The following is a 41,886-nucleotide window of genomic DNA, read 5'->3' on the forward strand; positions in this document are numbered from 1 at the left end:
ACCTGTTGGCATCTAACCTTTTCAGCCACTTCTACTACCATGTGTGGAAAGAACCGGAAAGTCGACCTTTCGATCATGTGGACATGCAGAGGCGGCTGACCTCCTTCATCCTGGCTTTCGGATTCATGTTGGTTGGGTTCGCCTACATCTTCCTTGTGCCACTTCAAAACGAGATCACTTGGCCAGATGGCGCTGCCTCAACTGGAAACGCTTTGTTCTTGAGCGTGGCAAACACATTCACTCTAACCTACGGCGGCTACGGACCGGAGAGTCAGTTGGGGCGCACGGTTTTTGTTGGCGAGATCATCTACGCGTTTTTTTTCGTGGTTATCATTGTAGCGACATCACTCCCGGAACGGCGATAAGACGAAATCCAACAAAGCGAGCAACTCAGGATCGGAGCTCGCGATTTCGCGATTGCGAGGTAGATTTGACAGTGACCCGCCCCGGGAACTTTCCTAAATGATCGATTAGGGTCCGGCTCGGTTTACTGCGACGAAACTAGATCAGGCCACCTCTATCTAATGCCTGTACGACGCAGCGCTCCATTGATCGGTCAAATGCCAAGCGTCTGAACTCTCCCTTCCCGTTCTCTATTGCTTGACGAATAGCAGAAGAGCAATTGGCGTCAGAACCGCTCCGGATCAACCGCGCCGAAGCATACAGTACGGTAAGCAGGTGAAACGATCTGTCAGGATCGTGTGGCTCACACTTGCCAATCGACACCAAGCGAGCGGCCAACTCATCCGAGAGCTTTCTGGTTTTGGCCCCCGCACCATTTAGAAGAAAATCGACGCAAACAGCCGCAGCCAATGTTCCGTCAAATTGCTCCAACAAGTCCACCCTCCTACCATCTTCACAACTGTCCAAGAGCTTGCCAACCCGCTCCAATCGCTCAAAACTTCGTTCCAACAGTTGGCGATCACCACTTCGTCGCTCAGACCCGAAATCAGCCTGATAGGAAATCGCCAGCAGCATCAGATCTAGCGAGGCGCTTTCTAAACCAAGCCTGGAAAGCAACAGAGATCTATAGTGGACATCGTCGACGCTTCGGCATAATTCCTTGGACTTAGCCAAAGCCTCAATAGCCTTTGCGTGCAATTCATCCATCAACATCCGCCGCGAAGCACCAGCATCGCCACCTATCTCATAAAAAGATCTTTCATCAGCGAATACAAAACGACGCGCCACACAACGTATATATTGAAGCTCAATCAATGTTTCCTGATCAGCGCCATACGCGAACCCAGACCGAATAGCCAAATCCGAAAAATTCTCTGCCTCCGCCCACCCATGTGAATACAGAGCAAATGCGGCCGCCAACCCAAACACATCATAGGGCTTGAAGCGGCCCTCACTACCCCAAATTACCTCAATCAACCCCGAACCATTGTCTTCTGTAAGCTTCCACTGCAAAATTCTATTTGCGATAAACGAACCGTCAGACCCCTTATACCAAATTGACTTCGGCGCACGCCTGGTACTAATAATTTCATCGGACTTCAGGTCTTCCAGGAATTGAACTGCGGCAGGAACCCAACGTTCAGCCAGACGATTAAACAAATCAGTAGCAGTCTCCGAAATGACCCTTCCAATCGCACTCTCTAATTCAACATTATCTGCATCGCCAGGAATATCACGATCATTAAAGACCCGATCCCTAAACTCCAGCCGCCCACGCAAGGTGTCATGATATGCAGCGACCGTCAGGCGCTCAATCGTTCTCCAAAGAGCTCGTATTTCCTCAAGTTTGTCGCTCTGACGCTCAAAATATATCGGCTGCAACCGCCTCTCAAAATAAGCCAACGCGTCATCAGTGTCTGGCTTACGCGCAAGGTAGCGCAAGACCAAATCATGTCGCGCTCGGAAAATCGCATTTCGCGACGACTCCTCCAAGTTCTCTCGATGGAGTAGCGATAGGTTAAACGGAAGAAGTGATACTTCGACGGTCATTAAGATGTCACTGACCAATCTGGTAGCTTCGCTGCGCTGCTCGCGCACCGCTCCAGACTTTAGCTCAAACTCATCCGTCGACAGAACAGGGCTGTACTGAGAAATCCGACGCAGTAGAAATTCGTCAGACTTGTTGCGCCTTTCGCCAATATCACAATACCAACGTCGATATGCCGAATACAGTAGTTCATCACCTGTTACGAATACTATTCTCTGATTTTCCCTCAGTTTATTTGATGAAATCCACTGAAGAAGCGCAAGGCAATTGGCATCCCATACAAACCCACCTTTCCCTCTTTTGGTTGATCGTCCAGACATCTCAGAGACACGCTGTGCCTCTTTGAGCAATCTATCCTGCCATTGCCTTGCCGATTGCGAGATCTCTTGCATGGTGTTGATGCCAAACCGAGCTTCGATAGAGGCTATTCTATCCCCGATACCCCGCTGGGCGATTCTGTTTAGTTGCTCAATTTGCTCACTCCTGGAGCACGTTGCAAATAGATTGGCCAAGACACGAGAGTTACGTAGCCTTATGGCCGCGTCAACTCCTCCCTCACTCGATACAATTTCTTCGTCGGCTGCGATGTATAAATCAAGAAAACGCTTTACAACCTCGCTTGGAGCGCTCCAATCATCTAGGCTCTGGCGCACCTCAGCTTTCTGTCTGATCTCTTTTGCCAAGATTGACAGCTGACTCGAGGAGGGCTGCCGCATGGCTTCCTGAATCTTTTCTAAGCGGCCAGCAAGCTCTCTCTGATGCCAACCCGACATGTAAATACGGTTATTCACCGCACCTGGAAGAACGCCGGTCAACACCGTTTCTGCCGCCAGCAATCGTGCCTGTTCTATGAAGCGCCGATTTCTCCTATCGGTCTTTCGCAGCCAGTAACTGTCGAAGAATGAAGTTACGCGAAAACGATCTTTTGAGGGGTCGATAAATAGCTCGAACACATTTTCGTCAAAGACATAGAAAATCTCAGCGCCTGGTTTTTTTGAGAACTCGAGATCCTCAATTCTTTTATTGATATCAATACTTATATCGAGAAGCCTGATGACTCCTTCGAGAACTTCTTCCCGTTGTGTTGACTGACTGGTTTCCTTACTCACGCAGCTTCCTCCGTCAGTATTGGAGCGCTTCCGATCCGTGTTATCAGGTTACCTGTATCCGTCGCCAATTGATCACAATATGAGAGGCCGGTCTTTTCGAGGAATGGAGCCAACGGCGCAAGAAACCAAGCCTCGTCGCTGCGAGATATCAAAATCCCTAGAGGCCTGCCTCGCTCGTCCTCAAACGCTGATCCGATTCTTCCTCCTATTTTTGCTTCTCCGTTCCGGGGAGTGAGTTCAATTGCGCCTGTCACAATAATACTGTTATTGTTCCAATCTATAATTTCGACCGGTCGATTGAGGCGACGGACGTCGCCGCTGATGCCATGATTCTGCCGAAGGAGAAGATTTTGACCGACATCGACGGCATCAGGTGGCAAAAATATTGTATAACGATTACTGCCTGTTCGCATCCTGTCGGTGTAGTTTCCGGCAGGGAAAGGGTTTACGCTATAGAGAAGATGCCAAGATGGCATCATTTCAACTACCGGAAACACTGTTGCGGCGTCGGGTTCATAGAGCTCGTCATTTCTTTGTAGATTGGGTGGCTGGACCTGTTCAAAGACTGTTCTAACGGCAATTTGTCTTTCTAAATCATTATTAAGAATGACTTTTGGGCCGAGCCGTATTGCGCCGTCGTAGCCTTTTACAGATACTTTTTGTCCCTCTGACAACATCGATTAGACCTGCCTACTTCTTGGAACGGCTTTCGCACCACGTTCCAGAGGCCCTTCATACTCGATTGGCACTCCAAACAGTTGTCCACTGGACAAACCAAACCTCACTTGTGGTCCAGCATAGAGATACTTGACCGTTCCTCTGCGTTCTTGATCGTGTTCAATTGACACTACTCTTGCACCGGGATCACTTGCCAAGCGCACCAACGCAGTTTCCGCCATTTTGGCTCTTCTCTTTGCTCGCTCCTTAAGACTTGACGGAGCAATATCACTTTCCCCGTCAGAGAAATCGGAATCTGTAAAGTGCGGCACAACATTAAACTCAGACAGCCAAGCATGACCTTCGCCGAACACATCAGGTTCATCCTTTTGTATCACTTTTCCGAAACAAGTCTGCGCCCCATGTCGTACATAAATGCCACCGTTCTCTGGCAAGACCTCATTCACTGATCCGGTCGCGCCACCTGAGTCAGAGATTATCGTCAAACGACCGTCGCTCTCCCGCTTCTGTAGTTTTCCAAATCTGAATTTGAGTCGCCCATCGTATTCCGCAAGCAGAGCCAGTAGTTTGTGCGCCGGTGCTCCTCGTGAAAAGGCAATGTGTCTTGCCTTATTATCAACAAGATCTACGAATGCTTTGGATCGGGTCGCCTGCCGGATGATGGTCAAAGCCTCAACCAATTTGCACGAACATCTTGCGTCTTCGCACGTTTTTTCGATCCCATTTTCGCAAAATGCTGCATTAGCGAGAAGTTCAACTGCTTCTTGATATTTTTTTTGAACGTTTGCGAAGCCTTCAAAATTCAGATCGGGAAGTGCCAATTGCTTCTCTGCATCGGAAATCAGGGCTTCTACTGATGTTCCCTCCAGAGATTCGGCAACGTGAAACGCCAAGAGGCCCTTTTTGAAGCGATAAAGGCATCGAAGCACTTCTATTAGACCGCCGTCTCCCGCCCCACTGATGACTTTGTTCCGCATTTTTAAGTCATCTGCATCACGGTCCAGTGTATCTGGATCCCAGTAACCGGGCGTTGGAAAATTATCGTCTGCTTTTTCATTGCCAAATCCAACCGTTAGAAAGACAGCATCATAAAGATCTGCGGAATTGCCGTGACCTTTGACGCGAAGTCTATAAGTGCTTGCGGCTCCTTGGATTACGCCTTCCACCTCGTGTCCGAAAAATTCTACAAGGCGTTCATTGGATTTCTTAGAGTAGCTTTCCCATTCCGCCTGAAGCTCCGAAATCACTTCGTCACACCGCAACTGGTACCATTCGAAGAAAGGCAAAGACGTTGTCGCTGACATTTTCTTTTGACCATCGGGCCAAAAATTCATCGTCGGGTGCAACATCCTGTGCGATGCTGCTGCTTGCCTCGAAAGCGGGCGTTCAAAGATGTCATAGATATGTACGATATGTCCCTTTGTGAGTAGACCTATAGCTACTGTGATTCCGGACAGGCCCGCCCCTACGACCGCGATTGTGCTCCTTTTGCCACCTTTAAACGCTCCATCTCCTCGGGCATGTAGAGCTTTAATTAGGTTTAATGCCCGTATTTGTTGGGAATGGAAATTGATACGATTGCCCAGTGGAGGGACAGCGTAGTAGTCGCTGCCGCGCGTACATGCCCGGAGAATGCTGTCAATATCTTTCTTTTCCACTGTCACCACGCCACTTTTTTGTGACTTTAGAGTTGAAAGTGCCCAATTTCAAAGAGTTTTGTTGAACTCTCTAGGCGAAGTTCACCCACCCAACAACTCCTCGATGAAATCCTCCTGCCGATCGAGCGCCGCCTCCCATTCCTTCGGCACGGGCGCTTCCCGCTCGAGCGTCTCGGGCACCGGCTGCCCGCGTCCGGCCTCCATCGCCATCACGCTCATCGCCCGCGCCTCGCGGCGTTGCGACCGATCCCGCATGGGCGGGCGTTCGGCTGGTTTCGCCTGCTCGTCTGCACCAGACTCATCACCACCGTCGCCGCCCCAGGGCCCCACGCCCTGCACACTCGGCGGATAGGGGAAGGGCTTGCCCTCCTGGCGGGCCAGCATGTCCTTGAAGAACGGATCGTCGTAATACTTGATCCGGCGTGCCTTGATCGGGTGCTGGGGCGAAGCAAGGATGATGACCTCGTCGGGATCCATCAACCGAGCCTCGGTCTCGGAGAGGAGCGGCCGCTCTTCCAGCCGCGCCGAGGTCGAGGTCGCGCCGAGGATACCTTTGTTGCGGCCATACATCCTGGTCACCGCCTCGCGAGTCGTGCTGCCGACGGCGGCGGAGACCTCCTTCACGGTGCGCTGATCCCGCGGGGTAATGTAGAGCTTCAGCCCCGCCCCGTTCTCGAGGCTTTCGCGACCTTCGGGGCCATAGATTCGGTCGAGTGAGGCCAGCGACTGCGCAATCATTGCGACGCGACCGCCATAGCTCGCGAGCGAATGGATCGCGCGTTCCAGATAGGGCATCGCCCCCATCTGCTGGAATTCGTCGATCATCATCATGACCGGCCAGGGCTCGTTCGGGCCCGGCTCGTTCAGGCGGATCGAGGCGATGAGATCGGCGAACATCAGGCGCAAGAGCGGGGCCAGCGTCGCGATGTGATCTTCGGACACCGCGATGTAAAGCGATTGCGGGGTCTTGCGGAAGGTCGAAAAATCGAAGTCGCTTTCTTGCGTGGCCGAGCGCACCGCCGGGTTGTCCCATTGCTTGAGACCGGCGGTCATCAGGGCCTGGATGTTCGAGGTCAGCAGCCGCGACGAGGCCGAGGCTGCATTGGTCCAAAGCTCGCGCAGAATGTCTTCTTTGGCCTCGTCGGCATAGGTCTTGTATTGCGCGTTCTTGTATTCGCCCCCTGCGACGATCTTGTTCACCTCGCCAAGGTTCGGGGTGCCGCGCTGGATCGCCAGCAGACAGGCCGCAACGAAAATCGACTTGCCGGCCTCGGAGAAGGTATCGAGCTGCTTGTTGTCCTTGTCGAGGAAGAGATCGGCCAGGATCGAGACCTCGGTGAAGCGCTGCGCGAATGTCGGCGCCTTGGCGATCCGCGACAGCGGGTTGTAGCGGTGTGTAGCATTGGCCCAGTCGAAAGGGCTGAATCGATAGACCTCATCGCCGTTCACCGCCCGGAGACGCGCGGTCTTCTCGAAGTTCTCGCCCTTTACGTCGAGCACCACGACCGAGCCCGCGAAGCTCAGAAGGTTCGGGATCACGAAACCCACACCCTTACCGGCGCGGGTCGGCGCCACCATCATCACATGCGGGATCGTGGTCGAGGAAATGAATTCGGCCTTGGAGGTCGGAGCACCAAGCTTGCCGCAAACAAAGCCCTTGCCCGGCGCTTGCAGCATGTCGTTCTTCTTAAGCTCCGCCTTGGTCTGCCAGTGGGCCGAGCCGTAGTCGTCCCGCTCCTTCTTCCAGGTCCAAGCCAGCGCCAGGGCGCCGAGGCCGACGGCCCCGAAGCCGACAGCGCCAAACCCGACCTTGAAGGCCTCGGGGTGCGCCGCGCGCGTGCCGGCGCTGGCCTTCCAGAGTGCCAACATGTCGAAACTCTGAAACCCGGTTTTCAGGGCCAGGGTCAGGTAGAAGGCGGCGACAATGGTGCCGATCACGGCGCCGCAAATCACACCGAAAAGAAGCGCGGCCCAGAGGGGGAGTGTCTTGGTCATGGTGGTCATCTCCCCTTTAGAATTCCATCTCGTCATCGAGACCGCGGTCCCGATCGAGATCTCGACCCAGCTCCTGCGCCTCCTGCTGGCCGCGCAACCGCGCGACCTCGGTCGCCTTGTCCTGCTGCAACCCGGCGGCGCGGTCGGTGAAGACCTGGTCGCCGGTCTCTTGATACGTCATTTCGAGGAATTCCTGCGTGACGGTGATCTGGTCGAGTTTGCTCGGCAGGGCCGCGTCCAGCACCTCATAGTTGCCGCGGCGGAGTTCGGCCAGGCCCTCTTCGCCCAGTTCCTTGAAGAGCTCAGATTGCAGGGTCCGCTCGACCGTCTCTTCCTGTGCCTCGGTGAGCTTGCCATCGCGCAACATGTCGGCGAGGTCCTGCAGGTAGGGATTGGGCGTCCGGTCGTCCTCGTCGATGAGAGGCAGCGTCGCCTCCTCCTCGTCCGCGAGGGTGCGGCCGATCTCGACGCCCATCTCCTTGGCGCGTTCCATCAGCGCGTCCATCACCCCGTCGACCTTCTCGAGCGCAGCATCGAGCTGGTCGTCAGTCGCGGTCTCAACGCTGAGACCGTCTTTCGCCAGCAGTGCGTTCATGTCGCGCTCGACCCAGTCCTGCGCCATGCCGTAGTTCCGCGTGCCGCCGGCAGTGATCCGGGCTACCAGCTCCTCGCTGTCCATCCCGACCTCCTCGGCGCGCTCGAGCACATCGCGCAGCCCTTCGTCATTGCCGGACTGCAGCGCGGCGATCAGCACCTCGCTGCCCGCCCCCGGCGGATAGGGTTCTTCGAGCTGCTTGCCGAAGCGCGCACGCAGTTCCGGGTCCGGCACCATCTGCGAAAGGTCCGCGATGATCGGCGCGGCCTTGGCTTCAAAAGCGGCCCGCTCCGCCGGGTCCAGTTCCTCGGCCTTGAGCCGCAGGGCCTCGATCGTGCGCTCGGAATAGTCGATCGCATCACCGACGGTCTTGATGTCCTTCATGTCTATCTCTCCTTCGGTGAAATTCCACGGCGTGCCCGAGCCAAGACCGTCCGCCATGCCGCGCACGGCGCGCGCCATGTGGCGCTGGTCCATCCGGTCCAACAGGTCGGCGAGGTTCTTGTAGTCCTTGGCGAAGCCCACCACCTGCGCCTGCGCGATGGCGGATTCCTGGGCCGTCATGACGATCTCACGCGGCAGGCGGGCCTCTTCCTTGGCGCAATAGATCTCCTCGATCCCGGCAGGCTTCTCGAAGATGCCCCGCTCGAGCCGGGTGGTGGCGTCGAGGATCACGCCGTAGCGCTCCGCGATCGCAGCCTGCTTCTCGCGCATCAGCTGCGGCGACATCACGCCCTCGGCCCAGCAGGAAAACCAGGTGCCGTTTTCGACGCCGCGATTGTTCAGGATGATGTGGGCATGCTTATGCGCCCGGTCGTCATGGACCGCGAGAACATAGTCCCACTGGTCGCCGTATTCGCCGCTCTCGAAGAAATGCTCCGTCCAGTCCATCGCGATGTCGCGGACCTGATCGACCGTCACGTCGGTCGGGAAGGAGAGCAGCATGTGCGAGGTGAAGCCGAGCTTGGTCGAGCCGCGCCAGGTCCCGGCCCAATCTTCGATGATGTCCTCTTTCTGCTCTTCAGAAAGCACCGCCGCATCGGTCAGAGCGTTGGTCATCGTCGAATAGGTGTAGACCGCCTTGTCGTTGATGTAGGAGATCTGCGCCCCAAGCGAAGCACGCGTCTTGCAGCCTCCGGCCCGGATCCGTTTGAACACCGCCGCGCGGCTCTGGCCCGAGGCCGCCTTCAGCGCGTTGCGCGCCGAAAAGGATCCGACGCGCGCGAAACTCCGCCCCTGCCGACGCCCCGCCAGCCGCGCGTCGATCCGCGCCGCGGCCTGGCCCCGGATGCGCTCATCCTCCCAGAGCCGACCCATGACCGAGGTATAGAAGGCGAGCGGATCAGCCATTGCGCACCAGCCTCAGACCGCTCCCGATCGCGCGCGGGCCATCCTCCAGAACCGCGCCCTCCGCCCCCTGCCCTTCTTCCTTTTGCGGCCACTCCTGATGACGCAGCGCCTGCGCCGCATCCTTCATCCGGCCCATCTCACGGCTCATGGACTGCGACAAATCGAGCAGTTCGATCAGCACCTCGCGGTCCGCCTCCGAGACCTCCAGCCGTCCGCGATGCACCGCCTTGGCGAGCGCCAGTCCGGCGTCACTCACGTCCTTCGCCTGACGCCATGCGGCGCAGAATTCCGCGGCCAGATCACGCGGCACATCGAGGAAACCGCAGCGACCGCGCAGCACCGCATTGAGTGCCTGCGACCGGTTGGCAAAACCCCGTTCGCGCCACTCGGCATCGAACGCTGCAAGCTCAGACTGACTGGCCCGGAAGGCCACTGTCTCGCTCGGATCGCGCACCGCAATCCCCTCCCCCGCCTCCTCTTTCGCGAGCCGGTTCACGTGGCGCGGAGAGATGCCAAACGCCGCCGCCAGGTCCTTCGCGCTTTCGCCCGCCGCAAAGCGCCGTGCCACTTCAATGCGCTGCTCAAGCTTCAGGTTTTTCGCTGGCCTCGGCACTAGGGCGTTCTCCCGCTTCCAGGAAATTGATGCATGCGAAGACGCGCGCGAGGCAGCGATTGCCCGCAATCGCGTTCGCGTGCGGCGGAGCATTCAGCTTTGCGGGAAACGCCCATCACAGACCCCTCGGACAAAATGTGCAAACATTGGCCATATCCTGCCAACGTCTTCCTTCGCTTATACTTCAATACATCACTTTGCACAATATTACGTTTTGCATGATGTGTGTTTTTGCTGGAATTGAACGCCATCAAGACCTCGCGTCGCAGCCCGACATGGAACGGGTTCCGCCCTCATCGATGCAGGACAACCAGGTCGAAAAGGCCCCCGAAATTTGTGTTCAAGACGCATGCGACGACAAGCAATCCGAGCGCCCGAGCCGGTTACGGAGGGCGCTCGGAACACGAAAACTGCCCGCGCTGGTTGGCGCGGGTCGCACCCTCTGAGGGCGTCACGAAGCTTCTGAGAGACGGCGTCAGACCCCTGCGGATCCGAAGACCCACAGGGGTGTCTGGGTCAGTGACCCAGTCTCTGAGAGCGCAGATCGTTGTAGCGGCTGCGGGCGATCAGCGCCTCGGTCTCGAGGCTGTCGAGGGTTTCGGGATGGGCGTCTTCATCAAAGGCGGCGAGGTAGGCCTCGAAGGCCATGTCGGCTTGGAGTTCGGCGAGGTCGATGGATTGTTCGAGTGTCATGATGTGATCCTTTCCGTTGATCGTCGTTGGACAGATCGTGGAAAAGACCGGGGGCATGAGAGCGGGCTGCACCCGGTACGGGGCGCAATGGAATGGAGCATGCTTGGGGGATGTTTGTTGTGAGGGCTGCGCAGCAGCGCTCAAGGCCGAAAGGCGTCTTTGTGTGTCAAACAAAATTAAAGAGATTTAGGACACGCGTTCGAGCCAGCGGCGAAAGACAGCGTGTTCGCAGGCAGCCTTACACAAAACGACAGGCCGTCCAGAAACCTCCCCCAAGTGTTGCTGACCGCTCGCCTCCGGGCTAGCGATTTGATGGGCCAACAGGTCAATGGAATGGAGCGCCACATGCGAACATTGATCATCGTTTCTCATGCTGAACTGCACGCCGGCATTGTCAAATACCAAACCAATCTTGGTGTGAAACTCCGGCGGTTCGGGCCGCGTAGATTGGCCGCGCGATGCAGATGAATTCGAGCTGCTCACCCTATCGGTCCGGGCAACAGGTCGGCGCTTCCAGAACAGCTGTCAGCGCTCACCTCAAGAGGGCGGAAAACATTTCCAACTGGACAGGGATCGTCGCATAGCCTCGCCGAGTCTTGGTCGCCTTGAGCTGCCGCAAAGCAACAATCGCATCCTGTTCTGACGCGAGATATGCCACCATCTTCTGTCCGCCTTTCGCGCCGATCCGCCCCCACTCGCGGGTCAGACACCATTCTCCAAACAGCGTTTGAGAAACGCTCAACTCATAAAAACGGCGCTGCCGTTTTGCTGGAATGATCTTTTCGAGGCGATACCGCATGGCTGGGTTCCTTGCCCGCTTGTCATCAGCTTAGCCCATAAGGCTCGAGAATGAATCCCTCTTAAGTTGGGTTTGCAAGGGCGCGTCCGGAAGCTTCGCAGGGCGGTGATGACCAAAGGAACTGAGAGGCAAAACCAGCGGCGTAACTTAGGGTGGGCACCTTGTGTCGCGCCAGTTCGATCAACGCGCAGAAGGCTTTCACCAAGAAGGTCCAAGTCCCAGAACTGTTAATTCCGGCATCGTCCGAACTGATGCCGTTGTGAGACCTTCGCTTTGTTTGGGCCCACACGAGACAAGAGAAAAGCCAGACCGCCGAAGCGGTCTGGCCTGTTTGTTACGCGGCGTCTTTGGGACCCCAGGGGATGATGGCCTGCAGGGACGTGTCATCCTGGCTCGCGGCCTTGCCAAGATTGGCGTTGAAGGCGTGATCGCGGACCGTCAGGGTGAAGTAATCAGAGCCGGTGTCTTTGTTCTGCTTCTTCCAGATGCCACCGCATTCGACCAGTTTGCCGCGAGGGGAGCGGCCAAGGACGCGGTGCGTCGGGGCCATCGGGTTGGAGCTGGCGACAGGTTCAACCGTGATGTCGAGGTCGAAAGTCAGGGTTGAGATTGAGCCGATACCTTTTGCGGTTTCGATATCGTCGCTGGTGAATTTGATGCAGTTCGTGGTCATTGCTTTTCTCCTTGTTTGCGTTGCAATGATGGTCACTTTGCAGCTGGCCAAGGCCCGGACACACCGCAGGCGTAGCGCAGCGGAGAGGGGCAGGCACCGCTCTTTTTGTCCCGCGAGGAATGGACCACCCTTTTCTTTGGTGGGACAGGGGAAAAAGATCGGGGACAACCTTTGTGGCCGGGCTGACAGCTGCGACCAGCATTATCGAGCAACTCAACACAAAAGGAGAAAAGCTAGTGGCCACGTCGCAGATTGTGAACAACAAAGCGAATACTGCCGCTTAGGGGCCGGCCCATCTCGCACGTTCTCACCTCCAAAGATCGAGAACCCTGCTATCAAACGATCCTATGGTTCTGTCGCATCTAACTCGTAGTCGATTTGCTCAGAATATAACGATCACAGGTAGGGCACGCCGAGAAGTAGAACGGGTGCAACCGATCCGGCGGCGTTCCAATCGATCCGCAAACATCGCCAGAAACAACAATCTGCTTCACTCCGCGCCGGTAACGCTGCAGAATTGAAAAGCCCAGCACAAGGACGTCAATGCCTCGAAAATTACCACCGATGCGCGTGGCGGTAGTCGAAGTCCCGTCAAGATAGGAACAGAGCACTTGAATTCGACCGCGCCTATAAAGTTCCCACCTATTGAAGGGCTGTCGTTTGACGATGCACGCACAATTTTGCGGACGGCAAATCGTGGTAACGGCATTGGCATCGAAGAAGTAATTCGAATTATGGACTGCGACGCACACCGTGCCGACAAAGTTTTGCGTGCCATGGCAACGGCAGATTACCTGAACCCGAGCATCGAACCCGGACAAGTCTTCTGGTGGGAGCGGACACTGCTGGGCAACAGGCTCGCACTTGAGAAAAAGCGAAAACGGTTTGGTCGCGCCAAGGTGGACATGACAATCGCGGAACTAGTTGAACGCGCAAAGCTGATCAATTCTGACCCGACACGACTACAGCGGATCACCCTCCGCCTCTTTGGTAGCGCCCTTGAAGATCGGGTCGATTACGGTGACGTAGATGTCGCGATCAAATATCACCAACGCCAGCTGCCCGAGAAAATTCACAACCAAATTGTCGCCGATCTTGAAGGGCGGCAAAGCGATCACGAAAGACAAACTATCCTCGGCCGACTGAGTGGGACGGAGATACAGGACACACGAGAAATCCGTGCGCTGCTGACCAAAGGCTTGCCCCACGTCGCACTTATGTCAGATGATCCAATGACCTTGGGGACGCCATTTCGATGGTTGGTAAACCATGATTTGGTGGCAGACACGCCCGCCGAAGTTTCGGCTGACATCATTCGCCCGAATGTTCCGTCCCAACTGGAACAGGAAATCTCGACCCCATTTCCCGCCGAAACGCTCGTCAAAGCGCGGCAAAGAGAACTGACACCGACATCCAAGGTTTCAACTAAGGGATTGAGCATTGGGGTAGAGGATGCGGCAAAGCTTGAAGAAACGCTGTGGACCCCAAAAACGTCGCGAAAGGGTATACTTGAACCCAACGATCTGAGAGACGACGCCCATGTCAAATTTGCCGAGTTCCAGCATTTATGTAGCGTCTGGAAAGAGCCAATCGGCGGCGTCGAGATGCTACAGCAGGCCCTTGAATGGTGCGAAGAACACAAGGTCTGGGTCCGTGATTTGTTCCCGCGTGTCTCAATTCTGCGTAGTGACAGAGCCCATGTTATTCGGCTGGGACTTGTTGGGGAGCTAATATACTTTAAAATAGGGGCCAATGCCATCCAAGGCAGTCTACTTCCCATCAACCGAACCCGTGTGTCGCAGATTGATCTGGCGGGCGCTTACGCTGTCGCAAGGGCACTTGCCAAAATGTATCGCGAAGCAAACTGCTCGAAAATGCAGCCCTTCTCGGCCGAATTATTTATCCCTTGGGTAACGCGAGATTGCCTACCCGATTTCCCAAAGATGGTGAAAGCGGGCGAATTCCAGAAGGATGCGTTTAAGGGACTCGTAGACGTTCGGCTCTTCGAGCCACGATAAATTGCACCACAGTCCCGCCGGTGACGATACACGCCGCCAAGTTGGCGGGTATGTCCTGCAGCACACTGCGCTGTAAAATTACAACGTCAAGTTGCCGAAACCGATGATTTACCTTGTCACAAAGGCCAATTTCAGAGACAAAATGTGGTAGCATTTCAGTAGCTGGCCACCATTGCTGGCCGAATTTGTAAAAAAGGGTCTTAAGAACGCCCTGATCGTTTGAGGATAAGCATGGATCTCGTCTCAGAAGCGTTTTTGGCGCTGCATTTCAGGACGGCTTTCTTGGAAAAGAAAGGGACCGAGTTTCAGGACTGGTTCGCCAAACTCGCCAGCGATGCGCATGGTGCAGACTTTGAAATCGTGCGGCCCTATGGCAATCAAGGCGACTGGAAGTGCGACGGTCGCATGGTCAGTACCGGAACTGTGTTTCAGTGTTATGGCCCCGAAACGCCAACAGACGCAAAAACCATCGAAAAGATGGACAAGGATTTTACAGGCGCGTTGGTCAAATGGCCAGAATTCTTGAAGGCTTGGGTCTTTGTTCACAACCATACAGGTGGGCAGCCGCCCGCGGTTATCAACCATTTGGATGAAATGCGCGCCGCACATCCAGACATTCATTTTGAAATCTGGGCCGAATCTGAGCTTAGAGCACTTCATGGCATGATGAGCGACGACGCAAAGCTTGCGATGTACGGTGCAGTACCGACAGCAGCCATTGTCAGTGGTTTGATCTTGCAAGATCTTCAACCCGTCATTGATGTGCTTGAAAAGCGGGAACTGGATCCAAACGATCCGCTGTCCCCGCCCCCATCAGTTTTAAAACTTGAAAAAAATGAATTATCGGTCGAGGCGGCAGGTCTCTTGCAGCTTGGTCGCCCAAAAACACGACTTGTAGAGTTGTATTTCCGCAAAACAGGCCCCGTTGAACTTGGCGAAAAGATCGCAGAAGCTTTCCGTGAAAAATACTGCCAGCTAAAGGCCATCGGCCTACAGCCAGACCAAATTTTCAGCTACCTTCAGGAATTCGCAGGCGTTAAAGGAGAACCAAAGCGGCAAGCCGCTGCTATGGCCGTGATGACCTACTTCTTTGACCGTTGCGATATTTTTGAGGACCCAGAACCGGAGGCCTTGAGCGGATGATCTTGCCGACCAAGCATGTTCGAGCAGAGCGCGCCTTGATTGGTGTAGGAGCAGAGCTGCTTGAGCTGTTACATGAGCCAATGACTGTCTCTCGTCTATGGAATGAAATCCGAGATCGGCGTTCCGTCGCGTCTCCCGATGCCCCCATTGACTATAACTGGTTCATTTTGGCCCTTGATCTGCTCTACATGATGGGTGCCATACATTCCAAACAGGGCACAGTGATGAAAGCAGACCAATGATCCGGCACATAGGCAGCGACCTTGAAAGCTTTAAGACCTTGGACTTCGGTCCTGGGCTTAACGTTTTACTGGCTGACAAAAGTGATGGTGCAACGGACCGCCAGTCCCGCAATGGCGCTGGTAAGACAAGCTTTATCGACATTGTGCATTTCTTGACTGGTGGGAAAGCAGGTCCAGACAGCATCTTTCGTTCTGATGAGCTGATCAATTCTACATTTGACATGCAAATGGACGTCGGCGGTGAAGAAATCACGGTTGAGCGTTCAGGCGCGGCCCCCAGTAAGGTCTACTTGAACGGTCCTGTTGAAGATTGGCCGATCCCGCCCAAATTTGATGAAGAAAGAGGAGTATTTACCCTCTCAAATGTGAACTGGACACATTCACTTGGTGCCAAATGGTTCGGTTTGGACGCACCACCAGACACCGACATCAAATTTCAGCCAACATTCAGATCCTTGTTTTCCTATTTCGCCCGCAGGCAATCCAGCGGAGCGTTCCAATCCCCGACCCAGCAAGCCAGCATGCAGGCCGTGTGGGACCAACAAGTTGCGATCTCTTATCTCTTGGGCATGGATTGGACCATCTCTCAGGGTTTCCAAGGTCTGAGAGAAAAGGAAAAGGTTGTAAAGAGCCTGGGTAAGGCCGCGCGATCCGGCGAGCTTGGACCTCACTTTGGTCGCGCAGCTGATTTGCGCACAAAGCTGGCTGTTGTTTCGCGTCGCGTTGAGCAGGTCCGCGAGCAGTTGAACAGTTTCGAAGTCATCCCAGAATATAGCGCACTCGAAACCGAAGCCAGCGAGATCACCCGAGCGATAAATGCTCTTGGAGAGGAAAACTTCGTCGACCGTAGATTGATCAGTGAGCTCGATGCCGCGCTCAAAGAAGAGGAAGCGCCCGACAGCGCTGACCTCGCCAAGCTTTACGCAGAAGCCGGTGTTATTTTGCCCGAATTGGTGAAGCGCCGCTTGGACGAAGTCGAAAGCTTCCACCAAACCATCATAGAAAACCGGCGTTCCCATCTTGGAGCTGAGCACGTCTCCGCTGAAAAACGTATCGAAGACCGTGAAGCCAAAAAACAAATTTTGGATGCCCGTCGTCGCCAGTTGATGGAAGTTTTGCAAAGCGGTGGAGCGCTTGAACAATATACGGCCATGCGTGAAGAGCTTGGACGTGCTGAATCAGAAGTCGAAACAGTTCGCCAACGCTTAGAGACCGCTGAGATGCTCGAAAGCACAAAGGCTGACCTAGATACGGATCGCAACCGACTTTCCCAAGCGCTGCGCGACGATATTCACGAACGTAACGATTTGCTCAATGAGGCCATTGTCTCGTTTGAAGACTTGTCGCAATCCCTCTACGAGCAGGCTGGGAGTCTCACCATAGATGCGGGGTCCGCTGGTCCTACCTTTGAAGTAAAAATAGACGGTCAGCGCAGTAAAGGCATCACCAATATGCAGATTTTCTGCTTTGATTTGATGATGATGGAACTTTCTACAAACCGTGGCCGCTCACCAGGGTTCTTAATCCATGACAGCCACCTTTTTGACGGCGTTGATGAGAGACAAGTGGCCAAAGCGCTTCAAGTGGGTGCTGAACGCGCTGCGAGTTGCGGCTTCCAGTACATTGTGACAATGAACTCTGATGCCATCCCAAGCGAAGGATTTAAGGGTGGATTTGACATCAATGCGCATGTCTTGCCGACCCGACTTACCGATGCCACCGAGGATGGTGGCTTGTTTGGCTTGCGCTTCTAACTGCTCTGAATTGCCCGCCGAGCACACCAAATCGCATTCGCGACTTGGCCTCCCAATTACCGTTGACACCGCGCTTGCAAGCAACTTCGCGGATGTGCGGGACGAGCCCTTCTCAGTCGACGCGGCAATACGTTATCTCGAAACACTACCAGTAGGTAAGCATCCGCCGGAGGCCGTGGCTGTGCCGTATTGATCAGAGGCGTTTGGGTGCGGCCCTTGGTTTGCGCGGCTTTGGTGCCCACTTTTTGGCGAGGCGCTCGAAGTTATCGAGGATACGGCCGATCTCTGCCTCTTCAGGGTCGAACTTTCCCCCATACCATTCCAACATCCGGTCGTGCTCATCGTGCTTGGGTTCGGCCATGGCTTCGAGGAAGTCGACGTAGCCGGGAAAGCCACCCACATCTTCAGGGGGACAAGCACCGATGGCCCTGACGAGGCGCGGGTAGTCGGCACCCGGGATGGCGTCATCGATCTTCTCGACCTTGATCACATGGTGCCAGTTGTCTCCAAAGTCATAGATGTAATGGATGGTCTTGGTGCCGACATCCTCGAGCACATCAAGCAGACTGGATTTGCTGGCAGGCAGCGGGCCATCGTAATAGCCGTCGGGATCGGGCACGCCCCAGCCAACACCGCCGGCCCGGAACTCATAAAGGTGGCTGTCGGTCCAGCCCATGGCGGCCTAGATCACATCGTGCAGACGGTTGAGTTTGATCTTCAGTGGCACATCGAAGCGCCGCAACACCTGAGGTTCGACGTCAGATAATGTGACCTTGAGGCGCGCGACCAGCGTCATGCGGCAATCCTTTTCAATTCAGTGGCGGTCTTCCAGTGCCAAGGCAGCAACTCATGCACACGCGATATCGGCATATCCGGCAGACGGGCGAGCACATCGGCCAGCCATGCCTGCGGATCGATGTCGTTCATCTTTGCCGTGACGATGAGGGTATACATGAAGGCTGCCCTGTCGCCACCGCGCTCGGACCCAGCAAAAAGCCACGACTTTCTGCCCAATGCGATGCCGCGTAGAGCGCGTTCGGCGGCATTGTTGGTCAGACAGAGGCGCCCGTCATCAAGGAATGCAGTAAAGGCTTCCCAGCGACCTGTCCCGTCGAGCATGTAATTGATCGCCTTGGCGACAGGGTTGTGCTTTGACATCCGGGCCCGCTCGGCCCGCATCCAGTCGTGCAGATCATTGACCAGCGGCCTGGCCTATGCCGTATGGGCCTATCATCGCTTCGCGCTCAGCACGGCGGACGTCGAGGATCTGCTGGCTGAACGCGATGTAACCGTCAGCCGGGAAACCGTGCGCAAATGGGTGAATCGATTTGGCCGGCATTTCGCCGATTGCATCAAGCGTGACCGCCCCACCGCTGCAGACAAATGGCACCTAGACGAAGTCGTCGTTCCGATCAACGGCGTGAAGCAGTGGCTGTGGCGAGCGGTGGATGCGAACGGGGACGTGCTGGATATCCTTGTGCAGCCGCGCCGAAATGCCAAAGCCGCCAAGCGTTTCCTTGCTCGGTTGATTGCCCGGTTTGGCAAGCCTCGTGTCGTCGTGACTGACAAATTGCGCAGTTACATCAAACCGATCCGGGCTCTTGCGCCTGAAGCTGATCATCGGGCACACAAAGGGCTCAACAATCGCATCGAGGGTTCGCATCGGCCGACCCGCAAACGGGAGAAGGTCATGGGCCGGTTCAAATCGATCCGACAGACGCAAAGGTTCCTCGTGGCCCACGATCAAATCAACACGATGTTCAGACCCCGCCGCTACCGCCTCTCAACCGTCTCATACCGCCACGCAAGGTCCGATGCCTTCAACCTGTGGCACGGGTATGCGCTTGAAATGACCGCCTGAGAAAATCACCCCTAGGGACCGTTAAAGGTCGGTGCCGTTAAGTTGGCAATGCCAGCCGTTCTTATGCTCAGTCGAAGGATCGCGCGTGGATCGCTTCGGCCACCTCGTCTGCGGTCTTGAGCGTGCGGATCACCAGCGGCACGAGAAGAGCAAGCGGCCTTCGATCTAATCCTCTCGCACGTTGTGCTTGGCGAACCTCCTCCAGAACGGATCGAATGAGAGGAATGAACCGCAGGCATAAAGATATCGCCAGTGCTATTTTATCTTTGGGCACCCATGATGGTGTACGATTGAGCGCGACACGAATTCCATCAACGAATTCACTGGTTGTCGTTGTGTAGGTGACAAGGGAGGCAGCGAAAATCAGTGCCGCGAACCGCCCCACCACGAACAGTGCGAACAAGACATCCATCAGAAATACCTGAGCCACGAAGATTATGCTAAGCAGCCATAGGGCAGGGCGCAGAGCCTGATATACATGACGAGGTTGCAGCCCCGCTGTGATGTAGCCAATTGCAACGAGCGTGCCCGCAAGAGCGAGGAACAGCGGACTTTCGACAAGAAATACGACCGTGCAATAGACAACCAGCCCCAACACCTTACGAGCGGGCCTTGCCCGATGCATTGGGCTGGTTCCGAAGACGTAGAGATCTGTCAGCATTTCGACCGCTTGAGATAGCTGGGGATCACCGTGGCAGGGACGCCATCATCAACTAATTTACCATTGTCGATGTGCAGGACACGGTCGAAGCCCGAGAGCAGATCGTGGTCGTGCGAAACCATGATCACATTCTGCCTCAAACTGTTCAGGATTCGCATGAAACGGTTTTTGTTCCAGTGATCAAGAAGGGTGGTTGGTTCATCCATAACGATCCATTTTGGTTGCATGACCAAAACGCCGGCCAAGGCAATCAGCTGTTTTTCGCCACCGCTCAGTTTGTGTGTCATCTGGTCACGAAGGTGGTGCAGGCTTAGCTGGTCTAGGATCGCCACTATGCGCTTTTCACGTTCCGCAGGAGGCAGCTTCAGGTTTTTCAGACCAAATTCAATATCCTCGCCGACAATGGGATAGACGATCTGATTATCCGGGTTTTGGAATACAAACCCTACATTCCTTCGAAGGGTTCGCGATCCGGCAACGCCGTCTATATGAATCTCTCCTCGGCTCGGTGTTTCAATACCGTTAAAGAGGCGGGCGAAGGTGCTTTTGCCGGATCCATTGCGGCCAATGATCGCAACCCTTCGTTCGCTCAGCGCAATGCTGATGCCGGACAAGATTGCTGCCTCGCCCTTTACAACACTGACATCGTGAAACGTGAGCGACGACATCGCACTCCGCCTCAATGAGGTACGGCGGCTTTGGGCTGAATGATCGGATAGGACCGTTTTACGATCATTACGACCGCTGCCGCAATCAGAGCCTTCACCACATCGCCAGGAATGAATGGCAACGAGCCGATGAGGGCAGTGGAGACGGGAATCTTGACCACAACCGCGCTCCATGGAACGCCAATGGCGTAGAGAACCACAACGCCGCCAATGAGACAGCCAGCGCTGGCTTTGAGATAGTTCAGCCCAATCCAGTAACGTTCCATCATGTAGCCGATTACGATTGCCGCAACGATCCAACCGATTAGATAGCCGCCGGTCGGGCCGAGAAACACCCCGAAGCCGCCGCGGCCGCCGGCGAGAAGCGGAAGGCCGATAGCGACTAAGATAAGGAAAAGGATAACTGCGAGGCCCCCGCGAAGGGCGCCCAATACACCGCCAGCCAACATGACACCCAACGATTGGGCTGTGATCGGCACGCCAATGAGCGGGAGGGTGACGGGCGGAAATGCAGCAAGAGCTGCCATAATGGCAGAGAATAATGCGACAAAGACGATGTCTCGTGTGGTCATTAGATTTCCTCAGCTGGCCAAAACAGGTGGGTGTGTGAAAGCCTGCTCAATTGGGTTTCGGGTACAGTCGGGTGCTCCCGCATTGCGAGAATATGACAGCGATATGATCTCTTGCGGATTACCAAATAGGAACAGCCGGTCTATCCTTCTTGGCGCCGTAGCGAAGAAGCTGTGGGCGGGCGGGATCTGTCAGATCACGTTCAGGGCTTTGGTCATCTGCGTGCATCATGGTCAATTCATCTGGCTGACGAAACGGGTATCAAGATAGGCCTGAACCGCTTCTGACCCGCCTTCGGTGCCGTAGCCAGAATCTTTGATGCCGCCGAACGGCACTTCGGGTATCGCAAGACCATTGTGGTTGATGGTCAGCATTCCAGCTTCGACGTTCTTGCTGAGTGCATGGGCAGTCTGCACTGAACTGGTAAAGGCGTAGGATGCGAGGCCTAGCGGTAGGCGGTTTGCTTCAGCAATTGCATCGTCGAAATGTGAGAACCGATTGACTATAGCGACTGGGCCGAAGGGTTCGTCGTTCATGATTTCGGCCGAGGTCGGAACATCGGCCAGAACTGTCGGTTCGAAGAAGTGGCCTTTGTTGCCTATGCGCTTACCTCCGGTTTTGAGTTCCGCGCCGGCTACGATGGCTTCTTGGATCATCTCTTCCATGGTTGTGATACGGCGAGCATTGGCGAGCGGTCCCATGGTTATGCCCTCTTCCAGTCCATTGCCGACCTTGATCGTTCGGGCTGCCTTGACAAAGCCGTCAATGAACTTGTCGGCAATTTCGTCTTGCAAGAGAAAGCGTGTTGGCGCGACGCAAACTTGGCCCGCATTGCGGAACTTCGCTAGTGACGTGACCTCGATCGCTTTCTCGAGATCGGCGTCGTTGCAGATAATGACTGGCGCGTGGCCGCCCAGCTCCATCGTGGCGCGCTTCATGTGCTTGCCACAGAGGGCTGCCAGATGCTTGCCGACGGGGGTGGAGCCGGTGAAGGAGATCTTGCGGATAATCCGATGCGGGATCAGGTACTCGGAAATTTCGGCCGGAATGCCATAAACCAGATTAATGACGCCTGCCGGAATGCCCGCATCGGCGAATGCGCGGATGAGTTCGGCGGGCGAAGCTGGGGTTTCTTCCGGCGCCTTGACGATGATCGAACAGCCTGCCGACAGGGCGGCCGAAAGCTTGCGGACAATCTGGTTTATCGGGAAATTCCATGGCGTGAATGCAGCGACTGGGCCGACCGGCATCTTAATCGCCATTTGCTGAATGCTGCTAGAGCGGGCCGGAATGATCTGGCCGTAGGTGCGGCGGGACTCTTCTGCGAACCAATCGATCGTGTCGGCAGCGCCGACGACTTCCATCTTCGACTGGGCAAGCGGCTTGCCCTGTTCGCGGGTCATCAGGACCGCAATCTTATCTGCACGCTCACGCAGTAGATCAGCGGCCTTGCGCATAAGTTTTGACCGATCGAAGGGGGAAATGCTGCGCCAGACTTGGAAGCCCTTTTCTGCAGCTTCAAGCGCGAGATCAAGGTCGGCACTGCGGGCGTGCGCAACTTGGCCGATCACTTCTTCGGTCGCCGGATCGGATACTGGAATTGTTTCCTTGGCTATCGCGTCACGCCATTCACCGTTAACGAAAAGTTTTGTGTCTTGATAGTTTTGCATCAATAGCTCCGAGCTCCAGAATTGAAGAAGGGTCGACTGACTAACCAATCTTTTCCCTCTTAATAAAAATTCCCGCACTTTCACGATCCCAGGTATCTTCTGTTACGCCTTCGTCTCGTAATGTGTGTTTGGTAATTTTTTCTGTGGGGGTGCGGGGCAATGCCGGAACGATGCGGACGTAGCGGGGCACCATGAAATGAGCCATTCGCGACCGTAGAAACTCGATCAGTTCTACGGGGTCTAGGTTCAAGCCCTCAACACATGCGACGACGCAAAGGATGTCTTCCTCTGACACCTCGCTTGGCACACCGACGACGGCGACTTCGTTGACGGCAGGATGCGCTGCGATTTCGGCTTCCACCTCAAACGAGGATACATTTTCACCTCGGCGTCGGATTGCGTCTTTCTTACGGTCAAAGAATACCCAGTCTCCGTCTTGATTCACAAAGAACGAGTCGCCGGTATGGAACCAGCCGTTTCGCCACGCTTTTGCCGTTCCAGCGGGATCACGAAAATAGCCACTATTGAGCGACCAGGGGGATTCCGCTTGCACGATAAGTTCGCCGACTTCGCCAGGTTCGACCTCGCAATCGTGTTCATCGACAAGCCGAACCTTGGCCCCATCGCGGGGCTTCCCGCAAATGCCGACTCGCGGGGGATTGGGGCCGGATACGAGTTGGGTCGAAATCTCGGACATGTTGTAGAGCGTCCAGACAGTGACGCCGAACCGCTTGGAGAATGCTTCTGCATCCTCTGCTAGCGGCACGATGATGACTGTTCGGAGCGAATGATCACGATCAGTGAGAGACACGGGGCGCTTTGCAATGAATGTTGCCATTGCCCCAAGCAGCAGAATGGATGTCGCTTGCGTTCCGCGGATCTGATCCCAAAAATTGTTGGTGCTAAAGGCGCCTATAATGGCGACCGAACCGCCGCGGGACAGCATACCCATCACAGGAATGGTGCCACCTACATGAAACAATGGTAGATTGCACAGAAAGCGATCATCTTTCTTGATCATCTTAAACCCGTCCGTGCCGGACATGGCCCAAAGATGAGCATAGCTGGACATAACGCCTTTAGACGGCCCCGTCGTTCCGGAGGTGTAGATGATGGACTGGGTATCCCATGGTTCGATCGGACGCTCAAGCGGCGGAACGGCTTCCGGATCGCCATCGAGGACAGACTCTGGTAATACTTCCAGCGAACCAACAGACCGTTTGGCGCCGCCAACAATGACAACTGACTTAAGGGTTGAAAGGTCTATGCCTTCGAGCCGGTCAACAAGATCCGCATGTGCAACGATGACAGTTGAAGCGGCATTTTCGATGACATGCTCCAAAATGCGACCGCGATAGGCAAGATTGATCGGAACGTAAATTGCGCCTAGCCAGTTGATACCAAACCAAGTTTCCAAACAACGCTGACCGTTTGGAAGCCAGACAATTACCGTATCGCCCTGCTCGACGCCCAGTGATGCAAGGCCGGCGGCTGTCTTGATCGCAGCATCACGCATTTCGCGATAGGTCAGAACTGCTCCCTTCCAAAAAACCGCAAAAGGTGCTTCAGGACGATCCTCTGCCCAACGATCAAGCAGATAGCGAACGACGCATTCCTCACGTGCAGGAACCCTAGGGTCTTTTCGAACAATAGACATGGTTAAGTATCCTCCCTCAATCGTCTTGCGAACGTGCCGCTTACGGGGCCACTCCGTATTTTGCTACCGGTGCGGGCTGTTGGGTTCTTCTGGATCGCGCCAGTGACAGTGCGTGGAGTATGCGCCCGCGGGTTTCTTCCGGAACGATGACGTCGTGAACGGTAAAACGCGCTGCAGCGTTGTATGGACCCGTGCCGCCGGCGTACCGTGCCTCGATATCAAGTTGCGCCTGAATCGGATCCGGCGCCGCTTCGATCTCACGCTTAAAGGCTGCAGCCACCCCGCCTGACACGGGAAGAGAAGCGAAGTCAGCAGTCGGCCAGGCAGCGACATAGCTTTGTTCGCCGCCCCAACCCGCCATCGCACAGGCCGCAAAGCCGAAAGCCTTGCGAATGACGATCGTGACTTTTGGGACTTCGGACCAGGCAAGAGAATTGACAAGCGACAATCCGGCACGAAGTGTCCCTGCTTTTTCCGCCTGGGGGCCGGTCATCACGCCCGGGACATCTTCCAGAAAGACGAGCGGAACGTGGTAGGCCGAGCAAAGCTCGACAAAATGCTGAGCCTTCTTGGCCGCCGCCGTGGTAATGGCCCCGGCATGAACCATCGGTTGGTTGGCAATCACGCCAACCGGATGACCATCCATGCGCGCAAAGCCGGTGATCATCATTCTCGCGTATTCAGGCTTGATTTCAAGGAAACTGCCATCATCAACGATGCCCCGGATCAACAGTTTCATGTCATACGCGCGCCTCTTCTGCACCGGCACGATCTCATTGATGTCGATCTTCTCAGGCTCGGCGGGAACGCCACGTTCGGGCCACGACCATGCGTTCCCTGGAAGGTAGGACAGAAAACTGCGCGCAAGATCCAAGGCTTTCTCGTCTGTCTCGGCCTCGTTGTCTGCAACGCCTGAAAGACGGGTGTGGATCGAACTTCCGCCCAGTTCTTCCTTTGTCACTTCGATGCCAGTCGCCGCTTTGACGACCGGAGGACCACCTGCCGCCATCATCGAGGTGTCCTTGCGCATCACAACGAATTCGCTGCCTGCGGCAACCAGGGCGCTGTCTCCGGCGCAAGGGCCCAGAACCAAACCGATTTGCGGGGCCGTGCCGGACAGGCGTGCCTGCTCAAGAAAATGGGTCACATCAGGCAGACCGTCATTCATCAGTTCCTGCCCGCGCGCGCCTGCGCCATCGAGCAGCCAAATAAGCGGAACGCGTTCGCGACGCGCCATTTGGATCGCGTGCAATTTTTTGCGGGCGTTGATCACGCCATGTGACCCGCCTTTGACGGTAAAATCCTCGCCAACGACGCATACGTGACGGCCGTCAATCAGACCAAACCCCATGACGACACCGTCCGACGGGGTGATCGTGTCTACGACCGGAATCTCGGAAGTATAATGCGATGCAAATCGGCCATATTCCCGGAATGAGCCGTCATCAAGCAGGTAATCGATCCGCTCGCGCACGGTCAGTTTTCCAAGCGCATGCTGCCGGGCAATGCGCTCCTCACCGCCGCTTGATACAGCTTTCGCCGTCCAGGCAGAATGCTCGGCGATCAAATCCTGCATGGACTGGGTTTTCGCAGGCGCAATTGGAGAAGTGCTCTTGTTCATGGGATGATTTTCCATTGAGAAGTACTTGCCCGACCCAAAGAGGCCGGACAAGTGAACATCATTTCGAAATGAACGGGCAGCCACCTTCAGACATTGGCTTGAAGGCGACGTCGGCAGGGATATCCGCAACTTTGTTATAGAAGTCCCATTCGTTCTTTGAATCCTTCGGAGACTTGACCTCGTAGAGCGTCAAATCATGCAGGAATCGACCATCTTCTCTGATCGTTCCGGTCTGACCAAAGTAAGTCACAGGCATTTCTTTCATCTTGGCCATAACGGCTTCCGAGTCATCCGTGCCAGCGGCCTGGATCGCTTTCAGATAGTGCGTGACCGTCGCGTAAGTCGTCGCCTGTTCGCGCGTGGGCATCAACTTGAACTGCTCAATGAAGCGGTCAGAAAATTTCTGAGCTTCCGGGCTCATGCCCCAGTAAAACCCTTCGGTCAGAAGCAAGCCCTGCGCTGCCTCAAGCCCAAGAGATTTGATGTCCGAGCTGAACATGATCATACCGACGAGCTGTTGGCCGCCGTCCACGACACCAAATTCCGCCGCCTGCAGGATTGTGCCGACCGTATCATTACCGGCATTGGCCAGCCCGATCGCCTGCGCACCCGAGGCCTGAGCCTGAAGTATGTATTGGGCAAAGTCCGTTGTATTCTGAGGGTGGCTTACACTTCCAACCACCTCACCACCATTGGCCTCGATGATCGTCCTGGCCGCGTTCTCAATTGTGTGGCCGAAAGAGTAATCGGCCGTAATGAAGAACCATTTTTTTGCACCCGCACTAACTGCGGCTTCAACTGTCCCATGCGTGAGCGCATAGGTGTCGTCGGCAGTCTGGATTGAGTTTGGGGAACATGCGGTCCCGGTTAAGGTCTCAGACGCGGCGCCCGATATAAGGAATACCTTGTTTGAGCTGCGCACAAGCTCCTGAACGGCCAATGCCACCGATGAAGTAGGCACGTCGGCAACCGCGTCAACGCCATCGGCATCGAACCATCTGCGAACGATGGACGATCCGACGTCAGGCTTGTTTTGGTGATCGGCGCTCAGAATCTCGATCGGGGCGCCAAGAACCTCTCCGCCAAAATCGTCCACGGCCATTTGGGCGGCAAGAACCGAGCCCGGACCTGCAAGGTCCACATACGGACCAGACTGATCGTTCAGAACGCCGATCTTCACCGTTCCGCCACTGATCTCGGTGGCGGCAGCCGGTAGGGAAAGTACAGCCGAAGCCGCAACCGCAGCAGCAACCGTGACGGTTTTATAAAAATTTCTTCGAAGTGCCATTTAATCCTCCTATGAATGGCTACAGTCCATCGCGCCAGGCCACTCCTCCGTGGCGACAGCTCGAATTTCGCTAGGCGATGGTCATCAAGACCTGCTCCGCCTGGACAACGTCTCCTTCGGCGACGGAGACGGATGAAACCGTCCCCGAGGCGGGCGAAAGCACCGGCATTTCCATTTTCATGGATTCCATAACGACAAGCTCATCACCCGGCGAAACCTTATCGCCGGGGCCAAAATTCAGGGCGACAATCGCCCCTGCCATCTCAGACGTAATCTCTATCATTCTGCCTCACAATAAAACTACTCCGTATATATTCTTTTCGCGAGGAATTATATTGACCCCTCAGGCATATATATTTACTAACGAGTAAGTAAATTGGAGTCAAGCATGATAGTCGAAAGACTGCGCTCTTATCTGGAGTGTCTGAAATGTCGGAAAAACGGGCGGCTTTATGAAAAGCTGCCCGATACTGCCCCGGTCGCCCTGCCGTCGCGGGTTACGTCAACGCGCGCTTCACGATTTGACAACACGCATTGCAATGGTCGCCAATTCGTCGGCAACCTGACTGGCTGTAAGGCGGCCGTCGGGGCGAAACCAGAAAAACGCCCAGGTCGTCATGCCGGTTATGGCCTCCATGGCCACAAGGGGATCATTGATTTCGAAATCACCCAAGGCGCGGCCCTCTTCCAGAAGGCTCAGCAGAGCGCGGTTGAAGCGGCGATGATCGTCCTGAAGTCGCTGGCGCGCAGCCGCGGGCAGGTGCTTTTCTTCCCGAAAATAGACCGCAAGAAACGTTCGGCCATCGATGACTTCATGGGCAAGGCTGCGAACAAATCGTTCAAGCCGTTCAGAGGGCGTGCCGCGATCCTCTCTGGCCATCTTGGCACGATCGGCTGCAAGAGCCGTCGTCCTGAGGCAGACAGCCGCCAGAAGATCCGCCTTCGCGGCGTAAAATTGATAGATGAATGGTTTGGTGACGGAAAGCGCTGCCGCAATTTCGTCCAGTGTCGTGGAGGTGAATCCTTTTTGGAAGAACAGTTGGCCCGCAACTTCCAGAATGCGGTTCTTTTTGAATTCCAACGCTTCTTCCTTGAGTCCCGAAGCCATGAGCACAGTCCTTTTATTTGCTATAAAAATCTACTGACGAGTAAAAATTATCTACCAATCAAGCAAGCGGCTTGCAATGTCTAACGATGAAATGAACCGCTATTTGAAGTGACTGAGATGTCATCACCAAGGGAGGAATATGATATGAGCGCTGATAACGGCGGTATAGCCGCTGCACCCCGATACGTCCTGGAGGCGAAGGGCCTTTGCCGGTCTTTCGGAGGGTTCAGGGCAGTCGACGCGTTGAACCTTTCGGTTGTGGAGGGATCCGTACATGCCCTGATCGGACCCAACGGGGCGGGCAAGACGACCGTATTCAATCTGCTGACGAAATTTCTGCCCGCGAGTGCGGGTGCCATTTATTTCCGAGGCAGGGATATAACAAAAATTGGTCCCGCAGATGTCGCCCGGTTGGGGATCGTACGTTCGTTTCAGATTTCCGCCACGTTCGGACAGTTGACCACGTTCGAAAATGTCAGGATCGCGCTGCAGAGCAAGAACGGCCTAGGATGGCAATTCTGGCGGTCGCGGGAAACGCTTTCGGTGCTGAACGAACGCACCTGGGAGCTTCTGGAAATGGTGGGGCTGGCATATGCGGCTTCCACGATTGCAAACGAGCTGCCTTACGGCCGAAAGCGCGCACTCGAACTGGCAACGACGCTCGCTTTGGAGCCGGATGTCATGCTTCTTGACGAGCCGATGGCCGGTCTCGCCCATACCGACATACCGGAAATCTCTCGACTGATCGATCGTGCACGCGCCGGTCGCACCGTGCTCATGGTCGAACACAATCTCGATGTCGTCGAAGAAATCTGCGACTCGGTGACGGTTCTCCAGAGAGGGCGCACCCTGTGTGAAGGCAGTTATTCCGAGGTCAGCGCCGATCCTAGTGTTCGCGAAGCTTATATGGGGCTCGAAGACGATGAATGATATCATACTTGACGTTCGTGATCTGGTCTCCGGCTATGGCGAGAGCCAGGTTCTGGATGGCGTCAGCTTCGAATTGCGCCGCGGAGAAACCCTGACTTTGCTCGGTCGCAATGGCGTGGGAAAAACTACGACCCTGCGGACTCTAATGGGGATGATCGACGCGACCAGCGGCAGCATCCGCTTTGAGGGGCAAGACCTGACGTCGCTGAATTCCATCCAGCGGGCAAGGCTTGGCATCGGCATCGTTCCGGAAGATCGCGGCATCTTTTCCTCGCTGTCTGTCGAAGAAAACCTGCTTCTGCCGCCAATCATCTTCGAAGGTGGTCTTTCGCTGCCGGAAATTTACGACCTTTTCCCGAACCTCGAAGAACGGCGATCCAGCCCCGGCACCAAGCTCTCAGGCGGTGAACAGCAAATGCTTGCAATTGCGCGCGTCCTGCGCACCGGTGCCCGGCTGATCCTTCTCGACGAACCAACCGAAGGGTTGGCACCCGTCATCATTCAGCGCATCGGTGAAGTCCTCCGCGTCATTCGCAAGCGCGGCATCACCGTCATTCTCGTTGAGCAGAATTTTCGGTGGGCGAGGAAGGTCAGCGACCGCTTCCTGTTGATGGATGGCGGACAGATCACAGGCGAGGTCGCAGTCGAGGATGTCGACGCCAAGCGACAGCAAATCAACGAAGCGCTGACGGTTTAGGAGGACTGCATGGAAACGTTATTTGGAATACCAACTTCGCTGCTGATCGGCCAGCTACTTCTTGGGCTGATCAACGGATCATTCTATGCAATGCTGTCGATCGGCCTGGCCGTCATCTTCGGCATGCTGCATGTGATCAACTTCGTCCACGGTGCCTTCTATATGCTTGGTGCCTTTGTGACGTGGGCGCTCCTATCCTATCTCGGCGTGGGATATTGGTGGGCTCTGATCATTGCCCCAGTCGTCGTCGGCTTTTTTGCTGTCATCCTCGAACGTCTACTGCTCCGGCGGCTCAATGATCTTGACCCGCTTTACGGCCTACTACTCACGTTCGGCATTTCGCTGATCATCGAGGGCATTTTTCAGCATTTCTACGGGTCGTCCGGACGCCGCTATGCCGCGCCGGATGGGTTACGTAGTTCTATTGATCTCGGCTTCATGGTGCTGCCGTCTTATCGCGGATTTATCGTAATCGCCTCTTTGGCCTTGTGTGTGTCGACCTGGCTGGTGATCGAGCGGACGCGACTAGGCTCCTATCTACGTGCAGCGACAGAAAATGCGCACTTGGTCAAGGCCATGGGCATCAATATTCCGCTCATCGTCACCGGGACATACGCTCTCGGAGCAGCACTCGCCGCCATCACAGGCGTTCTCGCGGTACCGATCTATCAGTTCTCACCACTCATGGGGCAAAATCTGATGATTGTGGCATTTGCGATCGTCGTTATCGGCGGCATGGGTTCGATTCGCGGCGCGATCATTGCCGGATATGCGCTTGGCATCGTTGAAGGCATCGCCAAGATCGTCTACGCGCCGTCGGCAAATACAATGGTCTTCATCTTGATGGCAGCAGTGCTGCTGATCGAGCCAAAACGCTTTTTCTGGGGGTCAAAATGACTGAAACAAAAACAAACACAGAGGAACTGGCGGTGCCGTCCAACCGAACACTTAAATCCGTCGGTGGGATCAACACACAGTTCGCCGTGGCGCTTCTGCTGATGGTCATCATTGTCGCCCCTTGGGTCGCCTATCCGATTTTTGTCATGAAAGTCATGTGTTTTGGCCTTTTCGCAGCGGCGTTCAATCTGTTGATCGGGCAAGTCGGCCTTTTGTCGTTCGGCCATGCGGCATTCTTTGGCGGCGCATCCTATGTGACCGCCTACACCCTTAAAACATGGGATCTGACACCCGAGCTGGCCGTTTTGACGGGCACGGCATTTGCGGGTTTGTCAGGCCTCGTGATGGGATGGGTGGCAATCCGCCGGCAGGGCATTTACTTTGCCATGGTCACTTTGGCGATCGCGCAGATGTTCTATTTCTTCTGCGTTCAGTTCAGTGCAACCGGCGGCGAGAACGGTATTCAGGCAGTGCCGCGCGGCAATGCCTTCAGTTTGATCGATCTAACCCAACCTGCGGCGCTCTATGCCTTCGTCTCAAGCGTGTTTGTCATCGGCCTGGCCATCATCTGGCGGGTTGTCAACTCGCCATTCGGCGCGACGTTGGCAGCGATACGAGACAATGAAGACCGCGCCATTTCACTTGGCTATCGGACTTCGCGCTACAAATTGGGTGCGTTTGTGATTTCGGCTGCTTTGGCAGGTCTCGCCGGCGCGACCAAGGCGGTGGTGTTTCAGGTCGCGGCCCTGACCGATGTTGCATGGCATATGTCAGGCGAAGTCATCCTGATGACGCTCGTCGGGGGAATTGGCACATTCTTTGGCCCGGTGGTAGGCGCGCTCGTCATCGTCGCCTTGCAGAACTACATCGCTGGCTACGCGATCCCGATCTCGGTTGTTACCGGTACAATCTTCGTCGCATGTGTTCTCGTTTTCAGGCGCGGCATTATCGGCGAGATGCTGTACCGCATAGGGAATAACCGCAAAAATTGACAATGCGCCGAAACGGCGGGGTGCTATCCCGCCGATTTTTCAATGGCTGCCCGGATCAACCTGGCAGGCGCTATCGGCTCTATTCCCAGCGCCTTGGCGGCATCGACCTGAACCGTCTTGGCGCGGTGCCATCCCTTGCGGCCTGTCATCCGTGCCAGATAGTCCTTCACGAGAGGTGGAAGGTCCGCATCAATGCCCAAATCCTCGGCAAGTGAAAGTGCGTAGGCGACACATATGTCGGCCATGGTGAACCGGTTGGCGCAGAGAAACTGCTGGCTCTCCAAGGTTGAAACCAGAAGCTTGAGCCTGCCGAAAAACCAGCGCCGATAATCGTCCGCAACCTGCGGCTGGCGTCGTCCGGCTTCTTCCAGATAGGAATAGCGCAGATAGATGGTCTGGGGAAATGTCAGCGTGGTGTCGGCATGGTGCAGCCAGTTGAGGTAAGCGGGTCGGTCAGGGTGTCCGACCGCAACGCCCAGTCCCGATTGCGGCTGCTGTTCGGCCAGCCATTCACATATGGCCGAGGATTCCGTCATCGATCCCTGATCGGTTTCCAGAACGGGTACAGTGCCCAGAGGATTGACGGTGAATATCCGTTTTTCGCGCGCGCGGGGCGGAAAATCGAGCAGCTCCAGCTCATAGGTCATACCCAATTCTTCAAGCGCCCAAAGCGCACGAAATGATCGCGCGTCAAAGCAATGCCATAACTTCACGGAAACCTCCCAAAACAATCGTATCCGATCGATAAAAAACTCTTTGGTATACATCTTTACAAGAGAGTATCATTAATATACTAATTAGTAAAGATCAAGGAGGAGTTGGTCGTGATGTTAGTTCACACGTCGATATTTAATCTTGAATTGAACATGGGGGGCCGCCGGTCATGACAGTTTTGGACGCTGCCGCCCCGCGCAATTCCAAGGAAATAAAAGTAAACCGGGATGCCCATCTCGCGCTCCTGAACAATATCAGAGCGCTCGAGGAAAAGGTCGTCCAGAATTCCGCAAGGGCGACAGAGCGCATGCGCAAGCGGGGGCAATTGCTGCCGCGCGAACGCGTCTCGCTCTTGCTCGACCGCAACACCGAATTTTTGGAACTGTCGACCCTGTGCGGCATTGGCATGCATGATGACGACGGCGTCGATAAGGTGCTCGGTGCTGGTGTGATTGCCGGTATCGGCGAAATATCCGGCCGCCGTGTGATGGTCATGGCCAACGATGCCGGCATTGCAGGTGGCGCCATGCACCCCATGGGCATCCAAAAGATCGTCCGGGCGCAGGAGATCGCCCTTAAAAACCGGCTGCCTTACATTCAATTGGTCGAGAGCGCTGGTGCAAATCTGGCGCTTCAGGCTGAACTCTTTGTCGAGGGCGGGAGGCAGTTCGCCAATCTTGCCCGGCTTTCTGCAGCGGGGATACCGGTGATTGCCGTCGTTCATGGTTCCTCCACAGCAGGCGGAGCCTATCAGCCTGGAATGTCGGATTACGTGATTACGGTACGTGGTCGCTCGAAGATCTTTCTTGCCGGGCCACCGCTGCTACGCGCCGCAACGGGCGAAATTGCCGAAGACGAGGTTCTGGGCGGTGCCGAGATGCACGCCAATATCACCGGACTTGCCGAATATATGGCGGAAAACGATCGTGATGCGCTTCGACTGGCGCGCGAACTGGTCATGACGGTCGTCCCGGCAGTGACCGTTCCACAAAAGACCGCCCGTGCCCCCCTTCGGCCCAGCGACGACATTTTCGCCATTGCGCAAGCGGACTACCGCGAGCCCTATGATTTGCGTCAGGTTATCGCAAGGGTCGTCGACGGATCGCAGTTTCTGGAATTCAAGGCCGGTTTCGGTGTCGCGACCCTGTGCGGCCACGCGTCCATCGGGGGGCACGAGATCGGTATTATCGGCAATAATGGCCCGATCGATTCCGCTGGCGCCAACAAGGCGGCGCATTTTATCCTGTCCTGCTGCCAGTCAGGTACACCGATTGTTTTCCTGCAGAACACCACCGGCTTTATGGTCGGCACGGATGCAGAGGCTTCGGGAATCGTCAAGCACGGGTCAAAGCTCATTCAGGCCGTGACCAATGCCACAGTTCCAAAACTGACCATCCAGATGGGCGGCGCATTTGGCGCGGGCGCCTACGCCATGTGCGGCCGGGCATTCGATCCCAGTTTCATCTTTTCGTGGCCTACGAACAGGCTTGCCGTTATGGGTGGCGAACAGGCTGCCAAGGTCATGACGATCGTGGCGGAAGATTCCGCTCGCGCGCGGAACACCGAACCAGATTATCCGAAGATGGAAGCACGCGCCAGCGCGATCCGTGCCAGTTACGATCACGAATCCACCGCCTTGTTCGCCACCGCGCGCCTTTGGGACGACGGCATCATCGACCCTCGTGATACCCGCGCCGTGCTTCTCCATTGCCTCGAAACGATTGCCCTGGGGCAGGAACGGACCCTCAATCCATCGACCTTCGGTACGGCGAGGTACTGAGACATGGAGAAGAACTCGGCCTCCCCGATTCAGGAAACCCGGCAGGGGTTTGTTCTGACGATTACACTGTCTGATCCTGACCGGCGCAACGCGCTTTCGGATGCTATGGTCGCGGCACTCATGGATGCATTTGATCGAGCAGCACAGGATACGAGCCTGCGGGCAGTCGTCCTGCGAGCAAATGGAAGCGCGTTTTGTGCCGGTGCGGATCTCGGCGCGACCATCGAGCGTCTTGATGGCAGCACCAAAGGAAATGCGGCCATCAAGCGCGTCAATTCCGAAGCCGGTGCGCTGTTCGCCAGATTCGCCGAATTACCGCTTTGCACATTCGCAATCGTCCACGGGCCGGCCATGGGCGGAGGTTTCGGCCTTGCCGCCTGTGCCGATGTTGTCCTAGCGACACCAGAGGCGCGCTTTTCCCTGTCGGAAACGACCCTCGGCCTGTTGCCGGGGCAGATTTCGCCCTATGTGGCGGCGCGATGCGGAACCCGCACCGCCGCACGGCTTGCCTTGACCGCCGCCCGCATCAATGGCGCGGGGGCAAAACAGGTCGGCATCGTCGATGAACTGTGTGACACCATGGAAGCATTGGAAATGCAGCTCACAACGATGCTGACCGGCGTGGGACGTTGTGCACGCGAAGCCAATGCGGAAACAAAGGCTCTGTTTCGCAGTTTGGCCCTGCCGGTATCCGACGATTTTCGACATCACGCGGCATCGGCCTTTCTTGCAAGACTTGAACATGCCGAAGGGCGGGAAGGCGTAACCGCATTCATAGCGAAACGACGCACCAACTGGGTAGAGCAGCCATGACCAAACTGGAAGATACGCAAAAATTCAACCGCATCCTGATCGCCAATCGCGGCGAGATCGCGTGCCGCGTCATCCAGACAGCGCGCGCAATGGGTTTTTCTACAGTTGCCATATGCAGCGAAGCCGACACCGCAGCGCGCCACGTGACGCTGGCGGACGCGGCCGTTGAGATTGGGCCTGCTCAGGCCAGCAAATCCTATCTGAAAATCGAAAACGTAATCGATGCAGCCAAGAAAAGCGGTGCCCAGGCCGTGCATCCCGGCTATGGCTTTCTTTCGGAAAATGCTGCCTTTGCCGATGCTTGCGCCGACGCGGGACTGGTCTTTATCGGCCCTTCGTCAGAGGCCATGCGGGCCATGGGTGACAAGGCGATCGCCAAACGCCGGATGATCGATGCTGGCGTCCCTTGCGTTCCGGGCTATCAAGGTGACAATCAGGAGCCAGAGACTTTTGTTACCGAAGCGGATCGCATTGGCTATCCTGTGATGGTAAAGGCAGCGGCAGGCGGTGGCGGACGTGGCATGCGGCTGGTGCACCAACCGGCGGACCTGCTAGCGGCGCTCAAAGCTGCCCGATCCGAAGCACAAAACGCCTTTGGCGATGGGACGCTGCTGATCGAGAAAGCTGTAATCGAGCCGCGACATATCGAAATACAGGTGTTCGGCGATCAGCACGGGAATGTGATCCATCTGGGCGAACGGGACTGCTCGATCCAGCGGCGTCATCAGAAGGTTGTCGAAGAGTCGCCATCGCCTGCTGTCGATCCCCAACTTCGGAGCCGAATGGGTGAAGCAGCCGTACAGGCAGCGCGGGCGATCAATTACGTCGGTGCAGGCACAGTTGAATTTCTACTGGACGCGTCTGGCGATTTCTACTTCCTGGAAATGAACACCCGCCTCCAGGTGGAACACCCCGTCACCGAACTTGTGACCGGTCTCGATCTGGTTGCCATGCAGCTTGAGGTCGCTGCGGGCGGTGTTTTGCCTCTTCGTCAAGAAGATGTCCAGATGACTGGGCATGCCATCGAAGTGCGGCTTTATGCCGAGGATCCGGCAAAGGGATTCCTGCCGCAAACCGGCGAGGTGCTTCTTTGGGAACCCTCGGCACTGCCGGGTGTGCGCACCGATCACGGATTGAATGAACGTGACCGTGTATCGCCCTTTTATGATCCCATGGTCGCCAAGATCATTGCCCATGGCGAGGACCGCGAGGTCGCACGTCGACGGCTGATGTCCGGGCTTTCAGACACGGTACTGTTTGGCATCACGACCAACAAATCGTTCCTTCTCGACATTCTGGCCGACCAGGAGTTTGTCGCAGGTGTCGCTACGACCGCCTTCATCGAACGCCGTTTTCCTGACGGATGGAAGGATGATCAGATATCGAACGATGTTCTGACCGTCGCTGCGGTTCTTTTCTGCGGTGCAGGCCAGGCACCAGATCTGCGCCCGACCTGGCTCAATGCCGAGCTGATCTTGCGGGTTGGCGATACCGACCATGGCATCAGTGCCCGCGCGGAAGATGACCTCTGGAAGGTTCTCGCGGGTGATCAGGAACGTACTGTCCGGTTCCCAAACGCAAACAGCACCGACCCGAAAGAGGTGGTTGTCGATGGCATGCATCGCCAGATCAGGGTGCTCAGGCAAGAAGAGCGCCTTTACCTGGAATTGGACGGCCGGGTGCGAATGGTCGAAGATCGGACCTATGCACCGGCAGAAGGCTTGGCTGCCGGCTCCGACGGTCTGGTCAGGGCGCCGATGAACGGCTTGGTCACCTTCCTGGACGTCGCCCTCGGTGAGGTGGTCGAAAAAGGCCGCGTCGTCGCCGTTCTGGAGGCTATGAAGATGCAGCATCGGATTCTGGCCCCCAAAGCAGGCCGGATAGATAAAGTGGCTGTCGAAGTCGGAAGCCAGGTCGCCACCCGCGATGTGCTGTTCGAGATTGAGGAGTTGGTAAAGGCTGCGGCGCCGTGACTTCGACACCGCGGCAACCATAACCCGTCGGCAAGGAAGCCCCTCTGACTGCGACGGAATAAGAACACATTCATTTTATGGAAGAACCCGAAATGCGCGCTTTCACTGTTCAGAATTTTGCCCATCCGCTCGAAGAGGTCGACGTTACGACACCGCAGCCAAAAGGCACCGAAGTCGTCGTCGAGGTGACCCGATGCGGCGTCTGTCATACGGATCTGCATCTTCAGGACGGGTTTTACGATCTGGGAGGAGGGAAACGCCTCAATCTCAAGGATCGTGGGATCGTTCCACCTTTGGTTCTGGGCCACGAAATCTATGGGAAACTGGTCGCAAAGGGCCCGGACGTTTCTGACGATCAATGCGAAATCGGTCGCTACTACGTAGTGTATCCTTGGATAGGTTGCGGCGAGTGCGAGCAGTGCCTGCAGGACCATGACAATCTCTGCGCCACTCCCAAGTCGCTGGGCGTGGCGCGTCCGGGAGGATACGCGGACCAGTGTTTGATACCGCACCCAAAATACCTCGTCGATGTCACCGACCTCGACCCAAGCCTGGCGGCGACTTATGCCTGTTCCGGCCTGACCGCCTATAGCGCGATCAACAAGATTGAGATCGATCGCGAAAATGAGCTGCTCGTCCTCCTTGGTCTCGGCGGCGTGGGAATGAACGCGTTGAATATCGCCGTGGCCCAGGGGTTCGGGCGCATCGCGGTGGCGGATCTTGATCCGGCCAAACGCGACTTTGCTCTTCGTGCTGGCGCGCATTTCTCGTTCGATCCGGGCCAGCCCGAGGAATTGCAGACGCTTCTGAGCGAACAGGGAAATGCCGCCGCTGTCGTAGATTTTGTCGGGTCTACGGAAACGGCGGCATCCGGAATTTCGATGCTGAGAAAGGGCGGAATATATGTGATCGTCGGCCTGTTCGGAGGCGAAGTCACCTTACCTCTGCCGCCGCTTGCGCAACGCTCTACGGTGATCTGCGGATCTTACGTCGGCAATCTTGCAGAACTCAGGGAACTCGTCGAACTTGCAAAGACCGGAAAGATCGCCGCGTTGCCGGTAGAAACTATGCCGTTTTCAAAAGCTAACGAAGCACTGGATCGTCTGCGTACCGGAGGCGTGAACGGCCGTCTGGTTCTGGCCAAGTAGAAAAGCGGTGCGCCCGGCTAGGCGCTGATGACAATAGATACGTCGAGGATGCGAAGATGAGCTTTGATCTGCCGAAACGAGTGGAAATATTCGAAGAGGGCCCGCGCGAAGGGTTTCAGATCGAATCTGCTCAAATACCTACCTCGGAAAAGGTTCGTTTCATCAACGCATTGTCGCAAACTGGTGTGAAACATATTCAATGTGTTTCCTTCGTAAATCCGAAGCGCGTGCCGGGAATGACTGATGCTGAGGAAGTGGCACGGCTGATAACCAAGGTCGAAGGAGTGTCCTTTACCGGAATATGGCTAAACTATCAGGGCCTGGAGCGTGCTGCGAAATCGTCCATCAATTTGTGCGGCGAACTTCAGATGTATGCGTCCCAGACATTTGGAATCAAGAACAGCAACCGAGACGACCAACAGATGATCGCCGAACAAAGGCGATATCTAGAATTCTATGGCGATAACAATATTCCGCTAGATTCCGCCATCCTGATGACCGCGTTCGGATGCAATTATGAAGGCGCTATTCCCATTGAAAGAGTGCTAGCACAGATTGCTTCGATTCTGGCGCTTGCAGAAGAATATGGCCTGCAGGTTCCCCGCCTGCGTCTTGCCGACACTGTCGGTCTGGCTGTGCCGACCACGATTATAGAGGTGGTCAGCGCCGTGCGCGAGAAGTGGCCCGACTTGCGTTTGGGTTTGCATTTGCATGACACTCGGGGCAGCGGGCTTGCCAATTGCTTCGCTGGGCTGAGCTTGGGAATAGACTCGTTTGACACTGCCTGTGGCGGCCTTGGAGGTTGTCCGTTTGCTGGGCATCGCGGTGCGGCCGGAAATGTGTGCACTGAAGACCTTGTGTTCATGTGCCATGAAATGGGAATTGATACCGGCATCGACTTAGAAAAGATGATCGAATGCGCAAGAATGGCGGAACAAATCGTCGGTCATCCGTTGCCTAGTAAATTGGTTCGCGCGGCCTATGATCTACCCCCGAAATTTGGACACTGATGGTGTGGAGGCTTTGTCAGGTTGCCTGTCACCGGCTGTGAGGCTACCGCTGGCTGATGATATTTTCTGTCCAGTCGTCGGCCTTGAAGGGCTATCGCTTTCCACGTTCGGTCATTGGCTATCCCGTTTGGGCCTATCACCGCTCCGCCCTCAGCCTGCGGGACATCGAGGATCTTCTGGCAGAACGCGGCATCACGGTTAGCCACGAGACGATTCGAGATTGGGTTGCGAAATTTGGAACACAGATTGCTGCCAAGATCCGACGTGATCGAGCGAAGCCCGCCGAAAAGTGGCATCTGGACGAAGTTGTGATCACGATCAGCGGGACGAAGCACTGGCTCTGGCGCGCGGTCGATGGCAACGGAGACACGCTCGAGATCCTTGTGCAATCACGCCGAAATGCTAGAGCCGCAAAGCGGTTTCTGCGGAAACTCATGAAGCGGTGGGGTGCACCTCGAGTCATCGTGACGGACAAACTGCGCAGTTATCGCGTTGCCACGCGCGAGCTTTGCCCAGGTGTCGATCACAGATCACACAAGGGATTGAACAATCGCAGCGAGGCATCGCATCGGCATACCCGTCGACGGGAGAAGATATTCGGCCGGTTCAAATCAGCAAGACAGGCCCAGATGTTCCTGTCTGTTCATGATCAAACTGCCGTTCTCTTTCGCCCGAAACGCCACCGTCTATCAGCCGCTGACTACCGCCGCAAACAAACAGAGGCTCAGGGCCTCTGGGTTGGTTACGTGGGAGAAATAGTGGCCTGATGCTACCGCATCCGCTTCTTATCCAAGCGTTGAGAAATAACCTGACAAAGCCGCTCAGACGGTTCCTTGTTGTGGTGCTTCACGCACAACCCCGGCATCTTCCAACTGCTCCCTGTCGGGCAGGTCATGCAGGCTCTCCAACCCGAACGCGACAAGGAACTGCTCAGTCGTCACGAATGTATAGGGCGCACCGCGGCGAGGCGACCGTGGACCGGTCCCGATCAGCTCGCGCGCGTGCAGCCGGCCGATCAGGTCGCGGCTGATTTCCTTGCCGAAGATGTCCTTCAGCCCGTCGCGCGTGATCGGCTGATGGTAAGCGATGGCGGCCAGGACCGCGACGTCGAATTCGCTCAGATCAAGTAGCTGGTCGCCGACATCTGCCGCGGCGCGGATCGCGGGCGCGTAGGCGGGTCGCGTCCGGAACATCCAGCCGCCAGCGACCTGCGCAACTTCAAAAGCCCGCCCCTCCAGATCGGTGGCAAGATCCTCGACCAGAAGGTCGACCGAGGCCCCCTGCCCCACCACGCGGGCCAGGTCCTCGCGCGACACCGGCGAAGCCGAGGCAAACACCACCGCCTCGATCCGGCGCATCCATTCCCGCCAGCGCAGCTCGGGCGGCAGGTCGGACAACTCGCGGTCCAGTTCGGGGTCGGCGCGATCCTTGGCCATGCTCACACCCCGTAGAGCCGAAAAGTGTCGCGCCCGGTCAGCTCGCGCACCGCGCCGAGGTCGACCAGCCGGTCGCACAGTCGCCGCGCGGCACGGTCGGGCAAAGGCAAGACTGAGGGCGCGACCGCATCGCGGGTCAGGAACATCTCGACCGCTTCGCCCGCCCCCTTGGCGCGAAGTTTGGGGGCAACCGCCTTCAAATGCGTCGTCCGACGCGCGAGGTCGGAAGCCTGCCGCGCGGCCTCAATCGTCGATGAAATCAGCGCCCTGTGACAGGTCAAGCGCAAGTCGTCGCCTTGCTTGCGCAGGTCGGCGCGTTTCAGGCCCGCGGCCAACAACGGCACGAGATGATCCCAGCCAAGCGCCTGTGCCAGAGCTGCATCAGCAAGAATCAGCGCAGGCACGTCGGCACGCGGCGCTCCGGTAAGCACCGCTTCCAGCGCCATCGCGGCCCGGGTCACGGGCGCCCCTTTCCCCGCATCGAGCCACGCGGCAATCTGGCCCGTCTCGAAGGTCGACAAGGCGCGACCCAAAGCCTTGATCGACACCGGCCGCTCCACCGCACGCCGCCAGGCAAGGTAGGTTTCACCGCCCGGTCCGGGAAGATCGCCGGGCCGCAACAGGTGCGCCGCATCGCGCAACTCCCCTGCCCGCTCCGAGCGTCCAGAGAACGCGACGCAAGCCTCGGCCGCACGCAACGCGAGCCGGTCCCGCAACAAGGCTTGGGGCACCTCTTCGCGTCGCAACACAAGATGCAGGTGGTTCAGCGCCGCGCCCGACAAAAAAGCCACATCTTCAGAGGTTTCCGCCCGCGCGGAGGTGACCCATGACGGCAGGCGCGGTAAGCTGTCCAAGTCTTGTGAAGTAATGTGTGGCTGCATGTTCATGTTCAGAGCCTACTTCATCGCGGCGCTTATTCCCACAATTTAATGCCTAAACCGCCGCAGCTTGTAGGAGTCTGTTATGTCCATTAAGTTTGCATTATCGGACATATTTGAAGTAAGCTCCATAGCATGGATGTCGCTTTAGTTTCATGGGTGGATTCGGCCGAAATTGCCTCTCTCGTCGAGGAAATTTCCATTTAACCGGTGGACGGACCTCTTGCTCAATCTGTGGACTCG

At 56.2% G+C, this 41,886-nt stretch carries 37 protein-coding genes and 2 pseudogenes (1 of these 39 running past the window's edge); 16 read left to right on the plus strand and 23 right to left on the minus strand.

The genetic code is table 11. The annotated features are described in order from the left end of the window. Window positions 1-365, plus strand: the 3' portion of a protein-coding gene (locus QQL78_RS19850; protein WP_284376406.1) for a hypothetical protein. The gene continues 187 nt to the left of window position 1, outside the view; only the last 365 of its 552 coding nucleotides appear in the window; its start codon lies off the left edge, out of view; its stop codon occupies window positions 363-365. Between the two features lie 136 nt (window positions 366-501). On the opposite strand, the gene QQL78_RS19855 is transcribed toward QQL78_RS19850, so the two are convergent. The 9 genes from QQL78_RS19855 to QQL78_RS19895 form a co-directional block, all read right to left on the minus strand. Next, window positions 502-3,060 (minus strand): hypothetical protein, encoded by a 2,559-nt coding sequence (locus QQL78_RS19855; protein ID WP_284376409.1) that lies wholly within the window; start codon window positions 3,058-3,060, stop codon window positions 502-504. Next, complete coding sequence (locus QQL78_RS19860) at window positions 3,057-3,737, minus strand: hypothetical protein (protein ID WP_284376411.1); 681 nt, start codon at window positions 3,735-3,737, stop codon at window positions 3,057-3,059. Before QQL78_RS19860 ends, QQL78_RS19855 begins: the two co-directional genes overlap by 4 nt. A gap of 3 nt (window positions 3,738-3,740) precedes the next feature. Beyond that, window positions 3,741-5,396, minus strand: a complete 1,656-nt coding sequence (locus QQL78_RS19865) for an FAD/NAD(P)-binding protein (protein WP_284376413.1) — start codon at window positions 5,394-5,396, stop codon at window positions 3,741-3,743. An 81-nt stretch (window positions 5,397-5,477) separates the two neighbouring features. Beyond that, window positions 5,478-7,391 carry a type IV secretory system conjugative DNA transfer family protein gene (locus tag QQL78_RS19870; RefSeq protein ID WP_284376414.1) on the minus strand — a complete coding sequence of 638 codons (1,914 nt, stop codon included), beginning with the start codon at window positions 7,389-7,391 and terminating at the stop codon, window positions 5,478-5,480. 16 nt (window positions 7,392-7,407) lie between these two features. Next, window positions 7,408-9,336, minus strand: a complete 1,929-nt coding sequence (locus QQL78_RS19875) for a relaxase/mobilization nuclease domain-containing protein (protein ID WP_284376416.1) — start codon at window positions 9,334-9,336, stop codon at window positions 7,408-7,410. Next, on the minus strand, window positions 9,329-9,949 hold the full coding sequence (locus QQL78_RS19880) for a helix-turn-helix domain-containing protein (protein ID WP_284376418.1): 621 nt from the start codon (window positions 9,947-9,949) through the stop codon (window positions 9,329-9,331). The genes QQL78_RS19875 and QQL78_RS19880 overlap by 8 nt, the downstream gene beginning before the upstream one ends. Window positions 9,950-10,465: 516 nt before the next feature. Then, window positions 10,466-10,642, minus strand: a complete 177-nt coding sequence (locus QQL78_RS19885) for a hypothetical protein (RefSeq protein ID WP_284376419.1) — start codon at window positions 10,640-10,642, stop codon at window positions 10,466-10,468. Between the two features lie 532 nt (window positions 10,643-11,174). Further along, on the minus strand, window positions 11,175-11,441 hold the full coding sequence (locus QQL78_RS19890; RefSeq protein ID WP_284376421.1) for a WGR domain-containing protein: 267 nt from the start codon (window positions 11,439-11,441) through the stop codon (window positions 11,175-11,177). A gap of 334 nt (window positions 11,442-11,775) precedes the next feature. Further along, on the minus strand, window positions 11,776-12,114 hold the full coding sequence (locus tag QQL78_RS19895) for a DUF736 family protein (RefSeq protein WP_284376423.1): 339 nt from the start codon (window positions 12,112-12,114) through the stop codon (window positions 11,776-11,778). 611 nt (window positions 12,115-12,725) lie between these two features. On the opposite strand from QQL78_RS19895, the gene QQL78_RS19900 reads away from it, so the two are divergent. The 4 genes from QQL78_RS19900 to QQL78_RS19915 all read left to right on the plus strand — a co-directional run bounded on the left by QQL78_RS19900 (window position 12,726) and on the right by QQL78_RS19915 (window position 17,271). Beyond that, window positions 12,726-14,132 (plus strand): hypothetical protein, encoded by a 1,407-nt coding sequence (locus tag QQL78_RS19900; RefSeq protein ID WP_284376425.1) that lies wholly within the window; start codon window positions 12,726-12,728, stop codon window positions 14,130-14,132. Between the two features lie 231 nt (window positions 14,133-14,363). Continuing rightward, a complete protein-coding gene (locus QQL78_RS19905) occupies window positions 14,364-15,275 on the plus strand; it encodes an ABC-three component system protein (protein WP_284376427.1) in 912 nt (303 codons plus the stop codon). Then, window positions 15,272-15,517 carry an ABC-three component system middle component 6 gene (locus QQL78_RS19910; RefSeq protein WP_284376428.1) on the plus strand — a complete coding sequence of 82 codons (246 nt, stop codon included), beginning with the start codon at window positions 15,272-15,274 and terminating at the stop codon, window positions 15,515-15,517. Before QQL78_RS19905 ends, QQL78_RS19910 begins: the two co-directional genes overlap by 4 nt. Continuing rightward, the gene (locus QQL78_RS19915; protein ID WP_284376429.1) at window positions 15,514-17,271 is read left to right on the plus strand and encodes an ABC-three component system protein; all 1,758 of its coding nucleotides are present in this window, start codon (window positions 15,514-15,516) and stop codon (window positions 17,269-17,271) included. The genes QQL78_RS19910 and QQL78_RS19915 overlap by 4 nt, the downstream gene beginning before the upstream one ends. A 193-nt stretch (window positions 17,272-17,464) precedes the next feature. Here QQL78_RS19915 and QQL78_RS19920 read toward each other — a convergent pair. Beyond that, window positions 17,465-18,067, minus strand: a pseudogene (locus tag QQL78_RS19920) (plasmid pRiA4b ORF-3 family protein). Then, a pseudogene (locus QQL78_RS19925) lies at window positions 18,064-18,483 on the minus strand (IS66 family transposase); the annotation flags it as partial. The pseudogenes QQL78_RS19920 and QQL78_RS19925, both read right to left, overlap by 4 nt. Here QQL78_RS19925 and QQL78_RS19930 point away from each other — a divergent pair. Continuing rightward, window positions 18,428-19,132, plus strand: a complete 705-nt coding sequence (locus QQL78_RS19930; protein ID WP_284376469.1) for an IS6 family transposase — start codon at window positions 18,428-18,430, stop codon at window positions 19,130-19,132. The pseudogene QQL78_RS19925 and the gene QQL78_RS19930 sit on opposite strands and share 56 nt — an antisense overlap. A 67-nt stretch (window positions 19,133-19,199) precedes the next feature. Here the strand turns inward: QQL78_RS19930 and QQL78_RS19935 are convergent, their stop codons facing one another. The 9 genes from QQL78_RS19935 to QQL78_RS21730 form a co-directional block, all read right to left on the minus strand. Further along, entirely contained in the window at window positions 19,200-19,793 is a 594-nt protein-coding gene (locus QQL78_RS19935) for an energy-coupling factor transporter transmembrane component T family protein (protein ID WP_284376430.1), read from the minus strand. After that, window positions 19,787-20,461, minus strand: a complete 675-nt coding sequence (locus tag QQL78_RS19940; RefSeq protein ID WP_284376431.1) for an energy-coupling factor ABC transporter ATP-binding protein — start codon at window positions 20,459-20,461, stop codon at window positions 19,787-19,789. The genes QQL78_RS19935 and QQL78_RS19940 overlap by 7 nt, the downstream gene beginning before the upstream one ends. 11 nt (window positions 20,462-20,472) lie before the next feature. Next, the gene (locus QQL78_RS19945; RefSeq protein WP_284376433.1) at window positions 20,473-21,033 is read right to left on the minus strand and encodes a biotin transporter BioY; all 561 of its coding nucleotides are present in this window, start codon (window positions 21,031-21,033) and stop codon (window positions 20,473-20,475) included. 231 nt (window positions 21,034-21,264) lie between these two features. Next, complete coding sequence (locus QQL78_RS19950; RefSeq protein WP_284376434.1) at window positions 21,265-22,701, minus strand: NAD-dependent succinate-semialdehyde dehydrogenase; 1,437 nt, start codon at window positions 22,699-22,701, stop codon at window positions 21,265-21,267. Window positions 22,702-22,741: 40 nt separating this feature from the next. After that, window positions 22,742-24,358, minus strand: coding sequence for an AMP-binding protein (locus tag QQL78_RS19955; RefSeq protein WP_284376436.1), 1,617 nt, complete (start codon window positions 24,356-24,358; stop codon window positions 22,742-22,744). Window positions 24,359-24,398: 40 nt separating this feature from the next. Then, window positions 24,399-25,979: an acyl-CoA carboxylase subunit beta gene (locus QQL78_RS19960; protein WP_284376437.1), complete on the minus strand. Its 1,581-nt coding sequence runs from the start codon at window positions 25,977-25,979 to the stop codon at window positions 24,399-24,401. A gap of 58 nt (window positions 25,980-26,037) precedes the next feature. After that, complete coding sequence (locus QQL78_RS19965) at window positions 26,038-27,267, minus strand: ABC transporter substrate-binding protein (RefSeq protein ID WP_284376438.1); 1,230 nt, start codon at window positions 27,265-27,267, stop codon at window positions 26,038-26,040. 70 nt (window positions 27,268-27,337) lie between these two features. Continuing rightward, window positions 27,338-27,550 (minus strand): acyl-CoA carboxylase biotin carboxyl carrier protein subunit, encoded by a 213-nt coding sequence (locus QQL78_RS19970; protein ID WP_284376440.1) that lies wholly within the window; start codon window positions 27,548-27,550, stop codon window positions 27,338-27,340. A 231-nt stretch (window positions 27,551-27,781) separates the two neighbouring features. Continuing rightward, entirely contained in the window at window positions 27,782-28,375 is a 594-nt protein-coding gene (locus tag QQL78_RS21730) for a TetR-type transcription factor C-terminal domain-containing protein (RefSeq protein ID WP_386259497.1), read from the minus strand. A 144-nt stretch (window positions 28,376-28,519) separates the two neighbouring features. On the opposite strand from QQL78_RS21730, the gene QQL78_RS19980 reads away from it, so the two are divergent. Genes QQL78_RS19980 through QQL78_RS19995 form a run of 4 tightly spaced genes read left to right on the plus strand, consistent with a single transcriptional unit; the run spans window position 28,520 to window position 31,891 of the window. Beyond that, on the plus strand, window positions 28,520-29,305 hold the full coding sequence (locus QQL78_RS19980; RefSeq protein ID WP_284376444.1) for an ABC transporter ATP-binding protein: 786 nt from the start codon (window positions 28,520-28,522) through the stop codon (window positions 29,303-29,305). Beyond that, window positions 29,298-30,002 carry an ABC transporter ATP-binding protein gene (locus QQL78_RS19985; RefSeq protein ID WP_284376471.1) on the plus strand — a complete coding sequence of 235 codons (705 nt, stop codon included), beginning with the start codon at window positions 29,298-29,300 and terminating at the stop codon, window positions 30,000-30,002. The genes QQL78_RS19980 and QQL78_RS19985 overlap by 8 nt, the downstream gene beginning before the upstream one ends. A gap of 9 nt (window positions 30,003-30,011) precedes the next feature. Then, complete coding sequence (locus QQL78_RS19990; protein ID WP_284376445.1) at window positions 30,012-30,899, plus strand: branched-chain amino acid ABC transporter permease; 888 nt, start codon at window positions 30,012-30,014, stop codon at window positions 30,897-30,899. Continuing rightward, window positions 30,896-31,891, plus strand: coding sequence for a branched-chain amino acid ABC transporter permease (locus tag QQL78_RS19995; protein WP_284376447.1), 996 nt, complete (start codon window positions 30,896-30,898; stop codon window positions 31,889-31,891). The genes QQL78_RS19990 and QQL78_RS19995 overlap by 4 nt, the downstream gene beginning before the upstream one ends. A 23-nt stretch (window positions 31,892-31,914) precedes the next feature. Here the strand turns inward: QQL78_RS19995 and QQL78_RS20000 are convergent, their stop codons facing one another. Then, window positions 31,915-32,604 (minus strand): glutathione S-transferase family protein, encoded by a 690-nt coding sequence (locus QQL78_RS20000; RefSeq protein WP_284376449.1) that lies wholly within the window; start codon window positions 32,602-32,604, stop codon window positions 31,915-31,917. Between the two features lie 170 nt (window positions 32,605-32,774). Between QQL78_RS20000 and QQL78_RS20005 the strand changes: the two genes are divergently transcribed. From QQL78_RS20005 to QQL78_RS20030, 6 genes are all read left to right on the plus strand, one after another. Beyond that, complete coding sequence (locus tag QQL78_RS20005; protein WP_284376450.1) at window positions 32,775-34,385, plus strand: acyl-CoA carboxylase subunit beta; 1,611 nt, start codon at window positions 32,775-32,777, stop codon at window positions 34,383-34,385. A 3-nt stretch (window positions 34,386-34,388) separates the two neighbouring features. After that, on the plus strand, window positions 34,389-35,198 hold the full coding sequence (locus QQL78_RS20010) for an enoyl-CoA hydratase/isomerase family protein (protein WP_284376452.1): 810 nt from the start codon (window positions 34,389-34,391) through the stop codon (window positions 35,196-35,198). Continuing rightward, window positions 35,195-37,171: an acetyl/propionyl/methylcrotonyl-CoA carboxylase subunit alpha gene (locus QQL78_RS20015; RefSeq protein ID WP_284376454.1), complete on the plus strand. Its 1,977-nt coding sequence runs from the start codon at window positions 35,195-35,197 to the stop codon at window positions 37,169-37,171. The genes QQL78_RS20010 and QQL78_RS20015 overlap by 4 nt, the downstream gene beginning before the upstream one ends. Before the next feature lie 77 nt (window positions 37,172-37,248). Further along, a complete protein-coding gene (locus QQL78_RS20020) occupies window positions 37,249-38,319 on the plus strand; it encodes an alcohol dehydrogenase (RefSeq protein WP_284376455.1) in 1,071 nt (356 codons plus the stop codon). A 56-nt stretch (window positions 38,320-38,375) separates the two neighbouring features. Beyond that, on the plus strand, window positions 38,376-39,329 hold the full coding sequence (locus QQL78_RS20025; protein WP_284376456.1) for a hydroxymethylglutaryl-CoA lyase: 954 nt from the start codon (window positions 38,376-38,378) through the stop codon (window positions 39,327-39,329). Between the two features lie 56 nt (window positions 39,330-39,385). After that, the gene (locus tag QQL78_RS20030) at window positions 39,386-40,096 is read left to right on the plus strand and encodes an IS6 family transposase (protein WP_284376458.1); all 711 of its coding nucleotides are present in this window, start codon (window positions 39,386-39,388) and stop codon (window positions 40,094-40,096) included. 54 nt (window positions 40,097-40,150) lie between these two features. On the opposite strand, the gene scpB is transcribed toward QQL78_RS20030, so the two are convergent. Together scpB and QQL78_RS20040 are read right to left on the minus strand one after the other, a co-directional pair. After that, window positions 40,151-40,765, minus strand: coding sequence for an SMC-Scp complex subunit ScpB (scpB, locus tag QQL78_RS20035; protein WP_284376460.1), 615 nt, complete (start codon window positions 40,763-40,765; stop codon window positions 40,151-40,153). 2 nt (window positions 40,766-40,767) lie between these two features. Further along, window positions 40,768-41,652 (minus strand): DUF1403 family protein, encoded by an 885-nt coding sequence (locus QQL78_RS20040; protein ID WP_284376462.1) that lies wholly within the window; start codon window positions 41,650-41,652, stop codon window positions 40,768-40,770. Window positions 41,653-41,886: the final 234 nt, after the last annotated feature.

This window comes from Sulfitobacter pacificus, assembly GCF_030159975.1.
Lineage (GTDB): Bacteria > Pseudomonadota > Alphaproteobacteria > Rhodobacterales > Rhodobacteraceae > Sulfitobacter > Sulfitobacter pacificus.

What these genes read in the sequence shown, in the direction of transcription:
- QQL78_RS19860 (WP_284376411.1), bottom strand. Translation starts at nt 3,737, where the DNA reads ATGTTGTCAGAGGGACAAAAAGTATCTGTAAAAGGCTACGACGGCGCA.
- QQL78_RS19870 (WP_284376414.1), bottom strand. Translation starts at nt 7,391, where the DNA reads ATGACCAAGACACTCCCCCTCTGGGCCGCGCTTCTTTTCGGTGTGATT.
- QQL78_RS19875 (WP_284376416.1), bottom strand. Translation starts at nt 9,336, where the DNA reads ATGGCTGATCCGCTCGCCTTCTATACCTCGGTCATGGGTCGGCTCTGG.
- QQL78_RS19885 (WP_284376419.1), bottom strand. Translation starts at nt 10,642, where the DNA reads ATGACACTCGAACAATCCATCGACCTCGCCGAACTCCAAGCCGACATG.
- QQL78_RS19890 (WP_284376421.1), bottom strand. Translation starts at nt 11,441, where the DNA reads ATGCGGTATCGCCTCGAAAAGATCATTCCAGCAAAACGGCAGCGCCGT.
- QQL78_RS19895 (WP_284376423.1), bottom strand. Translation starts at nt 12,114, where the DNA reads ATGACCACGAACTGCATCAAATTCACCAGCGACGATATCGAAACCGCA.
- QQL78_RS19905 (WP_284376427.1), top strand. Translation starts at nt 14,364, where the DNA reads ATGGATCTCGTCTCAGAAGCGTTTTTGGCGCTGCATTTCAGGACGGCT.
- QQL78_RS19910 (WP_284376428.1), top strand. Translation starts at nt 15,272, where the DNA reads ATGATCTTGCCGACCAAGCATGTTCGAGCAGAGCGCGCCTTGATTGGT.
- QQL78_RS19915 (WP_284376429.1), top strand. Translation starts at nt 15,514, where the DNA reads ATGATCCGGCACATAGGCAGCGACCTTGAAAGCTTTAAGACCTTGGAC.
- QQL78_RS19935 (WP_284376430.1), bottom strand. Translation starts at nt 19,793, where the DNA reads ATGCTGACAGATCTCTACGTCTTCGGAACCAGCCCAATGCATCGGGCA.
- QQL78_RS19940 (WP_284376431.1), bottom strand. Translation starts at nt 20,461, where the DNA reads ATGTCGTCGCTCACGTTTCACGATGTCAGTGTTGTAAAGGGCGAGGCA.
- QQL78_RS19945 (WP_284376433.1), bottom strand. Translation starts at nt 21,033, where the DNA reads ATGACCACACGAGACATCGTCTTTGTCGCATTATTCTCTGCCATTATG.
- QQL78_RS19950 (WP_284376434.1), bottom strand. Translation starts at nt 22,701, where the DNA reads ATGCAAAACTATCAAGACACAAAACTTTTCGTTAACGGTGAATGGCGT.
- QQL78_RS19955 (WP_284376436.1), bottom strand. Translation starts at nt 24,358, where the DNA reads ATGTCTATTGTTCGAAAAGACCCTAGGGTTCCTGCACGTGAGGAATGC.
- QQL78_RS19960 (WP_284376437.1), bottom strand. Translation starts at nt 25,979, where the DNA reads ATGAACAAGAGCACTTCTCCAATTGCGCCTGCGAAAACCCAGTCCATG.
- QQL78_RS19965 (WP_284376438.1), bottom strand. Translation starts at nt 27,267, where the DNA reads ATGGCACTTCGAAGAAATTTTTATAAAACCGTCACGGTTGCTGCTGCG.
- QQL78_RS19970 (WP_284376440.1), bottom strand. Translation starts at nt 27,550, where the DNA reads ATGATAGAGATTACGTCTGAGATGGCAGGGGCGATTGTCGCCCTGAAT.
- QQL78_RS21730 (WP_386259497.1), bottom strand. Translation starts at nt 28,375, where the DNA reads ATGGCTTCGGGACTCAAGGAAGAAGCGTTGGAATTCAAAAAGAACCGC.
- QQL78_RS19980 (WP_284376444.1), top strand. Translation starts at nt 28,520, where the DNA reads ATGAGCGCTGATAACGGCGGTATAGCCGCTGCACCCCGATACGTCCTG.
- QQL78_RS19985 (WP_284376471.1), top strand. Translation starts at nt 29,298, where the DNA reads ATGAATGATATCATACTTGACGTTCGTGATCTGGTCTCCGGCTATGGC.
- QQL78_RS19990 (WP_284376445.1), top strand. Translation starts at nt 30,012, where the DNA reads ATGGAAACGTTATTTGGAATACCAACTTCGCTGCTGATCGGCCAGCTA.
- QQL78_RS19995 (WP_284376447.1), top strand. Translation starts at nt 30,896, where the DNA reads ATGACTGAAACAAAAACAAACACAGAGGAACTGGCGGTGCCGTCCAAC.
- QQL78_RS20005 (WP_284376450.1), top strand. Translation starts at nt 32,775, where the DNA reads ATGACAGTTTTGGACGCTGCCGCCCCGCGCAATTCCAAGGAAATAAAA.
- QQL78_RS20010 (WP_284376452.1), top strand. Translation starts at nt 34,389, where the DNA reads ATGGAGAAGAACTCGGCCTCCCCGATTCAGGAAACCCGGCAGGGGTTT.
- QQL78_RS20015 (WP_284376454.1), top strand. Translation starts at nt 35,195, where the DNA reads ATGACCAAACTGGAAGATACGCAAAAATTCAACCGCATCCTGATCGCC.
- QQL78_RS20020 (WP_284376455.1), top strand. Translation starts at nt 37,249, where the DNA reads ATGGAAGAACCCGAAATGCGCGCTTTCACTGTTCAGAATTTTGCCCAT.
- QQL78_RS20025 (WP_284376456.1), top strand. Translation starts at nt 38,376, where the DNA reads ATGAGCTTTGATCTGCCGAAACGAGTGGAAATATTCGAAGAGGGCCCG.
- QQL78_RS20030 (WP_284376458.1), top strand. Translation starts at nt 39,386, where the DNA reads ATGATATTTTCTGTCCAGTCGTCGGCCTTGAAGGGCTATCGCTTTCCA.
- scpB (WP_284376460.1), bottom strand. Translation starts at nt 40,765, where the DNA reads ATGGCCAAGGATCGCGCCGACCCCGAACTGGACCGCGAGTTGTCCGAC.
- QQL78_RS20040 (WP_284376462.1), bottom strand. Translation starts at nt 41,652, where the DNA reads ATGAACATGCAGCCACACATTACTTCACAAGACTTGGACAGCTTACCG.